Below are 57,671 nucleotides of genomic sequence, written 5' to 3' on the forward strand. Positions count from 1 at the left end.
TGCCTTTTTCGCCTCGGCCTTTTTCACGCCGCGAATGCGCAGCGAATAGGTGAGGTTCTGCTCCACCGTCATATGCGGATAAAGCGCATAGGACTGGAACACCATGGCAAGATCGCGCTTGCGCGGCGGCACGCCGTTCATCTTCTCGCCGGCAATGATGAGATCGCCGGACGATATGCTTTCAAGCCCCGCCAGCGACCGCAAAAGCGTCGACTTGCCGCAGCCGGACGGGCCAACCAGGGCCACGAACGCGCCCTTGCGGATGCTGAGATCAATGTTTCGAAGCGCATGGTAGGCGCCGTAATATTTGTTGACGCCGGAGAGTTCGATCTGCTGGGTCATTTGAGGGCTCCAGACGTGAGGCCGGAGACGATCCGGCGTTGCAAGAGAACGAAGACGGCAAGGATCGGCGTCACGTAGATGGTGGCAAACGCCATGATGTTGTTCCACTCGTTGGTGTTCGGGCCCATGAAGGAATTGAGCCCGACGCTTGCCGGCTGGTATTCCACCGCCTGGATGATCGACTTCGAATAGACGAATTCGCCAAACGCCTGCATGAAGATGAGGATGGCCGAGACGAGGATGCCGTTGCGCGCGAGCGGCAGGACAATGTGGAAGAAGGCACCGACCCGCGAATTGCCATCCACAAGCGCTGCCTCCTCCAGTTCCATCGGCACGCTCATGAAGGTGGCGCGCACCAGCACCACGAAGAATGGCATGGCTTTGGCGGCAATGGCGATGATGACGGCAAGGCGCGGATAATCGAGAAGTCCGATCTGCGAGAAACCGACAAAGATCGGCGTGATCATCAGTGAAGCCGGCAGAACCTGCAGCATCAGGATCAGGAACAGCCCGACATCCACCCAGCCATTACGATAGCGCGCCAGCACATAGGCGCATCCGGTACCGAGCAGCGTGATGACGGTGACGGCCCCAACCGCGATGATGAGCGAATTGCCCATGTAGCGCGCCAGATTGCGGCTTTCCCAGACATAGGCATAGGTGCTCCACTGCGGATCGCCTGGCCAAAAACTCGGCGGCGTTGCAAACATCGCCGAGCCGCTTTTCAGCGTGGTGATGTACATCCAGTAAAGCGGAAAGAGGTAGATGGCGGCAAGGACCAGCGCGATGGCCAGCATCAGCCGGTTGCGGGTGGTTTCACTCATCCGCGAACCTCCTGTTTGGTGGAGAGCACATAAACGACCGAGGCGAACATCACGAAGACGATCATGATCACCGAGATCGTCGCGCCGCGTGCAAAATCATATTGCCGGAAGGAGAGATCCCAGGCCCAGTATTGCGCCACGTTGGAGGCATTGTTCGGCCCGCCGGAGGTGATGGCGGCAAAGAGATCGAACTGCTGCAGCGTGAAGATCAGGCCGAGCGAGACAATGGCGCCGATGGAGGAGCGCATCATCGGCAGGGTGATGGTGTAGAAGCGCTGCCAGACGTTGGCGCCATCCAGTTCGGCAGCCTCGAACAGATCGTCCGGAATGGAGGAGAGCCCGACCGAAAGCAGGATCATGTTGAAGGACGCGCCAAGCCAGATATTGGCAAGGATGACCGCCCAGAGCGCATAAGACGGGTCCGAGCGCCAGAAGATGTTGCCGGAGATGATGCCGCTTTCCCGCAACAGGAAATTGATGACGCCGAAATCACCCGACAGCATCCAGTTCCATACCGCGCCCACAACCAGCCCCGGCATGACCCAGGAGACGAGGAAAAGCCCGCGCAGCCAGGAGGCGCCGGGAAAATTGACCCAGAAGAACAAAGCAAGCCCGAAGCCCAGCGCAAATTGCCCGGCAATCGAGGCGGTGACGAAAATGGCGGTATTGGCAAAGATCGGCCAGGTCTCCGGCTCGGAAAACAGCGCGACATAATTGCTGAAGCCGACGAAGGGACGCACGAAACTGCCGAGCGAAAACATGTCGACTTCCTGAAAGCTCATCAACACGTTGTAGAGGAGCGGCAGGCCGGACATGAGGAAAAGAAAGCCGAGCGGCAGGGCAACGAGGCTGATATCGAAGCCGCGCCCATCCGTCAGGCTGGAAATGATCTTGCGCATCAATGGTCTCCGCAACGGCGCTCGCGTCGTCCGGCTCAGGCCGCCCCTTCTTAAGAAGTTGAAGGGAGAAAGGGGCGGCCTGCCCGGGAGGGTTCCTGCCGGAGCGCCTTTTGGGCGCATCCGGACCGATCCTTGATGGACTGCGTCAGCCCAGGACGGCGTTGATCTTCTTTGCCGCCTGATCCAGCGCATCCTTCGGCGACATCTGGCCGGTCAATGCGGCCTGAATGGCATCCTGAATGGCCTTGGAGATCTTTGGCCATTGCGGATGGGGGCCACGGGCCTTGGCGTATTTCAGCTGCTCCTGGAACACTTTGAGCGCCGCATCCTTCTTTGCGTCACCCGTTGCCGGCAGGGTGATGTCGGAGCGGGCAGGAAGCTGGCCGTATTTGGCAAACATCTTGTCGTCCTGCGAGGCGAAATATTCGAGCGCCTTGAAGGCTTCCGCCGGATGCTTGGTCGAGGAAAAGATCGCCCAGTTGAAATCACCCATGGCAGACGAACGCTCAGCACCCTGTTGCGGCACCGGCAAAAGGGTAGCGCGCCAGTCGAACTTTGCTTCCTGCGTCATGCGGTTCAGCTCCCACGGACCGGAAATCGCCATGGCGGCATTGCCGGAATTGAAGGTGCCCGTGGAATCCCACTGCCCGCGCGTCAGACTGTCCGGCGAGGCAAGTTTTTCGTCCATGATGGTCTTCCACGCCGTCAGCGCCTTGACCGCGCCTTCGGAATTGATGGTCTTGTAGCTGCCGCCGGCCATCTGCACCCAGGGAAGGAACTGGAAGGTGCCCTCCTCGCTTGCCTTGGCCGAGAAGGCCAGCCCGTAGACGTTCTTTGACGGATCGTTCAACGTGCGGGCGGCCGCCAGCAACTCATCCCAGGTCTGCGGCGGCTTGTCGGGATCGAGCCCCTTGGCCTTGAACATGTCGGCGTTATAGTAGAGCGCGATGGTGTTGGTTGCCTTCGGAACGCCATAGAGCTTGTCCTTCCAGGTGACGGAATTCAACGGGCCCTGAAAGTAGTTTTCCTTCTTGATCACAGTCGATTTTGCAATCATGTCGGTGAGATCGAGAAAGGCGCCACGCGAGGCAAAGACCGAGTGATCGGGGTTGTCGATCGCGATGATGTCAGGCGCCTGGCCGGTGGAAAAGGCGCGCATCGCCTCGCTGACGACGTCATCGAACTGGATCAGCCGGTATTCCACCTTGATGCCCGGCTCCTTCTCGTCGAATTCGCGGGCGAGGTTCCAGGCCGGCTGCTCCGGCTTGTCGAGGCTCCAGATGCGGATCGTCACCTCATCGGCCGCCTGTGCGTTAACCGTGAGAGCGGAAGTGGACGCAAGCGCAAGCGCGCCTGCGATCAGAAACTTTCGAATAGACATTCTCTCCTCCTAGAGTTGAACCATTCATGTCCACCGGCCTCCTCCAAGCCGGTGGTCAGTCTCGCAGTCTGTCCCAGAATTCCCTGCGGCGGTCTGCAAAGGGCAATTTCTGCGCTTCCGGTGCTCACGTACCAAACGTACGCTCCGCTCCGGTTCTCGAAATTACCCTTTTCGCCGCGCCACAGGGAATTCTTGAACAGACTGTCACTGCGGGTCGTGAACGAAGTCGCCGCCCCGGCAATTCTTCAGATATTTCAGTGCATGCACCTGCCCGGTCATTTCCAGCGCATCGCGATAGACCGGGTCATGCCATCCTTCGATGTCGATGGAGCCGGACCAGCCGGCAAGCCGCAGTTCAGAAATCACGTCCGTCCAGTTGCTGTCGCCAAAGCCCGGCGTGCGCATGAAAACGAAGGGGTGTTTGCCGAATATGCCGTGCTCGCGGATCACGTCCCAGCGAATGGTGGCATCCTTGCCGTGGACATGGAAAATGCGGGCAGCCCATTTGCGGATCTGCGGCAGCGGATCGATGAGATAGACCATCTGGTGGCAGGGCTCCCATTCGAGCCCGAAATGTTCGTCCGGCGTCTCGTTGAAGATCAGTTCCCAGGCATCGGGATTGTGGGCGATGTTCCAGTCGCCGCTCTGCCAGTTGCCATCCATGGCGCAGTTCTCAAACGCGATTTTTACGCCCTTATCGGCAGCGCGCCGGCCAAGCTCGCTCCAGATTTCGCGGTAGCGGGAAAGGCTGTCGGTCAGCGGTTTGCCACGCACGCGCCCGGTAAAACCGGCGACGCAGGTGGCGCCGAAATGATGGGCATTGTCGATGCAATCCTTCCAGCCTTGCAGCGTATCCCGGTCGATATCGGTTTCCTCCAGCGGATTGCCGAACATGCCGATGGTCGTCATGGTGATGTCACGCTCACCGATGGCGTCGACGCAACGCTTGCCAAGCTCGGCCAGGTCCTGGCCGTTGGTGGTCTGCCAGAAAAACGGCTGAAAACTTTCAAACCCCATATCCGCGATATCTGCGATGCGGGTGGCGGCCTTGCCGGCGCTGGCACTGATCATGGTGCCGATGCGGATGGACTGGTCGGGATTACTCATGGGGATCGGTTCCCTATCGTTAAGCGTTAGAAATGGACGGGCAAGCCGGTGCGGGCGCTTTCGATGGCGCCGAACACCATGGCGAGGCTCTTGATATTGTCGGCGCTTGCGGTTTCCGGCGCGCGCCCGTCGCGGATGGCGGTGAGAAAATCGGCAAGCACGCTGGCATGGCCGTGGGTCTGCGCCTCGCTTGGCACGTCCGGCACGGCAACCGTTGCAAAGCCTGAAAGAAGGCCCGGCTCGCTGCCGGCAATGGTTGCCTCGAACGCCTCTTCGCCGTCCCAGGTCAGCATACCCTTGGAGCCCACAAGCCGCCAGGCGCTTTCCCAGCTGGTGCGGCGGCCTTCTGCGCACCAGGAGCCGCGATAGGTAAACAGTGCATCGCCCGAGAGGCGGAAGATGGCGCTTGCCGCCGCCCCATGCGCATACCAGGAGCCGGAGGGGTTGGTTTCAACACAATAGACCGAAAGCGGCGCTTTGCCCGAGACGAAGCGGGCCGCATCGAAAGTGTGGATCGCCATATCGAGCAAAAGCACATTCTGCATGGCGTCGCGAAAACCGCCGAAATGGGGCCCGAGAAAGAAATCGCAGTGAATGGCGGTCAATTCGCCGATCAGCCCCTCTTCCACGGCACGGCGCAGCCGCCGGACACCGGAGATGAAACGACGGTTCTGCACCACGGCGTGAATTTTTCCGGCCTTTTCGGCAAGTGCCACCAGATGTTTTGCCTCGTCCATGGAGGCCGCGAGCGGCTTTTCGCTCAGCACATGGCATCCGTGCGAAAGCCCGGTTTCCACCACGCCCGCACGCGCTGCCGGCACCACCACGTCAAACAGGATATCGGGACGGACATCTGCCAGCATGGCATCAAGGTCGGTTCCGATGGCGATGTCGTGCAACCCGAACTCATCGGCCAGCGCCCGAGCGGTTCCGATGTCGAGATCGACGAGGCCTACGAGACGCACCGCGTCCTTCAGCTCCGGCGTTGCGTCAAGCGCCCGCAGCCAGCCTTTGGCCATGGCTCCGCACCCGCATAAAACGGCATTATATGTCACTGCAATCCTCCCGGCGGCTGTTGCGAAACTCCTCTTCCACAACACTCCGTAAACGTTTACGATCCTAGTAACAGGCCTTGTCCTGTGTCAATAGATTTTTCGTAAACGATCACGGAACCGGGAGATCACCGTTCATGAAAGGCATCCGCCAGCTGGCAGACCATCTCGACATTTCCATCGGGACGGTTTCGCGGGCGCTGAATGGCAAGCCTGATGTGAACGAGGAAACGCGCCGGCGCGTGCTGGAAGCAGCCGAAGCCCTCGGTTATGTGGCAAACCAGGCGGGACGATCGCTACGCAAGGGCGCAACCGGCATTATCGGCTTCATGATGCAGACCGGCCATGAAATCACTGGACAGGGTGATGCCTTCTTCATGACCGTGTTCGATGGCGTGCAGACGGTCCTTGCGCGCCACAAGCTCGATCTTGTCGCCCTCCTCTGCTCATCGGAGGAAGATCCGGATGCCTATATGAAGCGCATCGTGGCACGTGGCTTTGCCGATGGCATCATGCTGTCGGCAACCCGCATCAAGGATCATCGCTTCGGCACGCTCTCAAAGGCGAAAATTCCTTTCATCACACTTGGCCGAAGCCAGAGCGACGTCGGCCAGCCCTGGTATGACCTCGATTTCGAAGGCATGGCCGATACCGCCATCGATCGTCTGGTGGCGCGCGGACACCGGAAAATCGCAATCAGCCGTCCCCATGGCGATATCAATCTCGGGCCGATTTTCGAAGATCGCTGCCGCGCTCGTCTGAAGCACCACGGCCTGTTTCTCGATCAGGCGCATGTGTTCCGCTCCAGCCCGAACGAAACCGGCGGTTACCAGTTGGCGCGGTCCCTGATCGAGAGCGCCGACCGCCCTTCCGCCATGGTGCTGGTGAACGAGGCAACGGTGATCGGGTTTTATCGCGGACTTGAGGAGGCTGGCCTGAAACCCGGTCGGGATGTGGCGGTGATCGGCCAGTACAGCCCGCTCGCACAGTTCCTGACACCCCGCCTCACCTGCTTCAAGCCGGCGCTGCGCGAACTGGGCATTGCAATGGCCGAAAGCCTGCTCGCCACCATGCCGGCCTTTGCGCAGCATTATCCCGATGCGGTGAGGCGCCAGCTTTGGCCGATGACACTGATCGAGGGCGAAAGCGACGGCGGCGTTCTGCCGGCGTAAGGCCAAAGCCGAGACCAGCCGCCGCCGCACATCGTCTCAGTTTTCATCCTCGGCATTCGGGGCCGGCGGCCATTGCTGGGCGGCGTGCAGGACGCGCAGGATGGTCACGGCCCGATCATCCTCGGCGTAGATCACGATGTAATTGGAGCGCACCACCATTTCGCGGGTGCCGGTCACACGACCCGCACGGCATGCTTTCGGGTGCGCCAGCAGGTGAAGTGCTTTCGTCTCGATCTCGTCCATCAGCAACTGTGCCGCATCCGGGTTGTGGTCAGAGATGTAATCGATGAGGGAAAAGAGGTCGTCGCGGGCAGTCTGGCGCCATTCAAGAACGGGCACGGCGCTTCCTGTCGATGAGGGCCTGCATGTCGTCCATCACGTCCTGATGCGCAACGGCAGGGCGGCTGTCGTCCAGCGCTTCCTGCACCTTGGCGCGGAACCAGCGGTCATAGGCTTCCGGATCAGCCGTCAGCCCGGCCGGAAGCCCGCCTTCCTTCGCCACCCGCGTCAGAAGAATGCGCACGGCGTCCGACACCGTCAGGCCAAAGCTTGCAAGCTTTTCGGCAGCCTCGGCCTTCAGCGTTTCATCCACGCGGATATGCAACATCGCCGTCTTGCTCATCGGGCCTCTCCACTCTCGGGAAGGGTCAATATGTCTCTCAATTGAGAGACAATCAAGCCCTGCCCGTTCAGTGAACGGCCAAGAAGAAGCCTTCAAGCCTGTTCAAGAATTCCCTCTGGCGCGGCGAAAATGGTGATTTCGAGAACCGGAGCGGAGCGTACTTAGAAGTACGTGAGCACCGGACAAGCAGAAATCGCCATTTGCAGCCCGCCAGAGGGAATTATCGGACAGGCTGTCAGGGGTTGTCGCGTTTGAAAATCCAGTCATGGTCCGGATGGTTTGCAAAGCGCCACTTGCGCATCGGGCCGGCCATGACGTTCAGGTAATACATCTCATAGCCATAAGGCGCGCCGCAGGGGTGATGCCCCTTCGGCACCAGCACCACATCACCGGAAGACACCGCCATCGTCTCATCCAGCGAGCCGTCCTCGGTGAAGACGCGCTGAAACCCAAAGCCCTGGTCGGGGTTGAGGCGGTGATAATAGGTCTCTTCCAGATAAGTCATGTCGGGGAAATTGTCCTCGTCATGCCGATGCGGCGGATAGGACGACCAGTTGCCGGAGGGGGTAAAGACTTCCGTCACGAGCAGGCTGTCGGCGACATCGCGCTCTTCCATGGCAATCGGAAAGATGTGGCGGATGTTGGCGCCCTTGCCGCGTTCGGTGAGCGTGATGCCGGCTGGCCCGATGATGGCGGCTTCGCGACCGGGCTTTGCCGGGGCCGTGCAGATGGCAAGCGTGCAATCGGTCTTGGCGGTCGCCGACCAGTCGGCGCCGGCCGGTATATAGACGCAATGCGGCGGCTTCTTCTCGAACACGTTCATGCGATCGCCAAGCTCACCAAACGCCTTGCCGGCGCTGGAAATCTCGGCCTTGCCTTCGACAAGAACGAGGATCACCTCCGTCTCGCCGGTTGGTTCGGCAGCGCTTTCGCCGGGCTTCAGGTGATAGAGACCAAAACCGACATAACCCCAGTTGGCGCTTTCCGGTGTGATGTCATGTACCTTGCCGGTTTTCCCCGTGGGCTTGCGCAGCAGATCACTCATTCCTCATCTCCCTTTGTGGCGTCCCGGGCGGCGTCCCTGGCTGCCTGTTCGGCGGCGGCGTTCGCCATGGTCCGGTCATACATGATCAGCAGCTCGTAAGCCGCATAGGCGCCGGCTGCGAGAAACAGCATGCCCCAGCCGGTTGAGCCGTTGTAAAGCTCGACCCCACCCCAGGCTATCGGCAGCGCAGCCGTGAGGATACGCCGCCAGAGAGGCTTGAAAAACGGATGGTGGGGATCGAGAAATTTCAAAAGGTCGTTCCTTTAGGTCAAGACGCGGGTTCAGGCGGAGATCAGGCCCGCATCCTTGGCCATAGCCTTCAGCGATTTCAACCCCAGGCTCTGGTATTCAAAGGGATTGCGCACATCCGGATCCTGCTCGGCTTCAATGACCACCCAACCGTCATAGCCATGCTCTGCGGCAATCTTGAGAACCGGCGGGAAATTGACGCCGCCTTCGGCATCGCCGGGAACGGTGAACACGCCACGGCGCACACCTTCGAGGAACGACAGCTTTTCATTGCGCACCTGATTGGCAATCACAGGGCGCACGTTCTTGGCGTGGATATGACCGACGCGGTGCATATACTTTTGGGCCACTGCTTCCGGGTTGCCGCCGCCGAAATAACAATGTCCGGTATCGAGCAGCAGCTTGGCATGCGGGCCGGTGTGCTGCATCAGCAGATCGATTTCCGCTTCGCTCTCAACCACCGTTCCCATGTGGTGGTGGTAGACCAGCGAGATGCCCTGTGATGCCGAATATTCAGCCAGCGCCTCGACGCCTGCGCCGAACTTTTCCCAGTCTGCCGGGCTAAGCTTCGGACGGTCGACAAGTGCAGTATCATCGGCGCCATGGATGGCGTTGGAGGTTTCGCAGACGATGATGACCTTGCAGCCCATGGCCTTCAGCACATCGAGGAAAGGCTGCATGGCGGCCTTTTCGTCCTCGACAGAATTGGTCAAAAGGTTGAGCGAATGCCAGCCGGAGACGAATTTGAGGCCACGCGGTTCCAGAACCGAGGTGAGGCCTGCCGCATCGGTCGGCAGCTTGTGGCCCTTTTCGATGCCGTCGAAACCGATCTTGGCGGTCTCGTCCAGGCACTGCTCCAGGCTGATATGGGCGCCGAGCGTGCGGTCGTCATCATTCGACCAGGCAATGGGATTGGTGCCAAACAGAACCATCTTACTGTCTTTCCTTGAGCGCGGCTTCATAAGCGGCGCGGGCGTTTGTGACTTCTTGTCTTTCCGAAACTTCGGGCACCGCGACATCCCACCAGTAACCGCCGGCATCCGGCGTCGGATAGGGATCGGTATCGATGACGATCACGGTCGTCTCGGTGGCCGCGCGGGCGGCATTGAGCGCGGTTTCAAGCTCGGCAATCGAGGAGACCTTGTGCGATTTCGCACCCATCGATGCTGCATGAGCGGCAAAATCAATGCCGATGGGGCTGACATTCGAATGGGCGTAGAGATTGTTGAACTCGGCCCCACCGGTGCCCATCTGCAGCCGGTTGATGCAGCCATAACCCCTGTTATCGGTGATCACGAGCGTGATCTTCACGCCCATGCCGACCGCGGTCGCCAGCTCCGAATTCATCATCATGTAGGAACCGTCGCCGACCATGACGATCACGTCGCGCTCGGGCTCGGCCATCTTGATGCCGAGGCCACCGGCGATCTCATAACCCATGCAGGAGAAGCCGTATTCCATATGGTAGGACAGCGGCAGTTTTGCTTTCCACAGCTGGTGCAATTCGCCCGGCATGGTGCCGGCGGCACACATGATGACCGTATTGTCGCGCGAGGCGCGCTGCACGGCGCCGATCACCTGCATGTCGGTCGGCAGCGTATTGGCATCCGTGGGTGCTGCCGTGACAGCATCGGCCTTGGCAAACCAGCTGGCTTTGAGGCTCGCATCCGGCTCGCCAAAGGCATGATCGCCCAGCGCTGCCGAGAGCTTTTCAAGCCCGACCCTGGCATCGGCCACCAGCGGAATGGCATCATGCTTGGCGCTGTCGTAAGCCTGCACGTTGAGCGCCAGAATCTTGCGGTTCGGGTTCTTGAACAGCGCCCAGGAACCGGTGGTGAAATCCTGGAAGCGCGTGCCGATGCCCAGCACCAGATCGGCCTTTTCCGAGACGATATTGGCGCTTTCGCAACCGGTCACACCGACCGGGCCGAAATTTAAGGCGTGATCCCAGGCAAGCGCCGACTTGCCGGCCTGCGTTTCGACAACCGGAATTTTGTGTTTTTCGACAAAGGCTTTCAGCGTGTCCGTCGCACCGGAAAAATGCACACCGCCGCCGGCAACAATGACCGGGTTTTTCGCGGCCTTCAGCGCGGCAACCGCCGCTTCGAATTCCGCCATATCCGGCTCGGGGCGTCTGAAGCGCCAGGTTTTTGTCTCGAAAAAACTTTCCGGGTAGTCATAGGCTTCCGCCTGCACATCCTGGCAGAAGGCCAGCGTCACAGGGCCGCAATCGGCGGGGTCGGTCAGCGTACGCATGGCGCGGGGCAGTGCCGTCAAAAGCTGCTCGGGGCGCATGATGCGGTCAAAATACCGGCTGACCGGCTTGAAGCAATCGTTTGCCGAAACCGTGCCGTCGCCAAAATCCTCGATCTGCTGGAGAACCGGATCGGGTCCGCGATTGGCAAACACGTCGCCGGGAATGAAGAGAACCGGCAGGCGGTTGACATGCGCGAGCGCTGCCGCCGTGACCATATTGAGGGCGCCGGGGCCGATGGACGATGTCACGGCCATGGCGCGGCGACGGCCAAGCTGCTTGGCATAGGCAATCGCCGCATGGGCCATCGACTGCTCGTTCTGGCCGCGAAAGGTCTGCAATTCCTCACGAATGCCGTAAAGCGCCTCGCCGATGCCGGCGACATTGCCGTGGCCAAAAATCGCCCAGACGCCGGCGATATAGGGCACGCCATCCTCGTTCAGCTGGTTGGCGAGGTAACGCACCATCGCCTGTGCTGCCGTCAAACGGATCGTTTTCATGCCTGTCCTCCCTGAACGGCCTTTGCACGCGCTCCATCCCAGATCGCGCAGAGGCTCTTGTATCGGGCCACCATATCATCGATGGCGTCCGCGTCACTGATCTTGCCGGCCAGCCATTTGCGGGCTGCATCGCCGAAGATCGTGCGGCCAACGGCAAAACCTTTGACCAGATCAAAACCGGCCGCAAGCGCAAAGCTTTCCTCAAGCTCTACCTGCGGTGCATCGAGACCGAGCACCACGATACCGCGCGTATAGGCGTCATGACGCTCTACAGCGGCGCAGGCATTGGCCCAGGCGGCCGTCGTCTTCATCGGCTCCAGTTTCCACCAGTCGGGATAAACACCGATCTCGTAGAAACGGTCGATGATTGCAGCCGTCGTGTCGTCATCCACCGGGCCGACCTTCGAGGGGATCACTTCAAGAAGGAATTCCAGCCTGTTACGGCGGGCTGCCTCAAACAGGCGTTTTACGGTATCTTCATGGTCCTTCTTCATCTCGGCGGTATCATCTGGATGATAGAAGCACAAAACCTTCACCACATGCTCGGCAGCCCATTCGCCAAGGCCACCGCAATCAAGGCCCAGTTCCGGCTCCAGCGTCAGCGGGCGCGAGCCCGGCCATTCGGCGGGACGGCCGATCCATAGACCGGTGCCGGCAGCGGCATAAAGCGCTTCTTTTCCAAGGCGGCTATCGCAGAGAATGCCATAACCTTTTTGGCCATCCGCAACGGTGGTTGCGGCCTGAAGGCAGAGTTTCTTGAAGGCGCCGATGCGGTCTGTGGCCACGCCCGCCTCTTCCGCCATCGCTTCCAGCTGCATGCGGTGGTCGAAGGCAAAAACGCGCATGGTCGACCAGTCACCCTTGCGGTTGGTGGACCAATGCACCTGCTCCAGTGCCGCATCCTTGCGCAGCGCCTTGTTCTGGATGCCCGTCCTGAAGAAATACTGCAGCTCTTCCCAGCTTGGATAAGCTGGCGTGCAGCCGTGGCGGGAGACGGCGAAAGCACCGCAGGCATTGGCAAACTTCAGCGTCGTCGGCCAGTCCTCACCCGTCAGCCAGCCTTTCAAAAGGCCTGCCATGAAACCATCGCCGGCGCCGAGCACGTTGAACACTTCGATCGGAAAACCCGGACCCGTCTGGCCCTTGTCGAGACTGTCGGGGATCTCGCCTTCGAAAACGGCAGCCCCCATCGGCCCGCGCTTGCAGACCAGAGCGGCCTTGGAAACCTTGCGCACGGCGCGAAGCGCCTCCAGCGTGTCGGTGGAGCCGCCGGCGATGTGGAATTCCTCTTCGGTGCCGACGATGAGGTCGAACAGATGCAGCGTGCCCTGCAGCTTTTCCGTCACCTTGGCGGATTCGATAAAGCGGCTTTCGCCCGCCTCATGGCCGGCAAGACCCCAGAGATTGGGGCGATAATCGATGTCGAGCGCCGTCTGCGCGCCGTTTTCCCGCGCCAGCTTCAGCGCCTTCATCACGGCCGCTTCCGTGCGCGGATGCGACAGATGGGTGCCTGTGACGGTGACGCAGCGCGCCTCTGCCACGAAGGTCGGATCGATGTCGTCTTCGCAGAGCGCCATGTCGGCGCAGTTTTCGCGGTAAAAGATCAGCGGAAACTGGTTTTCGTCGCGGATACCGAGAAGCACCAGCGCCGTCAGCCGTTCGGGATCGGTCACCACGCCGCGCACGTCGACACCTTCGCGCACCAGTTGTTCGCGGATGAAGCGGCCCATATGCTCGGCCCCGACGCGGGTGATGAGCGCGCTCTTCAAGCCAAGACGCGCAGCGCCAGCCGCTATATTCGTCGGCGATCCGCCGATATATTTGTTGAAGGAGGACATATCCTCCAGACGGCCGCCCACCTGCGCGCCATAAAGGTCTACGGACGAACGTCCGATGGTGATCAGATCGAGTGGCTTCACGTTATCCTCCTCAAACCGCACCCGAGGGGCGCGGCAACTGGCTCGGTCTCTCCCGGACCGGATCTCATTTTTGGACCATAAATTCTATTTTTTGAGATTTCAATACGAATATTCAGACTGAGCGCTGCGTGCCGACGGCAACCGAAAGCGCAATGGCAAGACAGAGCGTGGCAGACAGCGAGCGGAAGGCGCCGAAATCCACCTCCGACACGGTGAGCAGCGTCGTGCCAAGCTTGCGCAGGGGATTGACCACCGTATCGGTGAGCGCCACCACCGGCACGCCGCGCCCGCGCACCGCCTCGACAAGGTCGAGTGTTTCGCTGGAATAGGGCGCGAACGTGACCGCCAGAAGCGCATCACCCGGCCGGATGGCGCTCGAACTGTCCAGCCGGCCAGCCACGCTGTGCAGCATGGCAGGCACCTGCATCTTTTCAAACGCATAGGCGATGTAGCTTGCAACCGGAAACGAGCGGCGAAGGCCGACGATATGGATGAGGTTGGCGCCTGAGAGAACGCGGACCGCCTCCTCAAGCGCCTGCGGATCCACGGTTTTGAGCAGATTTTCGAGCGACGACCGGCCCGCCTCGACAAACTCCGCCAGAAGCAGCGAGGCGCTGCCCTCACCCTTTTCGCGCAAGTGATCGAGCCGCGTCGAATAATCCGGCCAGCCTCCGACATAACTCTCGCGAAACAGTTTTTGCATTTCCGAATAGCCGGAAAAACCCATGATCTGGGCAAAGCGCATGAAGGCCGACGGCTGGACACCCGCACCGTCGGCCATTTCGGCGACCGTTGAGACGGCAATCCGGTCGATATTGGCCGCCACATAGTCGGCGCACTGCTTTAACCGCTTGGGCAGGGTGACGGAAACGTCCAGCAGCCTCTCCTCGAATTCCTTCACGCTTGCCGGCGCACCTGCCTCTGTCATGCAATCGTCCTTTTTCTACGCTTGACACGAATATGACCGCACTCTAGCAAAATGGAACAGATATTCCAAATCGAGCGTCGGCTTTGCAGTCCGAGCCGGAAAACCATTCAGTGGAGGAGAAACCCATGGTGACGAGATTGGCCCTGCTTGGGGCAGGACGTATCGGCAAGGTGCATGCAAAGGCCATCGCGTCGGATCCGCGTGCAAAACTGGTGGCCGTGGTGGATGCCATGGAAGCCGCCGCAAAGGCGATTGCCGACGAGGCCGGCTGCGCGGTCAGCACCATCGATGCGGTTCTGGCCAACCCCGAAATCGACGCGGTCATCATCTGCACGCCGACCAACACCCATGCGGACCTCATCGAAAAGTTCGCCCGCGCCGGCAAGGCGATCTTCTGCGAAAAGCCGATTGATCTCGACGTCGCGCGCGCCCAGGCCTGCATCGATGTGGTCAAGGAAACCGGCGCCAAGGTGATGCTCGGCTTCAACCGCCGTTTCGATCCGCATTTCCAGGCGGTTCGCGCCGAAATCGACAAGGGCACCATCGGCAAGGTCGAGATGGTAACGATCACCAGCCGTGATCCCGGCGCTCCCCCGGTCGAATATATCAAGGTCTCCGGCGGCATTTTTCGCGACATGACGATCCATGACTTTGACATGGCGCGTTATCTGCTCGGCGAAGAGATCAAGACAGTAATGGCATCCGCTGCCGTTCTGGTCGATCCGAAGATTGGCGAAGCCGGCGATTTCGATAGTGCGAGCCTGATCCTGACGACCGCCAGCGGCCGTCAGGCGGTCATCTCCAACTCGCGCCGCGCCACCTATGGCTACGACCAGCGCATCGAAGTGCATGGCTCGCTGGGTTCGGTTGCCGCTGAAAACCAGCGCCCCGTCTCCATCGAAGTGGCGACGAAGGACGGTTATACCCGCCCGCCGCTGCACGACTTCTTCATGACGCGTTATATTGCGGCCTATGCCGCCGAAATCTCGGCTTTCATCGATTGCCTCGACAAGGGCACGGCGCCGTCTCCGTCTGCCGAAGATGGTCTTCTGGCGCTGAAGCTTGCCGATGCGGCGCTGAAATCCGCCACATCAGGCACCGTCGTCACGCTGGCCTGAGACCGCCTCACCAATAAAAAGAGCGGCGCCAGCTCCTGTTGCTGGCGCCGCTCTCTTCAGGAGGACCAAAACCTCCAACCCGCCCGTCCCTTGACGGGGAAGCCTCAGCCCTCTTTTTCGGCCATCGCCCGCACCAGAAGCAGCATCACGAGTGCCTGCCCGTAAGGCGCCGGCACGTTGGGGATCTGGCGATAGAAGTCCAGCGTATGGCCCATCGGCGTGCCATCGGAAACTTCCAGCACGATGCCCGTGTCGTCGATGCGCTGCATCACCGCATCGAGCGCCTTTGCCGCAACCGGCTTCAGATCCTTCTCCAAGAGGCCGAGATCGATGCCGCGCAGGATGCCGTAAGCGATGGCCGCCGTGGCAGACGTTTCCTCCGGCGACTGCGGATCGCAGACCAGCGTGCAGAACATGCCGTTGTCGCGCTGGTGGGCGGCAAGCGTCTTCACCTGGGCTCGGAGCACATGGGTGAAATGCATCCGCAGATGGTGCGGAATGTGATCGACCAGCCCGAACAGTTCGGGAATGGCAACAGTGATCCACGAATTGCCGCGTGCCCAGAAGGCATTGGCAAAGTTGTGGCGGCCGTTAAAGGTCCAGCCGTGATACCACAGCCCAGTGACAGGATCGGCGAGATACCGCTCATGCACGAGGAACTGGTAAAACGCTTCCTCGATCCAGTCCTGACGGCCGAAACGCTGTCCGGCGCGGGCCAGAAACAGGCACGTCATGAACAGCGTGTCGTCCCACAGCTCGCCATCGTTCATGCGTTCCTTCACCACATGCTGGAAACCGCCGTCTGCGGTGCGGGCAAGTTTGGTCACCAGCCAGTCGGCCCAATCCTCCACAAGCGCCTCCCAGTCCGGCCGGTCGACATGGTCGATCAGGATCGACAGCGCCAGCATCGGCGAGGAGGAGTTGACCTGGCGCGGCGGCAGGCCCCGACCGATCTGCCAGTCATACCAGCGGGCAATCGCCTCGATCAGCGAGCGGTCACCCACCGCTTCCGCATGGCGGATGAGCCCGTAAATACCAACGCCGACTTCCCAGTCCCATTCATCGAACTGCAGATCGTAGGTTCCGTCGGGTGCGGCGACCGTCTCGTTGATCCCCTTCAGCCGGGCAAGGCCGACAGCGACACGGGAAAGCGTTTCGGAAAGAAGTTCGGGCTGCATCAGCATCGGAATGTCCTGTCTTGGCAATGGCGTCGAGGGGTCAGAAGGACACGGCATCGAAATGCCGGATCTGCGGTACAAGCGTGCGGTTGGGGAAGGTGTAGGGTGCGCCCTCCACCAAAAGACCGTCGTTCCAGTCGAGGGTAAGCGCGGGTGTATCAGGGGCGTGCAGCGCCAGTTGAAGCGCCTCTCCTTCGCCGGCAAGCGTCAGGGACACGGCCGAAAGGTACTGCCGGAAGGCTGATAATGCGGCCTCCCCCTTGCCTTCCGCAACCAGCGTCAGCCAGCCGCAGCGGTTGCCAGGGGCGCGAAATTCGATGCCGGCGCCCGGTCCCGTGGTGACGGCCTCGATGGCATTGGTCGCCGTCAGCGCGGCAAAGCCTTTTCCGCTGCGCAGCACGATCCAGTTGTCCAGTCGTTCCACCAGATCGAAGGCATCGGCCTCCACATAGGCATGGGTAAAGGCGATGCGCGGCTCCTCGCCGAGATCGTAGAGGAGCAATGCCGCGTTCTCATATTGCGCCGCGCGCGGCATAGAGCCGTTGCCGGCCCAGTAGGATGGACGCTGGTGCCCCCACGGATCGTCTTCGCCGGGATGGTTGATCCAGGCGCGGGCGAAGGGAGAACCGGCAAGGCGCACATCCACCACATGCTGCTGATGGCCGCGCCCGCCGGGCTTTCCATCCATCATGGAGGACAGCTGCACATGGGCGCTCTTGTAGAGCACCAGCCGCGCCGCCTCGTCATGGCCCTGCACGTAATGGGCGCTGAGCGCCTGGCTGGGGGCCGGCGAGACCACGGCGGCAGCCTCTTCCGGCGGCACGTAACCGCCTGCGGCAAACATGGTAAGGGACGCCACGCCATCGTTGAACCAGCCTTTTCCAAAACCGACGGTGGCAAAGGGGGCAAGTTCCGTCAGCGGGCCGGCGCGTAATTCCTTGTCATAGGCGCGGCCCATGGTGCCGGCGGGAACGCCGTCCAGCGTGTGCAGGCCGATCATCAGGAACAGGCGATCGATGAGGGTTTTCGCCCGCGTCTTCACCTGGCCTTCGCCAAGATGTTCGAGCGCAAACAGGCCGATGAAATCGACGGGGTAATAGGCCGCGGAATTCCATTCGGCGAGACCATGCTGCTCGACGCTGTCGAACCACTTCATCAGCCGCTCGAGGGCGAGCGTTTCCTGTTCGGCCCCGATCCGGCCGGAACATGGGAAGCCGGCACGCGAAAACAGCCGTCCCGCCAGATATTGCGACACATGGAAGCACAGAACGTGGTTCTCGCTCCAGAACCACATCACATCATTGCCCGGCTCATCCACCCAATAGCGGTAGTTGAGAATGGTCTGGCGGATCTTTTCCTGCATCTCCTCCGGCAGGCGGTCGCGATAGTCGGCGTAGAGCCAGAGAAGCGGCACGAGCACGAAATCCGAGCAATCGCGACGTTCATCGATGGCATCAAGCGTGTTATCGATGATCTCGCGAAACACTGCATCAACCGGCCGTCCGGCCGCCATCATGGCAATTGCCTTGCCGGCACGCTGCTCGCCGTGATCGGCCAGATAATCGAGAACCGCTGCCTTGCGGTCAGCGAGCGACAGGCCGGAAAGATCGCGCATCGGTTCGGCAAGCGTTGCAAAATCGATGTGGCGCTCGATGCGGGTATCGCCAATGGAAAAGGTCAGCCACAGCGGATGGTAGCCATCGGGCAGATTTTCGGCACCGGGAAGGCTCACCGTCGTTGAACCTGCCTTCAGCACACCCGTCACGTCCAGAAGCGGCGGCTTGGTCCGCATATGCACGCTCGGCAGGATCTTTGCGTGGACGGCGACATCAATGGCGGCCGGACGCTCCACCTTCAGCGTCAGGCGACCGTCGCGCACATGGAGCGGCATCGGCCGCACTTCGACGGCGAGATCCTTGAGGAGCGCAAGCGTGGCATCGGAAACATCGATGGGCAGTTCGGCAGAAAGGCCCGCCGGATCGAGAAGGCTGAGTTCAAAATACCAGAGCGCATCGCGTTCGGCGAGTTCCTCGGTCAGCACCACCACGTCGCTGCCGCCGGCTTTTAGCGACAGCGTGATCTCCGTCTCGCTCTCGCGGTTGCGGCGGAATGGCTCGAATACCACCTGCTCGGCGCCATCCACCCAGATCCGTACACCGCCGCAGGTGGCCAGACGAAAGCGGTAATCGCCGCCGCGCTCAGGCACCAATCGCGTCTTCAGCCAGCGCGACAACCGCGTCGGTCGATGCCAGAAACCGGAAAATTCCACCCGACGGTTAAAACCCGGCAGGTACAGGCCCTCGACCGGAAAATCGGCTTCGAGGCTGACCGTGCGGGTTTTTATCTCAGCCCAAAGGGCAACCCGGCAGGGCAAATCGCCGACATCGACAAAACCGTTGATGAAGCGATAGTTCACCCGGTCCTCGGCGAGCGCCGGTTCCCCCGGATAATAGACCGCATGGACCGCAGACATCGCCCAGGCGGTGACCGACTGGCCGGGCGTTATGGCAAAGCCGCCATTATCTGGCGCGTCCTCGGATTTCAGGTTGGTTTTCATGCGTCGATCTCCGTCTTGCCGGCGGGCATCGGCAGGCAAAGCTCGATGCGCTCCAGAAGGTCCGGCAATTGCCAGATATGGGACAGGGTGAGCCGCGGCCGCTCGCGGCGCAGGCGGTGCTTGTGGCTGCGCCGCTTCGACCAGGCGAGAAACACACTGATGAGGCCAAAGCGGTTGGCGCCGAGAATATCGCGCTCGAGATTGTTGCCGACCATGACGGTGCGGGCGCGATCCTCCGGGCCAAGCCGAAGGGCTTCGCAAGCCGCCGCAAACATCTTTTTCGACGGCTTCAGCTCGCCGATATCGCCGGAGATGATATGCGCCTCGAAACAATCCCAGAGACCATGGGCGCCCAGAATGTTTTCGAATGTGGCGCGCGGCCCATCGGCCACCAGCGCCAGCCGGTATCCGCTCTGCACGAGGCGATGCACCACCTCGCCGGCGGCCGGGATCAGCTCTGCCTTCACCACCACCTCGGTGCCGGAAATTTTTTCCTCGGTTACCTCGTCGGCCAGCGTATCGCCGCAATCGAGGAAAACGGCGACCAGATGCGGCACCTCTGCCGGCAGCGCCTTCACAAGCCGCGCCACACGCGACGGTATCCAGGCCTCCAGCACCGGCCATGGCACAAGCGTCATCCCCTGCCCTTCGTCTCCCGTGCGCTCGAAGGTGAAGGAGGGCGAAAACGCCGCCCGCTTCATCTTCAGCCGCGCCAGCCGGATTTCGAGCGGCGTGGCGCAGATCAGGCCGCGGTCGGAAAAGCGGTTCGAGAGGTGAATGCCTTCACTCCCGGCAAAAGCCCCGCACATGGCCGAGACCAGTGTGCCGGATTTCGCCTGCATCTCCTTGCCATCCGCCCAATGGGCATGTTTGCCGGGCTCGACATAAAGCATCGGTCGGCCTTCTTCCACCGGCAGTGACCGGTCCGGCCGCAGCATGACACGGCGGGCGCCGTGGCGGGAGGCCTCCACCTTCACCACACGCCCGTTTTCGTCCAGATGCACCCAGACATGTTCGAGATCGTAGAGATGCTGGATGTCCCAATCGTACCAGAGGGCATATTCGATGACGCAGGCGGCAACCGGCCGGATGCGAAATTTCGACGAGACCGACTGCGCCTCCTGCCGATAGACGGCATAACCGGCAGCCAGCGGCAGGAAGGGTTCACGCGCGTCGAGGCGCAGTAGCGGGTGATGGCGCGTGGCAAGGTGCAGATCGGCATCCGCGACCGCAACAGCCAGCGCCGACAGTTCTCCAGACTGTACAGGCATGCTGTTCATTGCGCCGCCACTCCCACCAGATCGAGCGTTTCGGCATAGTGGCAGCGCACCTGCCGGCCGTTGTCGAGGGCGCGCAGCGCCGGCACTTCGGCCCGGCATTTTTCGTCCGCATAGGGGCAGCGCGGGTGGAAGGGGCAGCCGGTCGGGATGTTCATCGCATCGGCAATCTCGCCCTTCAGGGGCACGCGCTTGCGGGTGCGGCTTCCGCGGGGATCGGGCTGCGGCACGGCGGCCAGCAGCGCTTCCGTGTAGGGATGCAGCGGCTTCCTGAACAGGACATCGGTTGGCCCGACTTCCATCAACCGCCCGAGATACATCACACCGACGCGGTCGGAGATATGCTCGACCATGCCCAGATCATGCGTGATGAAGAGATAGGTGAGGCCGAGCTTTTCCTGCAGATCCTGCATCAGGTTGATGTTCTGGGCCGCCACCGACACATCGAGCGCCGACACCGCCTCGTCTGCGGCAATGAAACTCGGATTAAGCGCCAGTGCCCGGGCAATGCCGATACGCTGGCGCTGGCCGCCGGAAAAGGCATGCGGATAACGCGTGACATATTCGGGCCTCAAGCCCACCAGGCCTAAAAGCTCCGCCACCCGGTCGCGGATTTCGCCTGCCGACCCGACGCCGTGGATCACCATGGGCTCGCCGACGAGATCCAGCAGCGTCATGCGCGGATTGAGCGAGGAATAGGGATCCTGAAAGATCATCTGCATTTCGCGGCGCAGGTCGCGCATCTCGCGGTCGCCGAGTGTGGTGATATCGATCACCTCGCCGCTTGCCCGGCGAAACAGGATTTCGCCGCCCGTCAGGTCATAGGCGCGCAGGATCAGCCTGGCGATGGAGGATTTGCCCGATCCGCTTTCGCCGACCAGCCCGAAGGTTTCGCCCTTCTTGATATCGAAGGTGATGTCATCCACCGCCTTGATGGTGGCGACCTGCCGGTTGAACCAGCCTTCGGTCACGGGGAAATATTTTTTGGCGCCGCGCACCGAAATCAGCGTGTCGTCGTGCATCGTCTTGGTCGGTGCAGTGCTCATTGGGCCGCCTCCGCAATTGCAATGTCGCCGGCATAATGACAGCGCGCCCTCTGGCCACTTAGAAACACCACGTCCTCAGGCGTCGTGACGTTACACACGCCACCGACGGCCTTCAGACAGCGCGGATGGAAGGAGCAGCCGGGCGGCACGTTGTAGGGATCCGGCACCATGCCGGAGATCGTGCGCAGCCTGCGACCATGGCTCTTGCCGAGACGCGGAATGGATTGCAGCAGCGCCTGTGTATAGGGGTGTTTTGGCTCATAAAAAATTTCGTCCACGGTGCCGGTTTCCACCACGCGGCCGAGATACATCACGGCGACGCGGTCGGCGATATCAGCCACCACGCCAAAATTATGGGTGATGAACACGATCGCCATGTTCAGCTCCTGCTGGAGCGATTTCAACAGTTCGAGGATCTGCGCCTCTGTGGTCACATCGAGCGCCGTCGTCGGTTCGTCAGCAATCAGCAGCACCGGATCGCAGGCGAGCGCGAGCGCGATCATCGCCCGCTGCCGCATGCCGCCGGAGAGATGGTGCGGATAACGATCGACGATATCGTTGGGGCGCGGCATCTGCACGCGGGTCAGAAGCGCAATGGCCTGAGCGCGGGCTTCCGCCTTCGACACTTTCCGGTGCAGCATGACGGTTCGGGCGATCTGCGTGCCGATGGTGTGGACGGGCGACAGCGCCGTCATCGGCTCCTGAAACACCATGCCGATCTCGCCGCCGCGCAATTGGCGCATGGTGCGCGACTGGCGGTCTTCGGAGGAAATCAGCACTTCTGCGCCGCTTTGGCGGCGAAAGCGGATCGTGCCGGAGGCATCGAGTGCGTTTTTCGCCTGCAGGCGCATGATGGAGCGGGCCGTGACCGACTTGCCCGAGCCGCTTTCGCCGACGATGCCAAGCACCTCGCCGCGGTTAACATGATAGGAAACGCCGTTCACCGCCTTCACCAACCCTTCGCGGGTGGGAAAATGCACGCCGACATTATCGAGTTCGAGCAGGCGTTCGGGCGGCATCGGAGTAAGCGCCGGGTTTTGCTGTTTCATGAGTTTTCTCCCCTCACTGGCCGTAGGGATCGGCTGCGTCGCGCAATCCGTCACCGATGAAGTTGAAGGCAAGGACGACGAGCACGACGGCAACGCCGGGGGCGAGAAGCCAGGGCGCAAGCGAGATGCTGCGCAGGTTCTGCGCGTCCTGCAACAGCACACCCCAGCTGACAACAGGCGGGCGAAGGCCAAGACCGAGGAAACTGAGCGCCGTTTCGCCAAGGATCATTTCCGGCACCGCAAGTGTCAGCGCCGCAATGATATAGCTCGTCATCGCCGGCAGCATGTGTTTGGTCACGATGCGATATTCGGAGGCGCCGGCAAGGCGGGCGGCCAGCACGTAATCCTCGGTCTTCAGCGAAAAGAAGCGGCCGCGCACGACACGGGCGAGATGCGTCCAGCCGATGAGCGACAGGATGATGGTGATGAGCACGTAGACGAAAAGCGGATCCCAGGCGATGGGAAGCGCTGCGGCAAGCCCCATCCAGAGCGGGATTGTCGGGATGGAGCGGATGAACTCCATCAGCCGCTGGATGCCGGCATCGAGCCAGCCGCCGTAATAACCGGAGATTGCCCCGAGCGTCAGGCCGAGCACGAAGGAGAAGGCAACTCCGATCAGGCCGGCAGACAGCGTAACGCGCGCGCCATGCAGAAGACGGGTGAAGAGATCGCGACCGAGCGAATCCGTGCCGAGAAGGTTGATCTGCTGGCGCTTGTCATCCACGCCGAAGATATGCGTCTTCGTCTCAACGAGGCCGAGCAGGCGATAGCTTTCCCCCTCCACAAAAAAGCGGATCGGCAGCACCTTGGCGCGATCTTCCACGTAAACGACGCGGGCGGTATCGAGATCGCGGGTGCGTTTTATGGCGTAGATGAAGGGCCGCTGCACCTGGCCGTCATGGATGATGCGCACGACGCTTGGCGGCGCAAACGTGTTCAGCTTGTTGAAGCTGAAGGGCAGATAGGGCGAAACGAAATCGGCAAAGATGGCAAGCACCGTCAGCACGATCATGAAGCCGAGCGAAACCACCGCCAGCCGATGTTTGCGAAACCGCCACCAGATCAGCGTCCAGGGTTTTGCGGTGTAGAGGTTTTCCTCCCGCGCCATTTCCTTCGGTGCAAGCGGCGGTGAAGGGGCAAGGGTGGCGGCACTTTCGAAGGTCTGGATATCGGTCATGGGTGCCTCACGAGAACCGGATGCGCGGGTCAGACAGCGCAAGGAGGATGTCGGACAACACCGTGCCGATGACGGTGAAGACGCTGAGAATGAGAATGAAGCTGCCGGCAAGATACATGTCCTGCATCTTCAGCGCCTGCAGCAGAAGCGGCCCTGTCGTTGGCAGGTTCAAAACGACGGCGGTGATGACATCGCCGGAAAACAGCGCCGGCAGCGCCCAGCCGACCGTGGAAATGAACGGGTTGAGCGCCACGCGCACCGGATAACGCCACACCACTGTGCGCTCCCCAAACCCTTGCGCATAGGCGGTTTCCACGTAAGGCTTGCGCAACTCGTCCAGCATGTTCGCCCGCATCACACGGATGAGGCCCGCCGCACCGCCGGTTGCCAGCACCACGAGCGGGATCCACACATGCGACAGCATGTTGATCGTCTTGGCGACGCCCCAGGGCTGACCCTCGAACTGCGGCGAGATCAACCCGCCGACATCAAGGTTCATCCAGATGAAGGCGACCCACATCAGGATCAGCGCCAGAAGGAAATCCGGCACGCCTTTTCCGAGAAAGCCGAAGACCGTGAAAATGTAGTCGAAGGCCGAATACTGCCGGGTGGCGGAATAGACGCCGACGGGAATGGCGATGATCCAGGTGAAGACGAGGCTAACGGAAGACAGGATGAGGGTGAGCCCCAGCCGTTCCCAGATGAGGGAACTCACCGGCGCGTTCCATTCCAGCGAGCGGCCAAAATCCCCGTAGAAGACGATGTTGGAAATCCACCGCCAGTATTGCACCAGCAAGGGGTCGTTCAGACCATATTGCTCGCGCATCAGCGCTTCCTGCACATCCGTGATGTATTCACCGCCATTGCGCAGCTGCGCCACATAGGCGGTGACGAAATCGCCCGGCGGCAGCTGGATGATCAGGAAGGAGATGAACGAGACGAAGGCGAGCGTGGGAATGGCCCACATCGAACGCCGGATAATGTAACCTAGCATGGTGTCTCCTCCGCTTTGTCAGCGGCACAGTTCTACCTCTGCAAAGGCAAGATGCCTTTGCCGTCACGCGCGATGCCGGAAGGAACCGGCTCTGGAGTTGGAAGTTGACCCGGCCCCAGCGCGTCTCCGGCAGGAGACGGACGGGAGCCGGGTGCAAAAAACTACTGCTTCATCCACATCTGCTGCGTCTGGCCGATGCCGATGCCGCGGGTGATGTCATCCTCGATGAGGCCTTCGCGGAAGTTCATGAAACTGGTCTTCACCACCGAAATCGCCGGCATTTCCCCGACAACGCCGATCACCCAGCCTTGCGTGACGAAGGTCTTGATGAGATCGGTCAGCGCCGTATCGGCAGCTTCCCGGTTGGTGGCCTTGGCAGCCTTGTCCCAATCGGCAAACACGCGGCGGATGGGGTGATCGGCCGGCGGCTCGATGCCGGAAGCACCGCCTGTGGAGTACCAGATGTAATACTGGTTGGCGTAGCTGTCATTGCCCATCATGATGCGCGGATCGGCGGCGACCACCGAAAGACGGTCAAAGGGATACCACTGCATCTGGAAATCATTGTTGTCGCGGCTTGCATCCCACTGGGTGCGGTCGATCAGACGCGGCAGAAGTTCGATGCCGACCTGCTTGTAGCCATCAGCAACGATTTCCATGGTCTTTGGACCATTGGCATGCTGCATTTCAACGACGATGGAGAGCCGCTTGCCATCGGGGCGAAGCCGGAAGCCGGCGCTGTCGCGCTTGTCGAGCCCGATCCCATCCAGCAACTGGTTGGCCTTGTCAGGATCGAACTCTGCCCAATGGGTTTCCAGTTCCGGATCGAAGTTCGGCGAACCGGTGACGGGTGAGGCCTGACGCGCTTCAGCAAGGCCCGAAAACACCAGCTCGTTCACCGTCTCGCGGTCCACGGCAATGCTCAGCGCCTGGCGGAATTCCGCCTTCTCGTAGAGGCCGCGCAGCACCTCGTCCTTGACGTTGAGGTTCGGCACCAGCGACCAGGTCTGCGCCTGCGTCCACCGCTTGACCTTGTAGTGACCCTTTTCCTCGTTTTCCTTGTAGAAGGTAAAATCCTGCGGTTCGACATAACGCATCTGCATGTCGATCTGGCCCTGCACGATCATCAGGTTGAAGGCCTCCTGCTCGCTGAACAGGCGGTGCGAGATGCGGTCGATATAGGGCAGCTGGTTGCCGGCCTGATCCACGGCGTAATAATAGGGATTGCGCACCATGGTGACGACATCGGCCGGTGCCGGCTTTTCGATCTTCCAGGCGGTTACGACAGGCAGATCCGGGTTTTGCCACCAGGCGGTTGCCGCGCCCTTGGAACCCCAGAGATCCTGCCATTTGGCAACGCCGAACTTGGCAGTGGCCGCCTGCAGCTGTTCCGGCGTCGCATAATGGTTGTTGAACTGCTTCAGGTAATGTTTTGGAAAAATGAAGCTGGGGCGATCAAGGCTCGGCTCGCCGGTGGAATCCTTGGCAAGGATTTCGAGGAAATAGACGTAAGGTTCGTCGAATTTCACCTTGAACGTCTGTTTGTCGACCACTTCCAGCTTCATCGGCTTGCCGCCGGGTGCCAGCGTCTGGTCGACAGCCTTCAGGAGATCGCGGTTGAGGAAGACGTCATTGTACCAGAACTCGACATCTTCAGTCGTCACCGGCTCGCCGTCAGACCATTTCAGGCCCTTCAGAAGCGTGAAGGTGAATTCGCGCGAATCTTCGCTCACCGAATAGGACGAGATGAAACCCGGTACCAGATCGAGCTTGCCTTCGGCATTTTGTGACCATTTCAGCACGCGCTCTTCCATGAGCTTGGTCGGGCCCCAGCGGTCACCCGGGCCCTTGAAGGCGCGCTGCCAGGTTCCGCCATACTGGCCAACCTCGACAGCCTTGATAACGGTTGGCTTTTCCGGCAGGCGCTGCTCCACGGGCGGCAGCTTTCCGGCCTTCACCTGCTCAGTGAGCATCGGTGATTCCTGGAATGCAAAAGCCGAACCGGCAAGACACGTTGCCAGAAGTGCTGCGGCATATTTAGTGAAAATATTTTTATGAAGCATTGTGCTATCCTCCCAGATTAGCAAAAATGAAGCGCCATCCCCTCCATAATCCCCGGATTAAGCGCGTGAAGGGACGATCTTGTATCAAGAGCCAAAAATCAAGTTAAAAAATATTTTCACGCCCTATCGTGAAATGCGGATATTCCCGCCGCTTTCCCGCTCGATCAGCTGGCAGCCCAGCTCGATGCGGCAGGCGGGGTGGGTCACGCCCATCACGGACAAGCGGTTCTCAAGGATCTGGATCGTGGAGGAGGCGAGCGCATCGAGCGGCACCCTGACCGTCGTCAGCGTCGGCATGGTCAACTCGCCGGGCGCCACGCCGTCGAAGCCCACCACGGCAATATCCTTCGGTATGGCAAAGCCTTGCGCCTGCAATTCCATCAATGCGCCAATCGCCAGATTATCGGCCGCACAGAAGACGGCGGTAAACCCATCGAGCCCGCCCCGCTCCGTGACAAAATTGCGCAGGGCCTCGCGGGCCTGATCGGGCTCATAGCCGCGGGCATAGAGCACCTCGCCCAGGTCGCGCGGCAGGTCGCGCTCGGCATAGGCATCATAAAAGCCATCGACACGGCGCATGATGGTGGAGCGCCCGCGCCAGGTGAGATGCAGGATACGGCGATGGCCGTGCGACAGAAGCCATTCGGTGGCAAGGCGGGCACCATAACGGTTGGCCGGGGCGACCGTATCCACGCTCATCGTCGGGTCTTCACCGTTCAAAAGCACAACGGCAAGATCAGCCGCCGCAAGGGCGCGCAAAAGTTTTGGATTGTCGTCAAAGACCAGCGCCACGCCTTCCGCCGCCACGGCCCGCGCACCGGCGATAATCTCGGCGGCATTCAGTTCCGGCGAACCGTTATGCGCCACCACCCGGATGCCGCGCCGCTCGCATTCGCGCGACAGTGCCGTCAGCAGCGTCCAGGAGACGAGATTGATATCATTGTGCGGCAGGTTGCCGGGGGGCACGGCGAGATAAAGCGTGGTGAGCGACGCAATCGCCCCCTTCTGCTGGCGTTTGGCTAGATAGCCCAGCCGCCGGGCAACCTCCAGAACGCGGCTGCGGACCTCCTGCGAAATCGGAGCAGTGCCGTTCAGCACATGCGAGACGGTGCTGAGCGCAACGCCTGCTTCGCGGGAAATATCCTTGATGCCGATTTTGCGCTCCGGCCGCCTGTCCAGGGTCAAGATCTGCTACTCCGCGTAAAATGGATTGGTGAAAAGCCGTGGCTCACGACCATGCCAGATTTCGTAGCGGATGAAACGCCCGGAAAAGGGTCGCTCCACCGTCATGGCGGCTTCGGTCGCCGCGATGGTTTCCACCGTGCCGGCCTCCGTCACCCGGCGGATCTCGTCGCCTGTCACGAGCCCCGAAAAGGTAACGCCGGTTGCAGCACCCGCCGGCACCTGCGTGCCAAACATCGGCAGTTCATCCGCACTCGGCACAGCCATGGTTTCATCCGGGGAAAAGCTGACGACGTTGCGCCCCGCGCGCACTGCTTTCAGGATATCGCGGATGGAGGCGCTGTCTGAAAAGAGCCGGTTTGCCGGGCGCCCGTGACGGCGCCGGTTCTTCAGGTGAAAATCGCTGCCGCCGGTTGCCGGAATGCGGCGCCCGGACGCCAGCAATTCCTGCCAGAAAGCCAGCCCCTCCTCGTTCATCACCGACCAGTTGCCGTTCCAGATCTCATAGGCATCGAAGGCGACATCAAAGCCGGATTGCCAACGCCCGCCGGCCGAATTCTGGAAGGGATGGTTGATGACGATGGTGGCACCCTTGGCCCGCGCTTCCGCCATCTTGTCGGCGACATCCTGCGGTGAGCGGCAGCGCCAGTCTTCGACCGGACGCGCGAGGCCGAGAAAATTGGTGTGGCCGTAAAAGGATGTCAGCTCCATCGCCGGGATTACGAGAATATCCGGATCATCCGGCCGGATGATGTTTTGCGAGACCGTGTTGTGATCGGTAATCGCCATGAAATCCAGCCGCGATGCGCGCGCCCGGTGGATGGCATCGAGCACCGTCACCCCACCGTCTGAATGTTCCGAATGGCTGTGCAGCTCGCCGGCAAGCCAGCGCGGGCGCTTGGCAATCAGCCGGATCTGCAGGTCCACCTTGCAGGCCGGGCCGATTTTCACGATACCGAGCACCACATGCCAGGCGCCTTCCAGCGGCCCCAGATCATAACCCGGCGTGGCGCGATCTTCCTCGAGCGTGATATGGCCGCGCTCGGAGCCCGTCCAGCCACGCATGCGCCCGTTGTGGGCAACACCGAGATCGATGACGCTGCCACCCCCGCCAAAGGGAAAGTGATAACTCACCTCGATGCGCTCGATATCAGGCCCCACCGCAAAAGGGATCTCGATGAAGGACTTTTCGCCCTCGGGGAAACTGTCGATGACGTGGGTGAAGGTCTGGTTGCCATAGCTCATAAGGTCAGCCCTTCAGCTTGAGCGTGATGATTTCGAACGGCTTGAACGCCAGTTCGAGGTGGTGGCCGTCAAGGGCAAGTGGCGTTGCCCCCTCCTCCATGAGATCAACGAGTTCCACGGAGCGAATCGACGGATCAAGCGCGATGCGGCCAAGGCAGCGGATGCCTGAGACTTCAAACAGACGCACGATCATGCCATCGCCCGCCTCGGCGCGCTTGATGGCTTCCACCGCAAGGCCCGGTGTCTCCACGGCAAGAAGGGAACCGGCCGTTTTGCCGGCACCGGCAGAACCGGACAGGATGCGCAGCGGCAGATTGAAGTCCTCGGCCGCCACGTGAACGGCGCGCTTGTCTGCGTCATGCAGGAAAATCGCGTAACGCAACCGGTGCTCGCCCTGATCGGCCTCTGCCCACGGATAGGTCGGCGAGCGCAGCAGCGTCAGGCGAAGATCAGAACCCTTGGCGTCATAGCCATATTTGCAATCGTTCAGCAGCGCGACGCCGAAATCGGCTTCGCTCACATCCACCCAGCGCTGCATGGAGCATTCGAACCGGGCGCGATCCCAGGATGTGTTGCGGTGACTTGCCCGGCGCACATGGCCGAACTGGATTTCCGCATCCACATGCGCGGTGTTGAGCGCCAGCGGAAAAGCAGTTTTTACCAGCGTATTGTGTTCGTGCCAGTCGATGAAGCAATCGACCTCCATCTGCCGGGCACCCGCTTCCAGCGACACGACCTGCACGATGCTTGACGCCTCGTAACGCCATTCAAAGCGGATCGCGGCGCGCAGCGGCCCCGTCTCCACCACTTCGGCCCGCACCAGATCGTCGATCTCGAAGAACTGGTCCTCGAAATCGGCATCGATATCCCAGGCATCATATTGCGCCGGCATGTCGCGAAACGCCTGCACGCGGTTGCCAAGCCCGCCGTCTGCGAGGATCTCCCGGCCGGAGTGGCGATCGAGCAGCGAAATGATGCGGCCGGCCTCGTCAAAACGCACCGAAAGCGCCTCGTTTTCCAGATGGTGCTCCGATACCGAAAGTGTAGAAACCGCAGCACTTCTTCGGCAGTCGCCGAGATCGCTGAAGGCAAGTGGCTTCACATCGGCAACAGCCACGGCAAAACTGCTCGTGCCGTCGGCGCGAAGAAGCTTCTGGCTATCAGCCGTTTCAATGCCCGGCGCGTTAAGCGCCAGACCGGCGCGAGGCCGACCGGTGGCGTTGAAGATCGTTGCGCCGCCTTCAGAGAGCAGCTTTTTCAGGAGATCCGTCTTCAAACCTTCTGCTTGCGCAAAGAAGGCCGCATAATCTCGGTCACTGTCCTCATAGACCGCCCCGATAGACGAGCCCGGCAGAATATCGTGGAACTGGTTCAGCATGACGATATCCCAGAGCCTGCGGATTTCGTCCGCCGGATAGGCTTGGCCACCCTGCCGTTCGGCAAGCACCGAAAGCATCTCGATCTCGCGCAGGGCAAGCTCGGCCAGCCGGTTTGCGCGCTTGTTCTTGGCAACCGAGGTCAGCGTGCCCCGGTGAAATTCCGCGTAAAGCTCGCCCACCCAGACGGGATAATTTTGCGGCTCCGCCCGCATGCGCCCGATCAGCCGTTCGAAGAACGGCCGCATCGTTTCGTGGCTCACCTTCGGGCAGCCGGGAATACCGCGTTCCATGCGGCGGATGTTCTGCAGCATCTCGCGCGTCGGCCCGCCGCCGCCATCGCCGTGGCCATAGACGAGAAACAGTTCGGAATTCAGCGCTTGCTGGCCATGGCGGCGCCATGTGCCCATCACATGCGTGGGCTTCAGGTTCGGGCAATAGGTCGTGCCAAGGCTGGTGGAATCATAGGGCTGGGTCGTCAGGAAATAGGCGACGACCTTCGTGCCATCGATGCCCTGCCAGAACATCGTCTCATCCGGCATGCGGTTGGTGTCGTTCCAGGAGAGTTTGTGCGTCACAAAGCTGTCGAGCCCGGATTTTTCCATCAACTGCGGCAGAGATGCGGAATACCCAAACGTATCCGGCAGCCAGATCATGCGCGGGCGCACGCCAAAAGTTTTGACGTGGTAATCGACGCCATAGAGAATGTGGCGCACCAGCGCCTCGCCGCCGGCAATATTGACATCCGGCTCCAGCCACAGCGCGCCCTCGATCTCGAAACGCCCGGTTTTCACCTCGGCCTCGATACGCTGGAAAAGCTCCGGATAATCCTCGTTCAGATAGTCCAGCAGCACGCATTGATTATACATGAAGCGGTAATCGGGAAAATCTTCCATCAGCGACAGTGCCGTTGCCATGGAACGCGCCATCTTCTGGCGTGTCTCGCGCACCCGCCACAGCCAGGCGACATCGATATGGGTGTGGCCAGTGGCAACGACGGTCGGCTTTTCCTCGAAATCCTGCGCATCGTAGATCGGCTGTGCCGCCATCCGCGCCTTTTCGAGCGAGGCGCGGAAGCGGACCTCGTTGCCCGGCCGCAGGTCGATCAGATCGACAGCTTTTTCCACATGGTTCAGAATGAAGTGCCGGCGCGGATCATCCACCGCCAGAAGCCTGGCCACATCGAGCGGCACGCGCAGGTCGTAATAGAGGTCGTCCACCTCCAGGTCATGGACCTGCAGCGCGCAGCCGAACCCCAGCTGGCGCCGGTCCTCGATGGTGCCGGCTTCGATCAGGATATCAAAGCTGTCGCCGGCCTTTGCCTCATGCGTCAGCAGGAATTGCCGGTGGTTGCCATCGACGCCCTGGCGGATTGCACCATTGACGCGCACCAGGCATTGCGGATCGCTGCGGCCCATGACGCTGCCGAAGGCGGCCTCGACATGAACGACGACGCGCAACCCTTCCACCTCTGCCGGCAGTGTAATGCGCCCGCCAAACCAGTAATAGCCATCCGGTTCGCCCCAGACGAGATCACGGTTCACCGGCGTCCAGCCTTTGCGGTCGCTCGCCACCATCGCGGCGCGGTCATCCGCTGCCGCCGGCGCATAAACCAGCGGCACGTCCACACCGAGCGGCAGGAAAATCCGCTCCTGCAGGCGCGAAAGCAGATGATCAAGCTTGCGGATACGTTTCATCGGCATAGCCCCTCCTCAAAGGCCAGGATGGATGGTCTTCGGGGGACGTCAGGACCAGATGCGCGGCTCGCCGTCGCGCACGTCGATTGCCTCTTCATTCCATCCATCCGGCAGCGGCGACGGGCGCGAAAACTGGACATCATCAAGGGTAAGGGCTTCGACATTCATCGAAAACAGCGCCGGCATGCCGCCCGGATAAGGCACAAGCCCGATCACATCGCCGTTCTCATCCTTGATCCAGGCATTGGCCCGGCCCGCCGCGTCCGGCGATGGGGCCAGATCGAAATGCGTCGGGCGCACATCGTATTTGCGCCCGTGATATGGCCCGGCGACCTGCTTGATGGCCATGCGCGTGAAGCTGATATCGCTGATGCCGGCGCCACCATCGGCCACAAGATTGACCGCCCCCTCCATCGTGCCCTCGATATCCTCGAACACGATGTTTTCGACGCGCCCGGCCGGTTTTTCCGCCCGCCGATCCACGATGTTGACGGTGATAGCCTCGCCCGAGCCCCAGAACCCGTCCGGCGTCTCATGCGCATCCAGCCGGATGCGCTGGCTGACGATATTGCGAATGCGGCCGCCATCGCGTGAAAACAGGCCAATGGCGCGGTTGGAGTGCCGGATCTCGCAATCGCGGAAGGTAACGTTTTCCACGTCGCCATGGGTTTCCGTGCCGATCTTCAGGGCGCAGCTGCGGCTTTCCACCCGGCACTGTTCCACCAGAATATCGCGGCAGACGCCGACCGCCTTGCCATCCGGCCCGGCGCTGGTTTTCAACACCACGCCGTCATCTGCGGTCGCAATATCGCAGTCGCGAATGGTGACGCCCTGGCAGCTATCGATGACGATGCCGTCGGTGTTCGGCATCTCGCGGTCGTTGTCAATTGACAATCGCTCCACGCGCACCTGCCGGCAGGCGATCAGGTGGATCGTCCACATCGGCGAAGACCGGACGGAAAAGCCCTCGAGCACAATGTCGTCGCAACCCTCCAGCACCAGCACGCGCGGACGGATTGCCGCTGGAATATGCGTCCCCATATCCTCCAGTCGTCCGACGATGAAATCGGCGCCCGGCGCCTCGATCGAGCCTTCGCCGGAAAGGCGGATGCCGGAGGCGTTTTTGGCCACCATCATCGCAATATCGGAGGATTCCGCGATCACATCGACGCGGTTTTGCGCATAGGCTGCGACATCGCTGGAAAAGCGCAGGATGGCGCCGGCTTTCAGGTGCAGATCAAGTCCCGCCGGCAGCCGAAGAGCGGCACAATGATAGATGCCGGGACCCAGCACAAGCTGCGTTCGAGAGGCGGCAGAAACCTCCATCGCACCCTGCAAAGCCTGCGTGCAATCATCGCCCCCATTAGGGAAAATATTTTCATGAATAGTCAAGGTGAACGCCTCCCGCCTTCGCTCTTTTCCATTAAGGGGGAGTTTTAGCGTGATATTTTCAGCTGACAAGCACAAACAGACGGAAACGGGATGGATTTTTCCCAATATCGCGAAAAGAAAGGAATGAAATAGTTTTCACATTTTTCCTATTTCCGGCAAGCAAGACAGAAATGGAGCGTTTTCACATCTGTGCCGGCCGTACAATCTCAGCCGCCGGGCGGACAAAGCTGCGGCGGCCGGCCTTGAAGCCCATGAGCGGGGTGGCAAGACCGCCAAAGGCCTCCGTCTCCTCATCGGCATCGAGCACCACGAGATCCGCCCAGCTACCCGGCAAAAGGCCGTAATCCGCAATGCCCATCAGGCGTGCCGCGGACGTGGTGATGAGATCGAGACAGGCGGCAAACCCCTCCGGCCCGATTTGCAAAATATTGGCGTAGAGATTGGCCATGCGCAAAAGCGAGGCATCGCCATAGGGGGTAAACGGGTTCAGCACATTGTTGGTGGCGACGGAACATGTGATGCCGCGCGCCGCCAGCACATGCACGGGTGCAACGCCGCGCATCGCCCGGCGCCCAGCATCGCGGCCATTCAGGTAAAGGTCGGTGGAGGGAAGCGCCGTTACAGCAACGCCGCAGGAAGACAGCAAGGCCACGTGGCGCTCGAACGCCGCCTCGTCCATCGCTGCAAGTTTTGTGGCATGGCCAACCGCCACGCGTCCCTGCCAGCCGGCCTTTTCCGTGCGCCGGCAGATTTCCTCCAGATGCGACCAGGAGGGATCAAGGTCGAAATCGAGGTGAAAATCGAGATCGATATTGTGGGCCACCGCCATGGCAAACAGCGTTTCCATCTGCGCCGAAGGGATCGTGTCGGTATAGGGGCAACCGCCGAGAAGATCGGCGCCATCAGACAGCGCCTCTTCCAGCAGGTCTTGGCAGCCGGGATCATTGGTAAGCCCCTCCTGCGGAAAAACGCAGATGGAAAGATCGAGCGCAAAGGCATAATCGCGCTTCAGCCGTTTCATGGCCTCAAAACTGCGCAGGCCCGCGCGCGGATCGACCTCCACATGGGTGCGCATGTGCATGGTGCCCGCAGTGATCGCCTTTTCGATGACGCGGGCGCCGCGTGCATAAACATCTTCGACGGTAAAATCCCGCTTGAGGTGGGATACCGCTGCAATCGCCCCCTTCAAGCCATCGCCGACATCCAGGCAGCGACAGATGAGGCAGGCCTTGTCGAGATGAATATGTGTATCGACAAAACCCGGCAGGAGAAGCCGCCCACCGAGATCTTCCTCCTCGCCCCCCGTCTCGCCGGGTTGCAGCCCGATGCAGGCAATCCGGCCTTTGACGATGCCGATATCCACCGGTGCGCTGCCACCACGCAAAAGGGCATTGCGCAGCACGAGGTCATAACCCGGCCTTTCCTTGCCGCTGCGAGACGTGTCGTCAAAATGAGAGGTCACCACGCTTGCAACTCCCGGCGCGTTTTGCTTAAGCTCAAACTGTATGCACTTTTAACCAGAACTGACAACAGGGAGCCCCGCCATGCATCAGAAGACCGAACGCGATCTGCAGGCGGTGAAGGATTATCTGGAGGCCTCGATGGCGCCCGATCCGGTGCGCGCGGCCACCTTCGTGGCGCCGGAATTTCTCTGCCGCTTCACCGGCAACCGTGTTTTCCGCACGCCGTCAGGCCCGACTGGCTTCAATGCTGCCCGTTACGCCTGGGTGAAGAAGCGCATCGAGCGTTATGACGTGGTGCCGGGTGAAACGGAGACAATCGTCTACAGCCTCGGCTTTCTTTACGGCGCCTGGCCGGATGGCACGGAATTCGATCACAACCGTTACGTTGACCGGTTTGTCGTGCGCGACGGCCTGATCATCGAAACCGATGTGTGGAACGACAGCGCCGAATGGATCCTTGATCCGGGCGTTGCCCGTCAGCCGGGCTCGCCCGCATAAGGCGCCAGGATATTCATGAGGTCACGGCCGCGCGCATCGGACGCCTGAAGCAGCGCGCGCGACGCCACCGCCTCCAGATGCGCCTCCATCATGTCCGCCGCCTTGTCCGCCGGGCCGGTGCGGATCGCCTCGATCAGGTCGAGATGCTCGCTCACGGCGCAATCGGAGGAGTGTGGCCGGCTGAAGGCCGAGAGTGCAAGGCCGGCGCGATAGCAGATTTCGGTGACATAACGGATGAGGATCGGTTTTCCGGTCATCTCGGCCAGCGCCACGTGGAATTCGGTCGCAAGGCGAATGGCCGTACCGTCAGCGCCATGGCGGGCCGCATGTTCGGCTTCGACGATCCCCTGCAGGTGTTTTATCTCGCGATCGCTGAGCTTTCCCGCCAGATGCCGCACAACCTGCCGCTCCAGAACGATGCGAAGATCAAAGATGTCGCGCGCATCGGCAAAGGACGGGACGGCAACGGTTGCCATGCGGTTTCGCCGCAGGTCCACCAGCCCTTCGGCCGCCAGCTGGCCAAGAGCGTAGCGGGCAATCGTGCGGCTGGCGCCAAACCGTTCGCCCAGCGCATCCTCCGGAAGCCGGTCTCCCGGCAAAAGCGCGCGCTCCAGGATCGCCCGGCGGATTGCCTTGCAGATGAGGGAGAGCCGATCTGCCTCGCCGCGTGCCGGAGTTTTTTTCGCTGCCATGCCGTGTCCTGCTTTGCCTGTTCTGCATACGGAAAACGAGACGAAAATTCAACGTGCGGGGCGCCTTGCGAAATGCCGCTTTGACGGGCAGATTGCCCAGATAAAGTGCATGCACTTTACTGGCAATCGTTCCGCCCGCCCGACATCATCCTCCAGCGGATGGCATGGCGATTGCGTTGCCCTGGAAAACGAGAACCAACGAGAACCAAGACAGATGACGACAGAGCGTTTGCACCCAAAAGCTGCCGGGGGCATGGTCACCAGCCCGCATCCTCTGGCAAGTGCTGCGGGTGCGGCCGTGCTCAAGGCCGGCGGCAATGCCATCGAAGCCGCCGTTGCAACGGCTGCCGTTCTTGCCGTGACGATGCCGCATTTCTGCGGGCTCGGCGGCGATGCCGTGTGGCTGGTGGCCGACCGCGAAGGTCGCAAGGCCTCGTTTCTCGGCATCGGGGCTGCCGCGCAAACCCTTCCCCGCTATGATCAGCCGATCCCGTTGCGGGGGCCGGGCTCTGCCATCACGTCGGCGGCAGCGGTCGATAGCTGGCAACATGCACTCGACTACAGTGCCGGTCACTGGGGTGGACATGCCGACTTTTCGACGTTGATCGCGCCCGCCATCGAGCTTGCCGAAGAAGGCTATGTGCCGACGGCTTCACAAGGCTTCTGGCTTGATTTCCGCGCGGCGGAGATTGCCCAGTGGCCGGGCTTTTCCGCAATCTTCGATCACCGGGGCAAGGCCGGGCCGTTTCGCCAGCCGCAATTGGCTGAAAGCCTCAGGCTTCTCGCCCGAGACGGTGCCCGCTCGTTCTATGAAGGCGAATTGGCGGGGCGGATCGCAGAAAGGCTTTCCGCTGCCGGATCGCCGCTGACACTTCTGGATCTCGCAGAAACTCGCACCCGCACGGCGGAACCGGCGACGCTTGCCTATCGCGGCCTCACTCTTCTGGCTCCACCGCCGCCGACGCAAGGCATCTCGACGCTCGCCATTCTGGGCATCCTCTCCCGCTTTGATCTTGGCAGCGTTTCGGCAGACGGCAGCGAGCGGTATCACCTGATCGTGGAGGCCGTGAAACAGGCGTTTCTCGACCGCGGACTGATTGCCGATGGCAACGACATCGACGGCATCACCGCCCACTGTCTCGACCCGGCCCGCCTTGACGCCAAAGCGAGGGTCGTCGATCCCGAAAGGGCGCTCTCCTGGCCGAATGACTATCGCCACGGCGATACGGTGTTTTTCGGTGTGGTGGATGGCAAGGGGCAAAGCGCCAGCGTGCTGCAAAGCACCTATTTCGACTGGGGAAGCGGCGTCGTGGTGGGCGATACCGGCATTCTCTGGCAAAATCGCGGGGCGGCTTTTTCCACCGATCCCACCCACCCGAATGCCGTCGCACCGGGCAAGCGCCCGTTTTATACGCTGAACCCGGGCATAGCGCTGAAAGACGGCAAACCGCACCTGATCTATGGCACGCAAGGCGCAGACGGCCAGCCGCAGACGCTTGCCGTACTGCTGACCGGCCTGATCGACCACGCGATGAGCCCGCGCCAAGCGCTGGCGCAACCGCGCTTCCTGCTCGGCAAAACCTTTTCCGACAGCCGCGACAGCCTGAAACTCGAGGCATCGCTGGAAGATACGGTGTTTGAGGAGATGGCAGCGCGTGGCCATATCGTGGCGCCGCTTCCCGCCCTTTCGCCGCTGTTTGGCCAGGCGGGCGTGATCCGCATCGAGGAAAGCGGCGATGTCTGCGGCGCGCACGATCCGCGCGGAGAAGGCTTGGCTGTTGCCGCGCAAAATAGGCCCGGCTGACGCGTTTCGAGAAAAAATCATCTCCCGATACCACCGTCTCGGCACAAGCATTTCTTCCGCCCCCATTGTCCGGCTGCTAGCAAAGAGGACATTGGGAACGGAGAAAATGTCTGATGACTGGTGGATGCGAGATCGCCTGGTTTTCTGCCCTGTGCGATGACGATTATGAATTTCTGGGCGTTCCCGATCCGCGCCTGCAGTCGAGCTTTGAACACTGTCGCGATATCGTACTGCAGGCCGAAAGCAGCGGTTTCGACAATATCCTGCTGCCATCCGGCTATGCGCTCGGCATCGATACGACGGCATTCGCCTCTGCCCTGGCGGTTCTCACAAAGCGCATCAAGCTTTTAATGGCGGTGCGCATGGGCGAAAGCTGGCCGCCGCAGCTCGCCCGCCAGATTGCCACCATCGACCGCATCACCGGCGGACGGCTTGCCGTGAACATCATTTCGAGCGACCTGCCGGGGGAAACGCTGGACAGCGGACCGCGGTATCAGCGCACCATTGAAGCCATGGCGATCCTGCGCGATCTGCTGAATGGCAAACCGGTCGACCACGATGGCACGTTCTGGAAGCTGAAGGTCGATCCGCCGCGCATCACCACCCTCTCTGGTCGCTCGCCGCAGTTCTATTTTGGTGGCCTTTCGCCGGATGCGCGCGAGGCGGCAGCCGCCGGCGCCGATATTTATCTCATGTGGCCCGACCGGCTGGAAGCCGTGCGCGAAACGATTGCCGACCTGAAGGCGCGTGCTGAAAAACGTGGCCGCAGCCTGCGCTTCGGTTACCGCGTGCATGTGGTGGTGCGCGAAACGGAAGCGGAAGCGCGGCTTGCCGCTGATCGCCTTCTGTCGAAGCTCGATGATGCAGCCGGCGCTGCCATAAGGGCAAAATCGCTCGACAGCCAGTCGGTTGGCGTGCGCCGGCAGGCGCAATTGCGCGTGGAAGCCGGCAATGAAGGTTATGTGGAGGATAATCTCTGGACCGGTATCGGCCGCGCCCGCTCCGGCTGCGGCGCTGCCATCGTTGGCGATCCCGATCAGGTTCTCAAAAAACTGCAGGCCTATCGCCGCGAAGGCATCGAGGCCTTCATCCTCTCCGGTTACCCGCACGCAACGGAAGCCGATCTTTTTGCCCGTTACGTGCTGCCACGCATCGACCACGGCCCTCTCTGATCATAAGTTTTCGCGGTCATCCGCCGGCAGGAGGTGGATCGCCACGGTCTCCTCAAACCGCGCGCCGGGCTCAATCAGGGCAATATCCTGCGCCGTCAGCCCACGCTCCGAAACATTGAAAATGCCGGCCCGATGCGAGGCGGGCTCAAGGCAGAGATAACCCGGCATCCGGTGACAGACGAGGTGAGAAAGCCCCGACGTTGCCGTGATCGCAACCCGCGCCCCTCCCCGCGTCTGTGCCTCGGCAAACGTCCAGCCTTGAAGATGGAGGGTGAACGGTTCTGCCGGAAGCCGAACTTGCGTTCGCTCCACGCGAAGATCCGATGGCACGCCGGTCTCATCCACCGGCCAGTCGAACGCCGCGTCGCTCGAGGCCGGCGCATCCATCGCCACATCGAGAAAGGGATGCCAGCCCATGCCGCCGGGCATCACACTTGGGCCGGTGTTTTGCAGCGCAAGGCTGATCGTCAGGCAATTCTCCCCGATCATGATGTGCTGTTCGGCGCGAAAGGCAAACGGCCAGTCCGCGTTGGGCCGGTAATCGAGCGCCATGTCGATCCGGTCGCTTGCCCGTTCCGTCACCTGCCACACCCTTCGATGGGCGGGGCCATGCAGCGCATCGGGCGCCACCGCCGGATGCGGAGCCAGACGATGGGTTTTGCCGAGATGATGCAGCAGCCCACCGACCACCCGGTTGTGAAACGGAAACAGCGGATAGGCGCCGACCTTTGGCCAGTACAGCGGATCGAACGTATCCGCCGTCATCGGCACCAGAATATCGCCGAAATCGCGGTGGAAAAGGCGCGACATGCGCCCGCCAGCCGAGGGCCGGAAGGACGCGACAAGCGCGCTCTTGCCAATCTCGATGTCCCCTTGGCCCTCAGGCAAAGGCATAGGAGCCGTCGGGCCGTTTGGGCACGCGGCGCTGCCAGTGGACATAGCCATCCTCGGTCATGGCCTTTTCGTCCATCTCGACGCCCCAGCCGGGACGGTCTGGCCGCAGTTCCAGATAACCGTCCTTGGGCAGATAGGGATCGACCACATAACGGGTCTCATCCTCGCGGCTTTCGATTTCAGTTCCCCCATAGACGTAGCACTGGCCCTTCGGCAGGCGGTATTCCAGAATGCGGAAGCTTTGCGTGGCGGCAGCGAAATGCACGTTGACCGCTGTTGCCAACGGCCCCATCGGGTTGTGCGGCGCAATCGGCACGAAGAAGGCTTCGGCAATGGTGGCGATCTTGCGCATTTCGGTGATGCCGCCAACGACGCAGATATCCGGTTGGATGAGATCGGCGCCCTTCACCTGCAGGAGCCGCAGGAATTCAAACCGATTGTAGAGGGATTCGCCCGTCGCCAGCGTGCAGTTCAGTCCCTGTTTCAGATCCCCCCAGGCCTCAATATTTTCAGGGCGCAGCGGTTCCTCGAAGAACAGCGGATCATAGGGGGCGAGCGCATTGCCGAGCTGGCGGGCAGCGGCCGGCTCGAAAATCTTGGCATGGGCATCAAACGCAATCTCGTAATCATCCCGCACGGTTTCGCGCAGCGAGCGGAAATAGTCGGCCGAAGCCTTCACCACCTCACCCCAGCGGTTGGAATGCAGATCGATCCGCCAGGGCGAAAGCTTGAAGGCTTTAAAGCCGTATCCTTCGTTCAGCCGGTCGAATTCGTCCTTGGCTGCCGGGGCATCGGGCGCCGTATAGACGCCCGCATACACCTTGATCCGGTCGCGCACGGCACCGCCGAGCAGCTTGTAGACGGGTACGCCGAGTGCCTTGGCCGAGAGATCCCAGAGGCAATGATCGAGCGCCGAAATGGCAGACAGACCCATGGCGCCGGGCGGAAACCGGCTTTGCTGGATGAGCAGGTTGACCAGATATTCCACCCGCGACGGGTCTTGCCCCGCGATGAAGCCATAGATGTAATCGAGCAGCGGCGGCAGCGCCAGATCCGGGCCGTGATTGTAACATTCGCCCCAACCGGTCAGGCCGTCATCGGTATCCAAGGCCACGATCACCCGTGGCCGGTCCTTGTCGCGCGTGACGAACACGCGCATGCGATCAATTTTCACGAGCTATACCTCACGGCTTGAAATAGCTGCGGCGCGCAAGCCGCGTCTGCACATAAAGCCGTTCGCCATAGGTGCCGGGATTGTAGGAATTGGCGCTTTCCTGCACCGGAACCGAAAGGTTGCCTTCGCTGGGGAAACGGGCGACGAAATCCTCGTCGATATCGCAGCCGAGGCCCGGTGCATCCGGCACGGTGAGGAACCCATCCACCTGCACCGGATGCGGCACGATGGTGTGGGCGCGGCCCTCCCAGTCGTCATCGATCCGCTCCAGCATCAGGGCGTTGGGGATGGAAGCGAGGAGATGCAGCGCTGCATATTCGGCCACAGGCCCCAGCGACCCGGAATGCGGCGCCACCTGGATGTGATGGGCTTCCGCCATCGCCGCAATCTTCTTCATCTGCGTGATGCCACCGGCACGACCGGTATCGGGCTGGATGATATCGACCAGTTCCTGTTCGATTAGCTGGCGCTCGCCAAAGATGGTGGCGGTGCGCTCGCCGGAGGCCAGCGGCAGATGGGCCGCATCACGGATACGGCGGTAACCGTCGATATTGTCGGGCGCAATCGGATCTTCCACCCAGAGCATTTCGTAAGGCTCGAGCGCGCGCACCAGGCGGCAGGCATCGGCGGGCGTCATCCACGGCGGACCATGCAGGTCGATGGCGATATCGATGTCATCGCCGACCGCATCGCGAAGACCGGCGACCTTGCGCACCGGATCGGACACGCCGCCGCATTTGATCGCCTTGATGCCGCGCGCCTTGACGGCCAGCGCCCGCTCCGGCGTGTTGGCATGGGAATAGATCTGCACCTTGTCGCGCACCTTGCCGCCGAGCAGCATCCAGACGGGAACGCCGAGCGCCTTGCCCTTGATATCCCAGAGCGCCATGTCGATACCGGTCATGGCGCCGGCGCCGACGGTGCCGAGCATGCCGTGGCCCATCATGGCGATGGCCATCTTCTGCCACAGCTTTTCGATATGTGCCGGGTCTTCACCGATCAAAATCGGCGCCATGTCCTTGATCGCCGTTTCGATGACACGCGGCCAGCCGGAGCATTCGCCGATGCCAGTAATGCCCTCATCGGTTTCGATCTTCAGAAACAGCCAGTTGCGGGTGCCTTCCAGCTTATGCTGCGTCACATGTGAGGCGTGGCCGTCCGAGGCCCATTTGGACGGGTCCGGCTGGCCGGCATGCATGAGGAAGGTGCGGATCGCGGTAATCTTCATCGGGCAGAGCTTCCATTTTTAACAAGGGTGGACTGGATGAGAGGTGTGGCGGGTTCGACGTAGCGAAAGCGCCGCGAACGATCGCGGTCGCGCGGGTCCGGCCGGGGAATGGCAGAAAGAAGTGCCTGAGTGTAGGGATGATCGGGAGCGTTGCAGACCTTTTCGGCCTCGCCGACTTCCACGAGCTTGCCGCGATACATGACGCCGACGCGGTCGCACATGTAACGGATGACGCCGATATCGTGGCTGATGAAGATATAGGCGAGCTGCAACTCGTCCTGCAGCTTCATCAGGAGATCGAGCACCTGGAAGCGTACGGAGACATCGAGCGCCGATGTCGCCTCATCCGCCACGATGATACGTGGTTTCAGCGTGATGGCGCGGGCAATGCCGATGCGCTGGCGCTGGCCGCCGGAAAAGGCGTGCGGATACCGTTCGCGGCCTCTGGGATCGAGCCCCACCTGCTCCATCAGCTGGCAGACGCGTTCGTCAAGTTCCTTGCCGCGCATGATGCCGTTGACCAGCAGCGGTTCGCCGATCACCTGCGCCACCGTCATGCGCGGGTTGAGGGAGCCGAACGGGTCCTGGAAAACCATACGCAACTCGCGCCGCGCTTCCTTCAGCGCCGTACCTTCGATTTTCGCGAGATCGACCACCGCGCCATCAGCCTTGCGATAGTGCATTTCGCCGCCGGTCGGATCGTAGAGCCGCATGATGGCGCGGCCCATTGTGGTCTTTCCCGATCCGCTTTCACCGACGATACCAAGCGTTTCTCCGGGGAGCAGCGAGATCGACACATCATCCAGCGCCTTCAGCGTACCGAAATGCTGCGAGAGATTGCGCACCTCGAGGATGGGTTTGGCGCTCGTATCGAGCGGCGGACGGGCAAGGCGGATTTCCGCCTTCTGCTCCAGCTTCAGCACCGAGCCGATCAGCATTTTCGTATAAGGGTCCTGCGGCGCGTGAAAAATCTGCTCGACGGGGCCGTATTCCTTGGCAACGCCGTGATGCATGACGAGCACGTCATCGGCAATCTGCGCCACCACGCCCATGTCATGGGTGATGAACAGCACCGCCATGCCGAAGGATTTTTGCAGGCGCGCGATGAGATCGAGGATTTCCGCCTGTGTGGTGACATCGAGTGCCGTCGTCGGCTCGTCGGCGATCAGAAGCTGCGGCTTGCAGGCAAGCGCCATGGCAATCATGGCGCGCTGGCGCATGCCACCGGAATACTGGAAGGCGTAGCGGTCGATGGCCTGTTCGGGATTGGGAATTTCCACCTGCCGCAACAGGTTGATCGCCTCGTCGCGCGCCTGCTGCTTGGTCATCTTCATGTGCAGCCGCAGCACTTCGGTGATCTGGTCTCCCACCGTATGCACCGGCGAGAGCGACGACATCGGCTCCTGAAAGATCATTGCGATGTCGCGACCACGAATATCGCGGATCGCCTTGGAGCGCGGATGCAGTTTTGCCAGATCCACCGACTTTCCATCGGCGGTGTTGAGGATGATCGAACCGGAGGCGATTTCGCCGGGGCTGTCGACGATCTGCAAAATCGAGCGGGCGGTGACGGACTTTCCCGAGCCGCTTTCGCCGACGACGCAGAGCGTCTTGCCCTGTTCGATGGAAAAGGAAAGGTCGTTCACCGCCTTGAAGAGGCCGGTGCGCAGCGGAAACTGCGTCACCAGATTGCGCACCTCAAGCAGCGGTTTGCGCGGAGAGATCGTGTGGATGTCGCTCATCGTGCCGACCTCACTTGTTATAGGGATCGGCTGCATCGCGCAGGCCGTCGCCGAGGAGGTTGAGCGCCATGACGGCAATGACGACGGCGATACCGGGCAGGAAAAGCCAGGGGGCGGTCGCAATCGAGCGAATATTCTGCGCCTCGCGCAACAGCACGCCCCAGGAGATCGTCGGCGGCTGCAGACCAAGGCCGAGGAAGGAGAGCGAGGTTTCCGCAAGGATCATCGCGGGAACCGCAAGCGTCACCGAAGCAATGATGTGGCTCGAAAAACTCGGCAGCATATGCCGGAAGATGATGCGCCCCTCCGACACCCCATCGAGCCGGGCAGCGGCGACGAATTCCTCCGTACGCAGCGAAAGGAAGCGGCCGCGCACCACGCGGGCAAGCTGCGCCCAGCCGGTGAGCGACAGGATCACCGTGATCATCATATATTGCATCGTCGCCGGCCAGCCCTGCGGCAGGGCAGCCGCCATCGCAAGCCAGATCGGAATGGTCGGCAGCGACAGAACGAAATCGATCACCCGCTGCATGACGAAATCGATGCGCCCGCCGTAATAACCGGAAATGCCACCCAAAACGACACCGAGCAGCAGCGAGATGAACACGCCGACGAGGCCAATGGAGAGCGAAATCTGCGCACCCTGCACGACACGGCTGAACACGTCACGGCCGAGCCTGTCAGCGCCGAAGAGGAACAGCGGGCGGCTGGGATCCGTGGAGGCAACAAGGTGGATTGTCGTGTTGAACAGCCCGAAGACCGAATATTCGTAACCCCGGCCGAACAGTGCAATCGGGATCTTGCGGCTGGTATCCTCGGTAAAGATCGCCGCCAGTGTTTCCGGGTCGCGCGTCAGCTTCAGCGGATAATAATGCAGGCCGAGCGAAAAGCCGTTGGTGGTATCGATCAGATGCACGCGCTGCGGCGGATGAAAGGTGGCGCGCGCGTTCTGCAGCGTCGGGTCGTTGATGGCAAAAAAGCCGGGGATCAGCGCCACCAGATAAAGGGCGATGGTGACGAAAAGCGAGATCATTGCAAGGCGGTGGCGCTTGAAGGCCCACCAGATCAGCTGCCATTGCGAGGCAACGGCGGCCCGGTCCGGCTGAACATTGGTGATGGCGATATCGACCATGTCAAAAACCCTCCTATTCGAGACGGATGCGCGGATCGACAAGCGCCAGCAGAATGTCGCTGATCAAGGATCCGATGAGGGTAAGCGCGCAGATGAGGAGCACGAAGGCGCCGGCGAGATACATGTCCTGCGCCATCAGCGACTGCAGAAGAAGCGGAGCGGCCGTCGGCAGGTTGAGGACGATGGCCACCACCACCGACCCGGAAATGAGGTTCGGCAACAGCCAGGCAATGGTGGAAATGAAAGGATTGAGCGCGATGCGCATCGGGTATTTTGTGAGAAGCCGGAACTCGGAAAGTCCCTTGGCGCGTGCCGTCGTCACATAGGGTTTCGGCAGCTCGTCCAGCATGTTGGCGCGCATGACGCGGATGAGGCTTGCGGTGGAGGACACCGCAAGAATGGCAACTGGCAGCCACAGATGCCCGAGAAGATCGAGCATCTTGGCGATGCTCCAGGAGGCGGTCTCGTATTCCGGTGAAAACAGCCCGCCGACATCCTGCCCGAACTCGACGGCTGCGACATACATCAGCAACAACGCCAGCAGGAACGAGGGGACGGAAAGCCCGAAGAAGCTGAAGGCGGTAAAGAGGTAGTCACCGACCGAATATTTGCGCACGGCGGAATAAACGCCGATCGGCAGTGCAATGGCCCAGGTGGCAAGAAGGCTCGCGACAGCCAGCACCAGCGTCAGCGCCATGCGTTCCCAGATGAGGCCGGAGACCGGTTGCTGCCACTCGAACGAGATGCCGAAATCGCCGCGGGAGAGAATGCCCCACATCCATTTGACATATTGCACCAGCATCGGATCGCCGAGGCCAAAACGTTCGCGAAGGCTGGCGGCCGTGTTCTGGTCGATCACCTCGTTGGAGGCGGCAAGCGTTGCAATATAGGTGGTGACATAATCACCCGGCGGCAGCTGGATCAGCACGAAGGCCAGAAAGCTGACGGCAAACAGCGAGGGGATCATCCAGAGCAGGCGTTTGGCAATGAATTTCAACATGGCATGCACTCGCAGACAGGACCCAGCCGGAATGGCTTGCCGAAGCGGTGCATCGGCGGTCGTTCAGGATCTGGCGGTTGACGGGGCGCCGCCTTGAGAGGCGGCGCCAGTTCATCATTCTCAGCTCGTAAAGGTAAATTGCTGCGGCAGTGCCGGACCCGGGTTCGGCCATGTCCAGCTGTCCGGCTGCTTTTCCGGCACATTGCGCAGGTTGTTGCGGATAATGCCGAAACCGCCGACGGCAAGGCAGACGCCGATGGTCTCGAACTCTTCCGCCGTAATGTCGAAGAGTTGCTTCATCACTGCACCACGTTTTTCGAGATCGGCGGTGGAACGCGCCTCATCGAACAGCTTGAAACGCTTCTTCTGGCTTTCCGGGGGCTCCTCGCCCTTGGCGCCATTGGACGTATACCAGAGCGTCCACGGAATGGCGTAACGCGAGCCTTGCGGATGGAAGGCAAAGAAATCGCGCGGGTCAAGCATCGGATCGAGCCCGCCCGGTCCCGGCCAGACGGCGGCATCATGGGCATTGTCGTCGCCGCGGGTGTAATAGAGCGCCCGCTCGATGGTGTTGACCTTGATATCGATGCCGATGCCCGCCCACTGCGCCTTCACCAGTTCCAGCGTATCGACCAGATCCGGATAAAGCGTCGGGATCACGTCGATGGAGAAGAACAGCGGCTGGCCATCCGGACGCAGGCGAACGCCATTGGCGTTCTTCTTGTCGAGGCCGGCCTTGTCGAGGAGCGCATTGGCCTTGTCAGCGCTGTATTCGGTAAACTGGCGGGCGAGCTTCTCGTGATACCAGGGATGGCCGGGGCGCGGGCCTGTCTGGTAAAGCTCGCTCTGGCCGAAATAGACGATGTCGATGATTTCCTGCCGGTTCATGCCGAGTGACAGCGCCTGCCGGAACGACTTGTCGGCAAAAATCTTGCGCAGCACCGGATCCTTGTGGGTGATGTTGAGGTAGATCTGGCACTGCTGGGCGGCAGACGGCACCAGCGTCAGAAGCCGGTAATCACCCTTTTTCATGTTCTGCGACAGCGTCGGCTTGTTGGCGAGAACGCTGATATGGCGCTCCTGAATGTCGATCTTGCCGGAGATGACGTTCAGCATCAGCGATTCCACATCCTGCGAAATGCCGAAATTGACTTCATCGATGTAAGGCAACTGGTTGCCCTCGGTATCCACCTGCCAAAAGTAGGGATTGCGGGTCATGACAACGCGCGTTGCACCGCCGGAATAAGGCTCCTTCACCACCCAGGGATCGAGCGTCGGCTTGTCGACATTGGCCCAGCGCGAGGGAATTTCGATATCGCCGCATTTGGCGCGGAAAAGTTCTGTCCAGCTGGAAACGCCGGCGGCCTTCACTTCGGCATCGAGGCCAGCATTGTATTTCGGAAGGAATTTGCTGCAATAGTGCTTGGCAAACAGCGTCGGATGCTGGCCAAGCGGCGTCGCAAGGTTTTCGAGGTAAAGCGCGTTGGACGCGGCAAAGGTGAATTTCACCGTGGTGTCATCGATCTTCTCGACAACGACCGCCTTGCCGGCCACGGAAAGCTGGGCAGGCGTTGCGCTGTAAAGCTCCTTGTTTTTAACAACGTCTTCGATGGCAAAAACCACATCATCGGCGGTGAACGGGTGACCGTCCGACCAGCGCACGCCGGGGATGAGATGGAAGGTAAACTGCGTGGCGTCGGCATTCACATCCCAGCGTTCGGCAAGGTTCGGCAGAACGGCGGTGAAATCCATATTCCAGCGCACGAGGCCCTGATTGCCCACCATACGCAAAATGCCGTTATGGTCGGATGAGCCGCGCAGGCCCCGGCGCAGCGAGCCACCGTAGGACCCGATTTTTTCGACCGGTGTCACCACCATCGGCTTTGGCGGCAGGCGGTCGGCAAGTGCCGGCAGCTTGCCATCCTTGGCAAGCGCCGCCAGCTGCGGCGCCTCCTTGGTGCCGGCGGCCAATGCGCCCCGCGGCGCAAGAGACATGGCGGCCGCAGCACCCATTCCAGTCAGAACCGTACGGCGCAAAATGCCGCGTGCTCCCTTATCCCCGTCTTGCATCAGATGTCTCCTCCCAGACCATGAATGCCCCGGCTGCCCGCCGGACGACCCGGCTCTCCCAAGCCTGTGGGTCGATGCGAACCCCTCCAAAGGCCAGCGAGGCGGACCATAGACTCGTTTTCAGATGATGACAAGTATTGACAGATTTTTACAGCTTTTATAAGTCTGGCAGCCAATCGGGAGCCTCAGGCCCCCTCTTCGGGAGGAAGACCATGCATCTATCGGACGAGACGCGCGACAAGCTGAAGGCTGTTTCCACCGCGACATTAACGACGGTTCTTTTGAAGCGCGGCCTGCGCAACGTGTTCATTCGGGGCATCCACAAGATCAACCCCGATGCACCGCGCCTTGTCGGCCCTGCCTTTACGCTGCGCTATATTCCGGCCCGTGAGGATCTCGATCACGTCGGCGCCTTCAACGATCGCGGCCATCCGCAGCGCCGCGCCATCGAGGAATGCCCGGAAGGTGCGGTTTTGGTGATGGACAGCCGCAAGGATGCCAGTGCGGCCTCTGCCGGCGGTATTCTCGTGACGCGCCTCTGGAAGCGCGGCGTTGCCGGCGTCGTCACCGATGGCGGTTTTCGCGATACGCCTGATATTGCCAAGTTGCCGTTCGCCGCCTATCACGCGGCACCGTCGGCCCCCACCAACCTCATCCGCCACCACGCGCTCGACATCAACCAGCCCATCGGCTGCGGCGACGTTGCGGTTTATCCCGGCGACATCCTGGTCGGGGACGACGAAGGCGTGGTGGTGATCCCCGCAGACATTGCAACCGACGTCGCCGACGAGGCGTTCGAGCAGACGGTGTTTGAGGATTTCGTCGAGGAAAAGGTGAAAGCCGGCCGCACCATTTTTGGCATCTATCCGCCAAACGCCGAGGCCGAGGCGGAATTTGCCGCCTGGCGCAAGGAAAAGGGACGCTGATTGATGAGACCGGAGCTTGCCGCCGCAGCGCGCACTGAAACGCGCTACAGCGACATCATCTACGAGAAGATTGTCGGCATGATCGCTGACGGGCGTTTTCCCGTCAACGAACGCCTGCCATCGGAAACCAGTCTTTCGACGCTGCTCGGCGCATCCCGCCCGGTGGTGCGCGAGGCGCTGGAACGGTTGCGCACGGATCAGCTGATCGTTTCTCGTAAGGGCTCCGGTTCTTATGTCCGCCAGCGGCCGGACTCTTCCATGCTGAAGGAGGTGCCTGTGGGGTCGCTGGCAGACGTGCAGCGCTTTTTCGAATTTCGTGCAGGTCTTGAGGCCTCGGCCGCCGAACTTGCCGCACGCAACTGGCAGCCGGCCGACAAGCAGCGCATCGCCGACACGTTCGAAGCTCTGGAACTCTGTCTCGAGCGCAATGATCTCGGCGCACAGGAAGACCAGGATTTTCACGATGCCGTGGCGCTTGCCACCGGTAACCAGTATCACACGCTGGTGCGCGAATGGTTCAAGCCGCATATCGCCATCGGCATGTCGGTGACGCGCACGCTCAGCCTCAAGCGCACGCCCGCCCATGTGCGCGCCGTGCAGGACGAGCACAAGGCGATCGTCGAGGCGATTTTCGCCCGCCGGGAGGCCGATGCCTTTGCTGCCATGCGCGACCATATCCTGAACGCGCGGGCCCGCATGTTCCAGGGCGTCTGACGAGGACCAAAGACAAGAGCAGCCGTAGCGGCGACGGCGGGAGGCAGGGAGAGCCAACCGGAGAGCCGCAACCCTTGGGGAGGATGAGTTTCATGCCACGCATATGCCACCCGACGATCCGGCGCGTCATCGACACACCGCTTCGCGTCGGCGAATCCCCCACTTGGGACGCGCGGACCGGCGATCTCTGGTTTGTCGATATCCTGGCGCCTGCCGTGCTCTGCCTGCGCCACGATGGCCGCGTGGACCGCTTTGACATGCCGGCCCTGATCGGCAGCCTTGCGCTCTGCGACAGCGGACACATTCTGGTGGCGCTGCAGACCGGCGTTCATCTGTTTGATCCGCAAACGCAAACCCTTTCGCTACTCTGCGATCCCGATGGTGGGCGCGCCGACAGCCGGCTGAACGACGGGAAAGTCGGTCCCGACGGTCATTTCTGGGTCGGCACGCGCGACGAGGCGGTGCCGCAGACAGGCAATGGCCGCCTCTACCGCGTTTCCCCCGATGGCACGTTCACGGAAGTGCTGCGCGGCCTCAACACCTCGAACGGCCTTGCCTGGAGCGCCGACGGGCGCACGCTGTTTCATTCCGACAGCAGCCAGCAATTCCTGCAAAGCTTCGATTTCGATCCTGCAACCGGCAATATCGGTCCGGCGCGGCGGCTCACCGATTTCACCAATGCCGAGGGGCGACCGGATGGTGCGGCCACCGATCTCGACGGCTTTTACTGGAGTGCCGGCGTCATCGGCGGAAAGCTGAACCGCATTGCGCCGGATGGGACGATCACAGAGGTCTATCAACTGCCACTCAGCGGCCCGACCATGCCCTGCTTCGGCGGCCCGGACTTGAAGACGCTGTTCATCACCACGCTTTACCGCGCCGAAGAGGGCACGGTGGAAGACGGAACCATCATTGCCTTCGATGTCGACGTAGCAGGCGTTCCCGTCGCACGTTTCCCCCTCTGACACTTTTTCATTCCCCGAAAGGAATTTTGACATGTCGATGGAGCTTATCCGCCAGGCGCTGACCGGCGTCTCCGGCGTTCCCGTCACCGCCTATGACAGTGATGGCGAGGTGGATGCGGCCGTGACCGCAAAGGTTTATGCCCGCGTGGCTGAAGCAGGCATCCAGAACATTGTCGCTGCCGGCAATACCGGCGAATTTTATGCGCTGACACCGGCTGAAATTGCCAGGGTCCATGAAGCAGCTATTGCCGGTGTCGAAGGGCGCGCGCCGGTGACGGCTGCCATCGGGCGCTCTTTGCGGGAAGCGGCGGGCATGGCCAGAGATGCGGCCTCGATGGGCGCAACGGCTGTCATGTCGCACCAGCCCGTCGATCCGTTTGCGGCTCCTGCCGCGCAGATCGATTATTTTTGTGGCCTTGCCGATGCCTCGGCCCTGCCCTTGGTGGCCTATGTGCGAGCAGATGGATTTTCGGTCGAGGATCTGGTGCGGCTGGCGGGGCATAAAAACATTGCCGGCATCAAGTTTGCCACCAGCGACATCCTCCTCCTGTCACGCGCCATCGAGGCGGCGGACCCTGCGGGTGCCATCTTCGTCTGCGGCCTTGCGGAAAGCTGGGCACCGGCCTTTGCCGCCGTCGGCGCCCGCGGTTTTACCTCCGGCCTCGTTAATGTGGCGCCAGCCTTTTCGCTTGCCGTCCTCGATGCGCTGAACCGGAGCGATTTCGCTGCGGCGCGAAACATCGTCGCGCGCATCGAACCGTTCGAGCGGATGCGGACGAAATTTCGCAACGGCGCCAATGTGACCGTGGTGAAAGAGGCGGTGACGATGAGCGGGCTTGCCGTTGGCCCCGTGCGGGCCCCGGGTCTAGCCCGCCTCGATGACGCCGACCGCAAGGCGCTGAAGGCAATGCTGGACGATTGGCAGGCGGCCTGAGAGTCAGCCTGCCCAAAAGCCCACCTCAATCCTTCCAGTCGGCCAGCTTTGCGGCAATTTCCGCCACCACGCCGTCGAGGCTCTGGTCGATATCGACGGTGATCGCGTGCTCGTCGTCCGCCGGCGGTTCAAGCGCTGCAAACTGGCTGTCGAGCAACGTCGTCGGCATGAAATGGCCGGTGCGGGCGCCCATGCGGGCGGAAATCACCGCGCGTGAGCCGGAGAGGTGGACGAAGATCACCGGACCTTCCGCCTTCAACCGGATATGATCGCGATACATGCGCTTCAGCGCCGAGCAGCCGATGATCAGCGTGCCGTCAGCCTTGGCCAGCGCTTCGCCCACCAGCGTCAGCCACGGCCAGCGGTCGTCGTCGGTCAGTGCTTCGCCGCGGCTCATCTTGTCGATATTGGCCTTCGGATGCAGGTCGTCGCCATCGAAATAACGGGCGCCGATTTTTGCCGCCAGCCCTTCGCCGACGGAGGATTTGCCGGACCCGGCGACCCCCATCAGCACGAGGCGTAGGGTTGCATTGGAAAGAGGCTGCGATTCCGCCATCGACATAAAGCATGTATCCATTCAAAACGAGTGAAGGCCTGAGCCCCGAACGAGGCAGCTGGTCCGCCTGTCTCCGCCTGCCGTTCCGGTCCAATTGCGGCCCACAGTGCATGCCTGTCAAGGCAGCCCAGGGCCGGCCAAACGGGAAACTGGGGCGCGCCGGCCGATAATCCAGTCCGGATATCAGCCCCCCTCACCGCGTCATCAATTGCGGATGGTGAACTGCACACGGTCGGCGGGAAAGCGGGTGATGGCATACTGGATCGGCACGCCCTCCAGATCGGTATTGAGCGCCTTGGTGACCAAAACGATGGCGCCCGGCGTCAGACCAAGATCGGCCACGTCATCCGGTTCGGCATGCACGGCGGAAATTTCGGTGACGTCGCGCAGGTAATCGGCGACATCGAAGGTGGCGAGCGACCGGGTGATCGAGCCGGACTTTCGAAACACCGCATCGATGCCGGAAAACCGCTCGGCCGGGAACCAGCTGGTGGAGCGTGACAGCGCACGCCCATCCGCCTTGCGCACCGTTTCCAGCCGGATCAAGCGGGTGCCGAGGGCAACGTTCAGCCAGCGGGACAGGTCTGAGGTCGCCGCCTCGTCCCGCGCCGACAGGAGAACGCCCTGCAGGTCGCGGGCCTGCTGGCCAATGCCTTGCGTGAAGCGGGTGCGCCGGCCGATGGGGAAATCAAACTTGTCGCGCTGGGCAATCAGCGTGCCGCGTCCCTGCTCTGCCTTCACGATGCCCTCCTGAGCCAGCGCTGCAAGGGCTGCCCGCACCGTGTGGCGGTTGACGGCGAATTCCTCAGCCAGTGCGGTTTCAGCCGGCACGCGGCCGGTCAGGTCATAGTCGCCGGCAGCAATATTGGCGCGGATGCGGTCGGCGATCTGGCGCCACAGCGCTACGCCTTTTTGTCTCTGGATCATTTTGCTCCTTGTCATATCCCCGTCACGGCTTCAGGGTATTTCTACACTAAATTGTATGGTTGTCTATATTATTAGACAATATGAGGCTGACGATGAACAAAGCTCTGCAAAGCCCCCCCGAGACCGGCCGCAAGCGCGGCATGGATCTTCTTTCCCGCGCCACGCGCCCCGAACTCGAAGCCGCCTGGCAGGCGCTGAATGAAAAGCCTGCCCATGAAATGCTGCGTGGGCCTGAAACCGGGCTCGTTATGGTGCGCGGTCGCATCGGCGGCGGCGGCGCGCCGTTCAATCTCGGCGAAACCACCGTCAGCCGTGCCACGGTGCGCGTTGCCGATGGGGCGATTGGCCATGGCTACCGGCTCGGCACCGACCGGCGGGCGGCGGAACTGGCGGCATTGTTCGATGCCCTTGCCCAGAGCGAGCAACACCAGACTTTCGTGGAGCAGGCCCTCTTGGGGCCCATCGAGAAACGACAGGCGGAAGACGCCACCCAGCGCGAAAATGAGACAGCGGCCACGAAGGTGGATTTCTTCACCATGGTGCGAGGAGAAGACTGATGGAAAACAGGAATGAAGGGTTTACCGGCGGTTTTCCGGATGCCGTCTACAACAGCCAGACGGTGTTTCGCACGCTGATGGATTGCATGGCGCGGCCCGGTAGTCTTGGGCTCGTAACGCCCGAGCTTCTGCCGCCGGCACCGCTCGGAATCGCGGCCGGCGCCCTGATGCTCACGCTTTGCGACCACGATACGCCGGTGTGGCTGTCGCCCAAACTTGCCCAGTCGAATGTTGCCGCCTGGCTCGCCTTCCATTGCGGCGCGCCGCTGACGCGCGAAAAAAGCGAGGCACGTTTCGCCTTTCTGGAAGCCGGCGCACATCTGCCCGGCATCGGGCTTTTCGCGCTTGGCACCCAGGAATACCCGGATCGCTCCACAACGCTGGTCATCGAGATCGAGGCGATGGAAGGGGGCCGGCCGCTGAACCTGACGGGACCCGGCATCCGTGACGTCACTCCCATCACGCCACGTGGGCTTCCCGCCGATTTCCTGCACCAGTGGACGGATAACCGGGCGCTCTTTCCCCGCGGTCTCGACGTGGTGCTGACGACAGGGCGGCAGATGATCGGCCTGCCGCGCACCTGCAAGATTACCGCACTGGAGGTGTAAGCCATGTATGTTGCCGTCAAAGGTGGCGAAACCGCCATCGCTAATGCCCACCGCTTGCTGGCCGACCGTCGTCGCGGCGACCGCGCCATCCCCAGCCTCACCATCGGCCAGATCATCGAACAGCTCGGCCTTGCCGTCGACCGGGTGATGGCGGAAGCCTCGCTTTATGACCGGTCGCTCGCAGCCCTTGCGCTGAAACAGGCGCGCGGCGACATGATCGAGGCGATCTTTCTGCTGCGTGCCTATCGCACGACGCTGCCACGTTTCGGCACCTCGCAGCCGATCGAGACGGGCCGGATGCAGGTGGAGCGACGCGTCTCTGCCACCTACAAGGACCTGCCGGGCGGCCAGCTTCTTGGCCCCACCTTCGATTATACGCACCGCCTGCTCGATCCAGCGCTTCTGGATGACGAGGCCGTGGAAGAGCCAGCCCTTCGCGAAAGCGACGGCACGCCCATCATGCGCGTCTCCGACATTCTCGACGGCGAAGGCCTGATCGAGCCGGATGGAAACATGCCGGAGGATCATCTGGCCGGCGACATCACCCGCGAGCCGATGGAATTTCCGATGCCGCGCGACCTGCGTCTGCAGACGCTTGCCCGCGGCGACGAGGGTTTTCTGCTGGCGCTCGCCTATTCCACGCAGCGCGGTTACGGGCGCACGCACCCCTTCGTCGGCGAAATCCGCATGGGGATGGTCGAGGTGGAGTTCGAGGTGCCGGAGCTTGGTTTTGCCGTGTCGCTCGGCGAAATCCGCGTCACCGAATGCCAGATGGTCAACCAGTTCAAGGGTTCGGCCAAGGCGCCGCCGCAGTTTACCCGCGGTTACGGCTTGGCCTTTGGCCAGAGCGAACGCAAGGCCATGTCGATGTCGCTGGTCGACCGGGCGCTGCGCACGGATGAATTCGGAGAAGACGTGGTGGCGCCGGCGCAGGACGAGGAATTCGTCATGTCCCATTGCGACAACGTGCAGGCGACCGGCTTCGTCGAGCACCTGAAGCTGCCGCATTACGTGGATTTCCAGGCCGAACTCGATCTTGTCAGGCGCATGCGCGCAAAACACGCGGCCGATCAGACCCCGGATACAGACCAGCAGGAGGCTGCCGAATGAGCATGCCAGCAACCGAACTTGCCGCCTACAATTTTGCCTATCTGGATGAACAGACCAAGCGGATGATCCGCCGCGCCATCCTGAAAGCCATTGCCATTCCCGGCTATCAGGTGCCGTTTGCCTCGCGCGAAATGCCGATGCCCTATGGCTGGGGCACCGGCGGCGTGCAGGTGACGGCCGCCATCCTCGGCCCGCAGGATGTGCTGAAGGTCATCGACCAGGGTGCCGACGACACCACCAATGCGGTCTCCATCCGCGCCTTTTTCCAGAAGGTCGCCGATGTCGCCGTCACCACCCATACGGGCGAGGCAACCGTCATCCAGACCCGCCACCGTATCCCTGAAGACACGCTGCGGGAGGGCCAGGTGCTCGTCTACCAGGTACCGATCCCCGAACCGCTGCGCTTTCTGGAACCGCGCGAGACCGAAACGCGAAAGATGCATGCGCTGGAAGAATACGGCCTGATGCATGTGAAGCTCTACGAGGACATTGCCCGCCACGGCCGCATCGCCACCACCTATGCCTATCCGGTGAAAGTTGCCGGCCGTTACGTGATGGACCCCTCGCCGACGCCGAAATTCGACAATCCAAAAATGCACCGCTCGGAAGCCCTGCAGCTCTTCGGCGCCGGCCGCGAAAAGCGCATCTATGCGGTGCCGCCGTTTACCGATGTCGTCAGCCTCGATTTCGAGGACCATCCTTTCGAGGTGCAGAGCTTTGACAAGCCATGCGCGCTCTGCGGCGCCCGCCATGTCTATCTGGACGAGGTGGTGCTGGATGACCGGGGTGGACGCATGTTTGTCTGCTCCGACACCGATTATTGCGAAACACGGCGCGCCGATGGCCATGTTGGCGAGATGCTGGGCCAGAGCCAGGAGGCTGCGGAATGAGCGCGAACCCGCTTCTGAAGGTCAGCGACCTCTCCAAATTCTACGGCAGCCGCATCGGCTGCAGCGCAGTGTCGTTTGATCTGTGGCCGGGCGAAGTGCTGGCGGTGGTCGGCGAATCCGGTTCCGGCAAGACGACGCTGCTCAACTGCCTGTCCACGCGGCTGATGCCCTCCACCGGCTGCGTGCAATATCACATGCGCGACGGTGAATACCGCGATCTCTACCGCATGAGCGAGGCGGAACGACGTTTCCTCATGCGCACCGACTGGGGTTTCGTCCACCAGAACCCGGCCGACGGCCTGCGCATGACTGTTTCGGCCGGCGCCAATGTCGGCGAGCGGCTGATGGCGGTCGGCGACCGGCATTACGGACGCATCCGCCAGACGGCAACGGAATGGCTGGAGCGGGTGGAAATCTCGCAGGATCGTATCGATGACCAGCCGCGCGCCTTTTCCGGCGGCATGCGCCAGCGCCTGCAGATTGCCCGCAATCTCGTGACTTCGCCGCGCCTGGTCTTCATGGATGAGCCCACGGGCGGGCTGGATGTCTCGGTGCAGGCGCGCCTTCTCGATCTCGTGCGCGGCCTCGTCAATGATCTCGGCCTGTCCGCCATCGTCGTCACGCATGATCTGGCGGTCGCCCGTCTTCTCTCGCACCGGATGATGGTGATGAAGGACGGCCATGTCATCGAACAGGGTCTGACCGACCGTGTCCTCGACGATCCGCGCGAGCCTTATACGCAGCTGCTCGTCTCCTCGATCCTGCAAGTGTGACGGAGAAATTCCATGCCCACGCCTCTTATCGTTTCTGAAGTCGCCAAGAGCTTTACCATGCACCTTCGCGGCGGGCTGAAGCTGCCCATCGTTGCCAACGTCTCCTTCTCGGTTGCGAGCGGCGAATGCGTCGTGCTCGGCGGCCCCTCCGGCATCGGCAAAAGCTCCATCCTCAAAATGCTCTACGGCAATTATGC

General features: G+C 61.6%; 52 protein-coding genes (2 of these 52 only partly in view). 15 read left to right on the plus strand and 37 right to left on the minus strand.

Features of this window, described 5'->3' with window-relative positions; translation table 11 throughout:
* The 6 genes from AC4CWH_RS26010 to AC4CWH_RS26035 all read right to left on the minus strand — a co-directional run.
* Positions 1-342, minus strand: partial view of an ABC transporter ATP-binding protein gene (locus tag AC4CWH_RS26010; protein WP_491322399.1) — the start only. 735 nt of this gene lie to the left of the window's left edge; 342 of the gene's 1,077 nt are visible here — the first part of the coding sequence; its start codon is at positions 340-342; its stop codon lies off the left edge, out of view.
* Positions 339-1,166, minus strand: coding sequence for a carbohydrate ABC transporter permease (locus AC4CWH_RS26015; protein WP_491322400.1), 828 nt, complete (start codon positions 1,164-1,166; stop codon positions 339-341). Before AC4CWH_RS26015 ends, AC4CWH_RS26010 begins: the two co-directional genes overlap by 4 nt.
* Complete coding sequence (locus AC4CWH_RS26020) at positions 1,163-2,065, minus strand: carbohydrate ABC transporter permease (RefSeq protein ID WP_491322401.1); 903 nt, start codon at positions 2,063-2,065, stop codon at positions 1,163-1,165. Before AC4CWH_RS26020 ends, AC4CWH_RS26015 begins: the two co-directional genes overlap by 4 nt.
* Positions 2,066-2,210: 145 nt before the next feature.
* Positions 2,211-3,446 (minus strand): ABC transporter substrate-binding protein, encoded by a 1,236-nt coding sequence (locus tag AC4CWH_RS26025; RefSeq protein ID WP_491322402.1) that lies wholly within the window; start codon positions 3,444-3,446, stop codon positions 2,211-2,213.
* 204 nt (positions 3,447-3,650) lie between these two features.
* Positions 3,651-4,553, minus strand: coding sequence for a sugar phosphate isomerase/epimerase family protein (locus AC4CWH_RS26030; protein WP_491322403.1), 903 nt, complete (start codon positions 4,551-4,553; stop codon positions 3,651-3,653).
* A gap of 26 nt (positions 4,554-4,579) precedes the next feature.
* Complete coding sequence (locus AC4CWH_RS26035; RefSeq protein WP_491322404.1) at positions 4,580-5,608, minus strand: Gfo/Idh/MocA family protein; 1,029 nt, start codon at positions 5,606-5,608, stop codon at positions 4,580-4,582.
* Positions 5,609-5,742: 134 nt separating this feature from the next.
* On the opposite strand from AC4CWH_RS26035, the gene AC4CWH_RS26040 reads away from it, so the two are divergent.
* A complete protein-coding gene (locus AC4CWH_RS26040; RefSeq protein WP_491322405.1) occupies positions 5,743-6,777 on the plus strand; it encodes a LacI family DNA-binding transcriptional regulator in 1,035 nt (344 codons plus the stop codon).
* A gap of 36 nt (positions 6,778-6,813) precedes the next feature.
* Here AC4CWH_RS26040 and AC4CWH_RS26045 read toward each other — a convergent pair whose 3' ends face one another.
* The 8 genes from AC4CWH_RS26045 to AC4CWH_RS26080 form a co-directional block, all read right to left on the minus strand.
* Positions 6,814-7,116: a type II toxin-antitoxin system RelE/ParE family toxin gene (locus tag AC4CWH_RS26045; RefSeq protein ID WP_491322406.1), complete on the minus strand. Its 303-nt coding sequence runs from the start codon at positions 7,114-7,116 to the stop codon at positions 6,814-6,816.
* Complete coding sequence (locus AC4CWH_RS26050) at positions 7,103-7,399, minus strand: type II toxin-antitoxin system RelB/DinJ family antitoxin (protein ID WP_491322407.1); 297 nt, start codon at positions 7,397-7,399, stop codon at positions 7,103-7,105. The genes AC4CWH_RS26045 and AC4CWH_RS26050 overlap by 14 nt, the downstream gene beginning before the upstream one ends.
* 235 nt (positions 7,400-7,634) lie before the next feature.
* A complete protein-coding gene (iolB, locus tag AC4CWH_RS26055) occupies positions 7,635-8,444 on the minus strand; it encodes a 5-deoxy-glucuronate isomerase (RefSeq protein ID WP_491322408.1) in 810 nt (269 codons plus the stop codon).
* Positions 8,441-8,695: a hypothetical protein gene (locus AC4CWH_RS26060; RefSeq protein WP_491322409.1), complete on the minus strand. Its 255-nt coding sequence runs from the start codon at positions 8,693-8,695 to the stop codon at positions 8,441-8,443. The genes iolB and AC4CWH_RS26060 overlap by 4 nt, the downstream gene beginning before the upstream one ends.
* Positions 8,696-8,725: 30 nt before the next feature.
* Complete coding sequence (gene iolE / locus AC4CWH_RS26065; RefSeq protein ID WP_491322410.1) at positions 8,726-9,625, minus strand: myo-inosose-2 dehydratase; 900 nt, start codon at positions 9,623-9,625, stop codon at positions 8,726-8,728.
* A gap of 1 nt (position 9,626) precedes the next feature.
* Positions 9,627-11,447, minus strand: a complete 1,821-nt coding sequence (gene iolD / locus AC4CWH_RS26070; RefSeq protein WP_491322411.1) for a 3D-(3,5/4)-trihydroxycyclohexane-1,2-dione acylhydrolase (decyclizing) — start codon at positions 11,445-11,447, stop codon at positions 9,627-9,629.
* Entirely contained in the window at positions 11,444-13,366 is a 1,923-nt protein-coding gene (locus AC4CWH_RS26075; RefSeq protein WP_491322412.1) for a bifunctional 5-dehydro-2-deoxygluconokinase/5-dehydro-2-deoxyphosphogluconate aldolase, read from the minus strand. The genes iolD and AC4CWH_RS26075 overlap by 4 nt, the downstream gene beginning before the upstream one ends.
* Positions 13,367-13,478: 112 nt before the next feature.
* Positions 13,479-14,294 (minus strand): MurR/RpiR family transcriptional regulator, encoded by an 816-nt coding sequence (locus tag AC4CWH_RS26080; protein WP_491322413.1) that lies wholly within the window; start codon positions 14,292-14,294, stop codon positions 13,479-13,481.
* Positions 14,295-14,419: 125 nt separating this feature from the next.
* On the opposite strand from AC4CWH_RS26080, the gene iolG reads away from it, so the two are divergent.
* Positions 14,420-15,412: an inositol 2-dehydrogenase gene (iolG, locus tag AC4CWH_RS26085; protein ID WP_491322414.1), complete on the plus strand. Its 993-nt coding sequence runs from the start codon at positions 14,420-14,422 to the stop codon at positions 15,410-15,412.
* A gap of 104 nt (positions 15,413-15,516) precedes the next feature.
* Here iolG and bglB read toward each other — a convergent pair whose 3' ends face one another.
* From bglB to AC4CWH_RS26150, 13 genes are all read right to left on the minus strand, one after another.
* Positions 15,517-16,596: a beta-galactosidase BglB gene (bglB, locus tag AC4CWH_RS26090; RefSeq protein WP_491322415.1), complete on the minus strand. Its 1,080-nt coding sequence runs from the start codon at positions 16,594-16,596 to the stop codon at positions 15,517-15,519.
* A gap of 34 nt (positions 16,597-16,630) precedes the next feature.
* On the minus strand, positions 16,631-19,147 hold the full coding sequence (locus tag AC4CWH_RS26095) for a PA14 domain-containing protein (protein ID WP_491322416.1): 2,517 nt from the start codon (positions 19,145-19,147) through the stop codon (positions 16,631-16,633).
* On the minus strand, positions 19,144-20,427 hold the full coding sequence (locus tag AC4CWH_RS26100; protein WP_491322417.1) for an HAD family hydrolase: 1,284 nt from the start codon (positions 20,425-20,427) through the stop codon (positions 19,144-19,146). The genes AC4CWH_RS26095 and AC4CWH_RS26100 overlap by 4 nt, the downstream gene beginning before the upstream one ends.
* Positions 20,424-21,470 (minus strand): ABC transporter ATP-binding protein, encoded by a 1,047-nt coding sequence (locus AC4CWH_RS26105; protein ID WP_491322418.1) that lies wholly within the window; start codon positions 21,468-21,470, stop codon positions 20,424-20,426. The genes AC4CWH_RS26100 and AC4CWH_RS26105 overlap by 4 nt, the downstream gene beginning before the upstream one ends.
* On the minus strand, positions 21,467-22,519 hold the full coding sequence (locus AC4CWH_RS26110; protein ID WP_491322419.1) for an ABC transporter ATP-binding protein: 1,053 nt from the start codon (positions 22,517-22,519) through the stop codon (positions 21,467-21,469). The genes AC4CWH_RS26105 and AC4CWH_RS26110 overlap by 4 nt, the downstream gene beginning before the upstream one ends.
* Positions 22,520-22,532: 13 nt before the next feature.
* Positions 22,533-23,627 (minus strand): ABC transporter permease, encoded by a 1,095-nt coding sequence (locus tag AC4CWH_RS26115; protein ID WP_491322542.1) that lies wholly within the window; start codon positions 23,625-23,627, stop codon positions 22,533-22,535.
* A gap of 76 nt (positions 23,628-23,703) precedes the next feature.
* Positions 23,704-24,690 carry an ABC transporter permease gene (locus AC4CWH_RS26120; RefSeq protein ID WP_491322420.1) on the minus strand — a complete coding sequence of 329 codons (987 nt, stop codon included), beginning with the start codon at positions 24,688-24,690 and terminating at the stop codon, positions 23,704-23,706.
* Between the two features lie 161 nt (positions 24,691-24,851).
* Positions 24,852-26,663, minus strand: coding sequence for an ABC transporter substrate-binding protein (locus tag AC4CWH_RS26125; RefSeq protein WP_491322421.1), 1,812 nt, complete (start codon positions 26,661-26,663; stop codon positions 24,852-24,854).
* A 213-nt stretch (positions 26,664-26,876) separates the two neighbouring features.
* Entirely contained in the window at positions 26,877-27,938 is a 1,062-nt protein-coding gene (locus AC4CWH_RS26130; RefSeq protein WP_491322422.1) for a LacI family DNA-binding transcriptional regulator, read from the minus strand.
* A gap of 6 nt (positions 27,939-27,944) precedes the next feature.
* Positions 27,945-29,180, minus strand: coding sequence for a CehA/McbA family metallohydrolase (locus tag AC4CWH_RS26135; RefSeq protein WP_491322423.1), 1,236 nt, complete (start codon positions 29,178-29,180; stop codon positions 27,945-27,947).
* 4 nt (positions 29,181-29,184) lie between these two features.
* Positions 29,185-32,259 (minus strand): alpha-mannosidase, encoded by a 3,075-nt coding sequence (locus tag AC4CWH_RS26140; protein WP_491322424.1) that lies wholly within the window; start codon positions 32,257-32,259, stop codon positions 29,185-29,187.
* A 42-nt stretch (positions 32,260-32,301) separates the two neighbouring features.
* A complete protein-coding gene (gene pglB, locus AC4CWH_RS26145; protein WP_491322425.1) occupies positions 32,302-33,579 on the minus strand; it encodes a polygalacturonase PglB in 1,278 nt (425 codons plus the stop codon).
* A 247-nt stretch (positions 33,580-33,826) separates the two neighbouring features.
* Entirely contained in the window at positions 33,827-35,110 is a 1,284-nt protein-coding gene (locus AC4CWH_RS26150) for an amidohydrolase family protein (RefSeq protein WP_491322426.1), read from the minus strand.
* Positions 35,111-35,189: 79 nt separating this feature from the next.
* On the opposite strand from AC4CWH_RS26150, the gene AC4CWH_RS26155 reads away from it, so the two are divergent.
* Complete coding sequence (locus tag AC4CWH_RS26155; RefSeq protein WP_491322427.1) at positions 35,190-35,606, plus strand: nuclear transport factor 2-like protein; 417 nt, start codon at positions 35,190-35,192, stop codon at positions 35,604-35,606.
* On the opposite strand, the gene AC4CWH_RS26160 is transcribed toward AC4CWH_RS26155, so the two are convergent.
* Positions 35,585-36,298, minus strand: coding sequence for a GntR family transcriptional regulator (locus tag AC4CWH_RS26160; RefSeq protein ID WP_491322428.1), 714 nt, complete (start codon positions 36,296-36,298; stop codon positions 35,585-35,587). The two genes, AC4CWH_RS26155 and AC4CWH_RS26160, sit on opposite strands and share 22 nt — an antisense overlap.
* A gap of 253 nt (positions 36,299-36,551) precedes the next feature.
* Here AC4CWH_RS26160 and AC4CWH_RS26165 point away from each other — a divergent pair, with 253 nt between their 5' ends.
* Both AC4CWH_RS26165 and AC4CWH_RS26170 read left to right on the plus strand, forming a co-directional pair.
* The gene (locus AC4CWH_RS26165) at positions 36,552-38,102 is read left to right on the plus strand and encodes a gamma-glutamyltransferase family protein (RefSeq protein WP_491322543.1); all 1,551 of its coding nucleotides are present in this window, start codon (positions 36,552-36,554) and stop codon (positions 38,100-38,102) included.
* Between the two features lie 113 nt (positions 38,103-38,215).
* Positions 38,216-39,274, plus strand: coding sequence for an LLM class flavin-dependent oxidoreductase (locus AC4CWH_RS26170; RefSeq protein ID WP_491322429.1), 1,059 nt, complete (start codon positions 38,216-38,218; stop codon positions 39,272-39,274).
* Here the strand turns inward: AC4CWH_RS26170 and AC4CWH_RS26175 are convergent, their stop codons facing one another.
* The 7 genes from AC4CWH_RS26175 to AC4CWH_RS26205 all read right to left on the minus strand — a co-directional run bounded on the left by AC4CWH_RS26175 (position 39,275) and on the right by AC4CWH_RS26205 (position 48,514).
* A complete protein-coding gene (locus AC4CWH_RS26175) occupies positions 39,275-40,084 on the minus strand; it encodes an aldose epimerase family protein (protein WP_491322430.1) in 810 nt (269 codons plus the stop codon).
* Between the two features lie 70 nt (positions 40,085-40,154).
* Positions 40,155-41,342: a galactarate dehydratase gene (locus AC4CWH_RS26180; RefSeq protein ID WP_491322431.1), complete on the minus strand. Its 1,188-nt coding sequence runs from the start codon at positions 41,340-41,342 to the stop codon at positions 40,155-40,157.
* Positions 41,343-41,352: 10 nt separating this feature from the next.
* Complete coding sequence (locus AC4CWH_RS26185; RefSeq protein WP_491322432.1) at positions 41,353-42,570, minus strand: mandelate racemase/muconate lactonizing enzyme family protein; 1,218 nt, start codon at positions 42,568-42,570, stop codon at positions 41,353-41,355.
* Positions 42,567-44,312, minus strand: coding sequence for an ABC transporter ATP-binding protein (locus AC4CWH_RS26190; RefSeq protein WP_491322433.1), 1,746 nt, complete (start codon positions 44,310-44,312; stop codon positions 42,567-42,569). The genes AC4CWH_RS26185 and AC4CWH_RS26190 overlap by 4 nt, the downstream gene beginning before the upstream one ends.
* 10 nt (positions 44,313-44,322) lie before the next feature.
* Positions 44,323-45,444 (minus strand): ABC transporter permease, encoded by a 1,122-nt coding sequence (locus tag AC4CWH_RS26195; protein ID WP_491322434.1) that lies wholly within the window; start codon positions 45,442-45,444, stop codon positions 44,323-44,325.
* Positions 45,445-45,457: 13 nt separating this feature from the next.
* The gene (locus tag AC4CWH_RS26200; protein WP_491322435.1) at positions 45,458-46,444 is read right to left on the minus strand and encodes an ABC transporter permease; all 987 of its coding nucleotides are present in this window, start codon (positions 46,442-46,444) and stop codon (positions 45,458-45,460) included.
* A gap of 120 nt (positions 46,445-46,564) precedes the next feature.
* The gene (locus tag AC4CWH_RS26205) at positions 46,565-48,514 is read right to left on the minus strand and encodes an ABC transporter substrate-binding protein (protein WP_491322436.1); all 1,950 of its coding nucleotides are present in this window, start codon (positions 48,512-48,514) and stop codon (positions 46,565-46,567) included.
* Positions 48,515-48,726: 212 nt separating this feature from the next.
* Between AC4CWH_RS26205 and AC4CWH_RS26210 the strand changes: the two genes are divergently transcribed.
* From AC4CWH_RS26210 to AC4CWH_RS26225, 4 genes are all read left to right on the plus strand, one after another.
* The gene (locus tag AC4CWH_RS26210; protein WP_491288025.1) at positions 48,727-49,440 is read left to right on the plus strand and encodes a ribonuclease activity regulator RraA; all 714 of its coding nucleotides are present in this window, start codon (positions 48,727-48,729) and stop codon (positions 49,438-49,440) included.
* A 3-nt stretch (positions 49,441-49,443) separates the two neighbouring features.
* The gene (locus AC4CWH_RS26215; RefSeq protein ID WP_491322437.1) at positions 49,444-50,154 is read left to right on the plus strand and encodes a FadR/GntR family transcriptional regulator; all 711 of its coding nucleotides are present in this window, start codon (positions 49,444-49,446) and stop codon (positions 50,152-50,154) included.
* A 92-nt stretch (positions 50,155-50,246) separates the two neighbouring features.
* Positions 50,247-51,119: an SMP-30/gluconolactonase/LRE family protein gene (locus AC4CWH_RS26220; RefSeq protein ID WP_491322438.1), complete on the plus strand. Its 873-nt coding sequence runs from the start codon at positions 50,247-50,249 to the stop codon at positions 51,117-51,119.
* A 31-nt stretch (positions 51,120-51,150) separates the two neighbouring features.
* The gene (locus tag AC4CWH_RS26225; RefSeq protein WP_491322439.1) at positions 51,151-52,053 is read left to right on the plus strand and encodes a dihydrodipicolinate synthase family protein; all 903 of its coding nucleotides are present in this window, start codon (positions 51,151-51,153) and stop codon (positions 52,051-52,053) included.
* A gap of 25 nt (positions 52,054-52,078) precedes the next feature.
* Here the strand turns inward: AC4CWH_RS26225 and AC4CWH_RS26230 are convergent, their stop codons facing one another.
* Both AC4CWH_RS26230 and phnF read right to left on the minus strand, forming a co-directional pair.
* Complete coding sequence (locus AC4CWH_RS26230; protein WP_491322440.1) at positions 52,079-52,615, minus strand: gluconokinase; 537 nt, start codon at positions 52,613-52,615, stop codon at positions 52,079-52,081.
* 198 nt (positions 52,616-52,813) lie between these two features.
* The gene (phnF, locus tag AC4CWH_RS26235) at positions 52,814-53,536 is read right to left on the minus strand and encodes a phosphonate metabolism transcriptional regulator PhnF (RefSeq protein WP_491322441.1); all 723 of its coding nucleotides are present in this window, start codon (positions 53,534-53,536) and stop codon (positions 52,814-52,816) included.
* Between the two features lie 92 nt (positions 53,537-53,628).
* Between phnF and phnG the strand changes: the two genes are divergently transcribed.
* The 6 genes in view from phnG to phnL are tightly spaced (at most 12 nt apart) and all read left to right on the plus strand, a layout consistent with a single transcriptional unit that may run on beyond the window.
* A complete protein-coding gene (gene phnG, locus AC4CWH_RS26240; protein WP_491322442.1) occupies positions 53,629-54,093 on the plus strand; it encodes a phosphonate C-P lyase system protein PhnG in 465 nt (154 codons plus the stop codon).
* Positions 54,093-54,701 (plus strand): phosphonate C-P lyase system protein PhnH, encoded by a 609-nt coding sequence (gene phnH / locus AC4CWH_RS26245; RefSeq protein ID WP_491322443.1) that lies wholly within the window; start codon positions 54,093-54,095, stop codon positions 54,699-54,701. The genes phnG and phnH overlap by 1 nt, the downstream gene beginning before the upstream one ends.
* A 3-nt stretch (positions 54,702-54,704) precedes the next feature.
* Positions 54,705-55,811 carry a carbon-phosphorus lyase complex subunit gene (locus tag AC4CWH_RS26250; RefSeq protein ID WP_491322444.1) on the plus strand — a complete coding sequence of 369 codons (1,107 nt, stop codon included), beginning with the start codon at positions 54,705-54,707 and terminating at the stop codon, positions 55,809-55,811.
* Positions 55,812-55,813: 2 nt separating this feature from the next.
* Complete coding sequence (locus tag AC4CWH_RS26255; RefSeq protein ID WP_491322544.1) at positions 55,814-56,701, plus strand: alpha-D-ribose 1-methylphosphonate 5-phosphate C-P-lyase PhnJ; 888 nt, start codon at positions 55,814-55,816, stop codon at positions 56,699-56,701.
* Entirely contained in the window at positions 56,698-57,474 is a 777-nt protein-coding gene (gene phnK, locus AC4CWH_RS26260; protein ID WP_210106418.1) for a phosphonate C-P lyase system protein PhnK, read from the plus strand. The genes AC4CWH_RS26255 and phnK overlap by 4 nt, the downstream gene beginning before the upstream one ends.
* 12 nt (positions 57,475-57,486) lie before the next feature.
* Positions 57,487-57,671, plus strand: partial view of a phosphonate C-P lyase system protein PhnL gene (gene phnL, locus AC4CWH_RS26265; RefSeq protein ID WP_491322445.1) — the 5' end (the start) only. It continues 523 nt past the right edge of the window; 185 of the gene's 708 nt are visible here — the first part of the coding sequence; it begins with the start codon at positions 57,487-57,489; its stop codon lies off the right edge, out of view.

The organism is Neorhizobium sp. PAMB6716 (assembly GCF_058242805.1).

Bases quoted from the DNA above. Each gene is read 5' to 3' on its own strand.
- AC4CWH_RS26120 (WP_491322420.1), bottom strand. From the start codon at position 24,690: ATGCTAGGTTACATTATCCGGCGTTCGATGTGGGCCATTCCCACGCTC.
- AC4CWH_RS26205 (WP_491322436.1), bottom strand. From the start codon at position 48,514: ATGCAAGACGGGGATAAGGGAGCACGCGGCATTTTGCGCCGTACGGTT.
- phnH (WP_491322443.1), top strand. From the start codon at position 54,093: ATGGAAAACAGGAATGAAGGGTTTACCGGCGGTTTTCCGGATGCCGTC.
- AC4CWH_RS26250 (WP_491322444.1), top strand. From the start codon at position 54,705: ATGTATGTTGCCGTCAAAGGTGGCGAAACCGCCATCGCTAATGCCCAC.
- phnF (WP_491322441.1), bottom strand. From the start codon at position 53,536: ATGATCCAGAGACAAAAAGGCGTAGCGCTGTGGCGCCAGATCGCCGAC.
- AC4CWH_RS26185 (WP_491322432.1), bottom strand. From the start codon at position 42,570: ATGAAGATTACCGCGATCCGCACCTTCCTCATGCATGCCGGCCAGCCG.
- AC4CWH_RS26125 (WP_491322421.1), bottom strand. From the start codon at position 26,663: ATGCTCACTGAGCAGGTGAAGGCCGGAAAGCTGCCGCCCGTGGAGCAG.
- AC4CWH_RS26025 (WP_491322402.1), bottom strand. From the start codon at position 3,446: ATGTCTATTCGAAAGTTTCTGATCGCAGGCGCGCTTGCGCTTGCGTCC.
- AC4CWH_RS26015 (WP_491322400.1), bottom strand. From the start codon at position 1,166: ATGAGTGAAACCACCCGCAACCGGCTGATGCTGGCCATCGCGCTGGTC.
- AC4CWH_RS26140 (WP_491322424.1), bottom strand. From the start codon at position 32,259: ATGCCGATGAAACGTATCCGCAAGCTTGATCATCTGCTTTCGCGCCTG.
- iolB (WP_491322408.1), bottom strand. From the start codon at position 8,444: ATGAGTGATCTGCTGCGCAAGCCCACGGGGAAAACCGGCAAGGTACAT.
- pglB (WP_491322425.1), bottom strand. From the start codon at position 33,579: ATGGAGGTTTCTGCCGCCTCTCGAACGCAGCTTGTGCTGGGTCCCGGC.
- AC4CWH_RS26160 (WP_491322428.1), bottom strand. From the start codon at position 36,298: ATGGCAGCGAAAAAAACTCCGGCACGCGGCGAGGCAGATCGGCTCTCC.
- phnG (WP_491322442.1), top strand. From the start codon at position 53,629: ATGAACAAAGCTCTGCAAAGCCCCCCCGAGACCGGCCGCAAGCGCGGC.
- AC4CWH_RS26030 (WP_491322403.1), bottom strand. From the start codon at position 4,553: ATGAGTAATCCCGACCAGTCCATCCGCATCGGCACCATGATCAGTGCC.
- AC4CWH_RS26095 (WP_491322416.1), bottom strand. From the start codon at position 19,147: ATGAAAACCAACCTGAAATCCGAGGACGCGCCAGATAATGGCGGCTTT.
- AC4CWH_RS26115 (WP_491322542.1), bottom strand. From the start codon at position 23,627: ATGGCGCGGGAGGAAAACCTCTACACCGCAAAACCCTGGACGCTGATC.
- AC4CWH_RS26050 (WP_491322407.1), bottom strand. From the start codon at position 7,399: ATGAGCAAGACGGCGATGTTGCATATCCGCGTGGATGAAACGCTGAAG.
- AC4CWH_RS26135 (WP_491322423.1), bottom strand. From the start codon at position 29,180: ATGAGCTATGGCAACCAGACCTTCACCCACGTCATCGACAGTTTCCCC.
- AC4CWH_RS26020 (WP_491322401.1), bottom strand. From the start codon at position 2,065: ATGCGCAAGATCATTTCCAGCCTGACGGATGGGCGCGGCTTCGATATC.
- AC4CWH_RS26080 (WP_491322413.1), bottom strand. From the start codon at position 14,294: ATGACAGAGGCAGGTGCGCCGGCAAGCGTGAAGGAATTCGAGGAGAGG.
- AC4CWH_RS26210 (WP_491288025.1), top strand. From the start codon at position 48,727: ATGCATCTATCGGACGAGACGCGCGACAAGCTGAAGGCTGTTTCCACC.
- AC4CWH_RS26225 (WP_491322439.1), top strand. From the start codon at position 51,151: ATGTCGATGGAGCTTATCCGCCAGGCGCTGACCGGCGTCTCCGGCGTT.
- AC4CWH_RS26105 (WP_491322418.1), bottom strand. From the start codon at position 21,470: ATGAGCACTGCACCGACCAAGACGATGCACGACGACACGCTGATTTCG.
- AC4CWH_RS26220 (WP_491322438.1), top strand. From the start codon at position 50,247: ATGCCACGCATATGCCACCCGACGATCCGGCGCGTCATCGACACACCG.
- AC4CWH_RS26190 (WP_491322433.1), bottom strand. From the start codon at position 44,312: ATGAGCGACATCCACACGATCTCTCCGCGCAAACCGCTGCTTGAGGTG.
- iolE (WP_491322410.1), bottom strand. From the start codon at position 9,625: ATGGTTCTGTTTGGCACCAATCCCATTGCCTGGTCGAATGATGACGAC.
- iolD (WP_491322411.1), bottom strand. From the start codon at position 11,447: ATGAAAACGATCCGTTTGACGGCAGCACAGGCGATGGTGCGTTACCTC.
- AC4CWH_RS26230 (WP_491322440.1), bottom strand. From the start codon at position 52,615: ATGTCGATGGCGGAATCGCAGCCTCTTTCCAATGCAACCCTACGCCTC.
- AC4CWH_RS26175 (WP_491322430.1), bottom strand. From the start codon at position 40,084: ATGTCGCGCCTTTTCCACCGCGATTTCGGCGATATTCTGGTGCCGATG.
- phnK (WP_210106418.1), top strand. From the start codon at position 56,698: ATGAGCGCGAACCCGCTTCTGAAGGTCAGCGACCTCTCCAAATTCTAC.
- AC4CWH_RS26170 (WP_491322429.1), top strand. From the start codon at position 38,216: ATGACTGGTGGATGCGAGATCGCCTGGTTTTCTGCCCTGTGCGATGAC.
- AC4CWH_RS26215 (WP_491322437.1), top strand. From the start codon at position 49,444: ATGAGACCGGAGCTTGCCGCCGCAGCGCGCACTGAAACGCGCTACAGC.
- AC4CWH_RS26155 (WP_491322427.1), top strand. From the start codon at position 35,190: ATGCATCAGAAGACCGAACGCGATCTGCAGGCGGTGAAGGATTATCTG.
- AC4CWH_RS26200 (WP_491322435.1), bottom strand. From the start codon at position 46,444: ATGTTGAAATTCATTGCCAAACGCCTGCTCTGGATGATCCCCTCGCTG.
- AC4CWH_RS26100 (WP_491322417.1), bottom strand. From the start codon at position 20,427: ATGAACAGCATGCCTGTACAGTCTGGAGAACTGTCGGCGCTGGCTGTT.
- AC4CWH_RS26195 (WP_491322434.1), bottom strand. From the start codon at position 45,444: ATGGTCGATATCGCCATCACCAATGTTCAGCCGGACCGGGCCGCCGTT.
- AC4CWH_RS26165 (WP_491322543.1), top strand. From the start codon at position 36,552: ATGGTCACCAGCCCGCATCCTCTGGCAAGTGCTGCGGGTGCGGCCGTG.
- AC4CWH_RS26255 (WP_491322544.1), top strand. From the start codon at position 55,814: ATGCCAGCAACCGAACTTGCCGCCTACAATTTTGCCTATCTGGATGAA.
- AC4CWH_RS26040 (WP_491322405.1), top strand. From the start codon at position 5,743: ATGAAAGGCATCCGCCAGCTGGCAGACCATCTCGACATTTCCATCGGG.
- AC4CWH_RS26110 (WP_491322419.1), bottom strand. From the start codon at position 22,519: ATGAAACAGCAAAACCCGGCGCTTACTCCGATGCCGCCCGAACGCCTG.
- iolG (WP_491322414.1), top strand. From the start codon at position 14,420: ATGGTGACGAGATTGGCCCTGCTTGGGGCAGGACGTATCGGCAAGGTG.
- bglB (WP_491322415.1), bottom strand. From the start codon at position 16,596: ATGCTGATGCAGCCCGAACTTCTTTCCGAAACGCTTTCCCGTGTCGCT.